Origin of the sequence: Mycobacterium sp. 1164966.3 (genome assembly GCF_001665395.1) — a bacterium.
Lineage (GTDB): Bacteria > Actinomycetota > Actinomycetes > Mycobacteriales > Mycobacteriaceae > Mycobacterium.
In genome coordinates this window covers 1-54,603 of the sequence record NZ_LZSG01000064.1, presented here as the reverse complement: position 1 = coordinate 54,603, position 54,603 = coordinate 1, and the positions used below count along the sequence as shown (strand labels likewise).

At 65.0% G+C, this 54,603-nt stretch carries 60 protein-coding genes and 1 pseudogene (1 of these 61 only partly in view); 35 read left to right on the top strand and 26 right to left on the bottom strand.

Annotated elements, in window-relative coordinates; all coding sequences use genetic code 11:
* On the top strand, positions 1-708 hold the 3' portion of the coding sequence (locus A9W99_RS23245) for an anti-sigma factor RsbA family regulatory protein (protein WP_067383922.1). The gene continues 243 nt to the left of window position 1, outside the view; the window shows 708 of its 951 coding nt (coding positions 244-951); its start codon lies off the left edge, out of view; the stop codon is at positions 706-708.
* A 112-nt stretch (positions 709-820) separates the two neighbouring features.
* Positions 821-991, top strand: coding sequence for a hypothetical protein (locus tag A9W99_RS26900; RefSeq protein ID WP_172828935.1), 171 nt, complete (start codon positions 821-823; stop codon positions 989-991).
* Here the strand turns inward: A9W99_RS26900 and A9W99_RS23240 are convergent.
* Positions 988-1,848: a PPOX class F420-dependent oxidoreductase gene (locus tag A9W99_RS23240; RefSeq protein WP_082930179.1), complete on the bottom strand. Its 861-nt coding sequence runs from the start codon at positions 1,846-1,848 to the stop codon at positions 988-990. The genes A9W99_RS26900 and A9W99_RS23240 overlap by 4 nt on opposite strands.
* Before the next feature lie 126 nt (positions 1,849-1,974).
* On the opposite strand from A9W99_RS23240, the gene A9W99_RS23235 reads away from it, so the two are divergent.
* Together A9W99_RS23235 and A9W99_RS23230 are read left to right on the top strand one after the other, a co-directional pair.
* A complete protein-coding gene (locus tag A9W99_RS23235) occupies positions 1,975-2,229 on the top strand; it encodes a hypothetical protein (RefSeq protein ID WP_067383915.1) in 255 nt (84 codons plus the stop codon).
* A gap of 117 nt (positions 2,230-2,346) precedes the next feature.
* Positions 2,347-2,925, top strand: a complete 579-nt coding sequence (locus A9W99_RS23230) for a cyclic nucleotide-binding domain-containing protein (RefSeq protein ID WP_067384254.1) — start codon at positions 2,347-2,349, stop codon at positions 2,923-2,925.
* Between the two features lie 17 nt (positions 2,926-2,942).
* Here A9W99_RS23230 and A9W99_RS23225 read toward each other — a convergent pair whose 3' ends face one another.
* Complete coding sequence (locus A9W99_RS23225) at positions 2,943-3,815, bottom strand: CoA ester lyase (RefSeq protein WP_067383912.1); 873 nt, start codon at positions 3,813-3,815, stop codon at positions 2,943-2,945.
* A gap of 144 nt (positions 3,816-3,959) precedes the next feature.
* Here A9W99_RS23225 and A9W99_RS23220 point away from each other — a divergent pair, with 144 nt between their 5' ends.
* Positions 3,960-4,301 (top strand): DUF3253 domain-containing protein, encoded by a 342-nt coding sequence (locus A9W99_RS23220; RefSeq protein WP_253870299.1) that lies wholly within the window; start codon positions 3,960-3,962, stop codon positions 4,299-4,301.
* 56 nt (positions 4,302-4,357) lie between these two features.
* Here A9W99_RS23220 and A9W99_RS23215 read toward each other — a convergent pair whose 3' ends face one another.
* Entirely contained in the window at positions 4,358-4,705 is a 348-nt protein-coding gene (locus A9W99_RS23215; protein WP_082930178.1) for a WhiB family transcriptional regulator, read from the bottom strand.
* 320 nt (positions 4,706-5,025) lie between these two features.
* Here A9W99_RS23215 and A9W99_RS23210 point away from each other — a divergent pair, with 320 nt between their 5' ends.
* Complete coding sequence (locus A9W99_RS23210; RefSeq protein ID WP_067383906.1) at positions 5,026-6,483, top strand: aldehyde dehydrogenase; 1,458 nt, start codon at positions 5,026-5,028, stop codon at positions 6,481-6,483.
* A 102-nt stretch (positions 6,484-6,585) separates the two neighbouring features.
* Complete coding sequence (locus A9W99_RS23205; RefSeq protein WP_172828934.1) at positions 6,586-7,239, top strand: cutinase family protein; 654 nt, start codon at positions 6,586-6,588, stop codon at positions 7,237-7,239.
* Positions 7,240-7,320: 81 nt separating this feature from the next.
* On the opposite strand, the gene A9W99_RS23200 is transcribed toward A9W99_RS23205, so the two are convergent.
* Entirely contained in the window at positions 7,321-8,250 is a 930-nt protein-coding gene (locus A9W99_RS23200) for a DMT family transporter (protein WP_067383903.1), read from the bottom strand.
* Between the two features lie 210 nt (positions 8,251-8,460).
* On the opposite strand from A9W99_RS23200, the gene A9W99_RS23195 reads away from it, so the two are divergent.
* The 3 genes from A9W99_RS23195 (at position 8,461) to A9W99_RS23185 (ending at position 10,428) form a co-directional block, all read left to right on the top strand.
* A complete protein-coding gene (locus tag A9W99_RS23195) occupies positions 8,461-8,673 on the top strand; it encodes a DUF3072 domain-containing protein (RefSeq protein WP_067383900.1) in 213 nt (70 codons plus the stop codon).
* A 128-nt stretch (positions 8,674-8,801) separates the two neighbouring features.
* Positions 8,802-9,794, top strand: coding sequence for a D-2-hydroxyacid dehydrogenase family protein (locus tag A9W99_RS23190; RefSeq protein ID WP_067383897.1), 993 nt, complete (start codon positions 8,802-8,804; stop codon positions 9,792-9,794).
* Between the two features lie 85 nt (positions 9,795-9,879).
* Complete coding sequence (locus A9W99_RS23185; RefSeq protein WP_067383894.1) at positions 9,880-10,428, top strand: thioredoxin family protein; 549 nt, start codon at positions 9,880-9,882, stop codon at positions 10,426-10,428.
* 22 nt (positions 10,429-10,450) lie between these two features.
* Here the strand turns inward: A9W99_RS23185 and A9W99_RS23180 are convergent, their stop codons facing one another.
* The 3 genes from A9W99_RS23180 to A9W99_RS23170 form a co-directional block, all read right to left on the bottom strand.
* A complete protein-coding gene (locus tag A9W99_RS23180) occupies positions 10,451-10,732 on the bottom strand; it encodes a hypothetical protein (RefSeq protein WP_067383891.1) in 282 nt (93 codons plus the stop codon).
* A 29-nt stretch (positions 10,733-10,761) separates the two neighbouring features.
* On the bottom strand, positions 10,762-11,283 hold the full coding sequence (locus A9W99_RS23175; protein WP_156623253.1) for a hypothetical protein: 522 nt from the start codon (positions 11,281-11,283) through the stop codon (positions 10,762-10,764).
* Between the two features lie 92 nt (positions 11,284-11,375).
* Positions 11,376-12,263, bottom strand: a complete 888-nt coding sequence (locus A9W99_RS23170) for a class I SAM-dependent methyltransferase (RefSeq protein ID WP_371514984.1) — start codon at positions 12,261-12,263, stop codon at positions 11,376-11,378.
* Between the two features lie 121 nt (positions 12,264-12,384).
* Between A9W99_RS23170 and A9W99_RS23165 the strand changes: the two genes are divergently transcribed.
* Positions 12,385-13,767: a PLP-dependent aminotransferase family protein gene (locus A9W99_RS23165; protein WP_082930176.1), complete on the top strand. Its 1,383-nt coding sequence runs from the start codon at positions 12,385-12,387 to the stop codon at positions 13,765-13,767.
* An 8-nt stretch (positions 13,768-13,775) separates the two neighbouring features.
* Here the strand turns inward: A9W99_RS23165 and A9W99_RS23160 are convergent, their stop codons facing one another.
* On the bottom strand, positions 13,776-15,164 hold the full coding sequence (locus tag A9W99_RS23160) for a PPE domain-containing protein (protein ID WP_067383883.1): 1,389 nt from the start codon (positions 15,162-15,164) through the stop codon (positions 13,776-13,778).
* A 271-nt stretch (positions 15,165-15,435) separates the two neighbouring features.
* Here A9W99_RS23160 and A9W99_RS23155 point away from each other — a divergent pair, with 271 nt between their 5' ends.
* Positions 15,436-16,143: a DUF899 family protein gene (locus A9W99_RS23155; protein WP_067383881.1), complete on the top strand. Its 708-nt coding sequence runs from the start codon at positions 15,436-15,438 to the stop codon at positions 16,141-16,143.
* Between the two features lie 65 nt (positions 16,144-16,208).
* Here the strand turns inward: A9W99_RS23155 and A9W99_RS23150 are convergent, their stop codons facing one another.
* A complete protein-coding gene (locus tag A9W99_RS23150) occupies positions 16,209-17,753 on the bottom strand; it encodes an FAD-dependent oxidoreductase (protein ID WP_067383879.1) in 1,545 nt (514 codons plus the stop codon).
* 59 nt (positions 17,754-17,812) lie between these two features.
* Positions 17,813-18,652: a hypothetical protein gene (locus tag A9W99_RS23145; RefSeq protein WP_067384243.1), complete on the bottom strand. Its 840-nt coding sequence runs from the start codon at positions 18,650-18,652 to the stop codon at positions 17,813-17,815.
* Between the two features lie 113 nt (positions 18,653-18,765).
* Here A9W99_RS23145 and A9W99_RS23140 point away from each other — a divergent pair, with 113 nt between their 5' ends.
* From A9W99_RS23140 to katG, 3 genes are all read left to right on the top strand, one after another.
* Positions 18,766-20,040, top strand: a complete 1,275-nt coding sequence (locus A9W99_RS23140; RefSeq protein ID WP_067383876.1) for an Ig-like domain-containing protein — start codon at positions 18,766-18,768, stop codon at positions 20,038-20,040.
* Between the two features lie 71 nt (positions 20,041-20,111).
* On the top strand, positions 20,112-20,561 hold the full coding sequence (locus A9W99_RS23135) for a Fur family transcriptional regulator (protein WP_067383874.1): 450 nt from the start codon (positions 20,112-20,114) through the stop codon (positions 20,559-20,561).
* A 37-nt stretch (positions 20,562-20,598) separates the two neighbouring features.
* Positions 20,599-22,851 (top strand): catalase/peroxidase HPI, encoded by a 2,253-nt coding sequence (gene katG, locus A9W99_RS23130; RefSeq protein ID WP_067383868.1) that lies wholly within the window; start codon positions 20,599-20,601, stop codon positions 22,849-22,851.
* Positions 22,852-22,909: 58 nt separating this feature from the next.
* On the opposite strand, the gene A9W99_RS23125 is transcribed toward katG, so the two are convergent.
* Both A9W99_RS23125 and A9W99_RS27455 read right to left on the bottom strand, forming a co-directional pair.
* Positions 22,910-23,680 carry a glycerophosphodiester phosphodiesterase family protein gene (locus A9W99_RS23125; protein WP_067383865.1) on the bottom strand — a complete coding sequence of 257 codons (771 nt, stop codon included), beginning with the start codon at positions 23,678-23,680 and terminating at the stop codon, positions 22,910-22,912.
* A gap of 311 nt (positions 23,681-23,991) precedes the next feature.
* A pseudogene (locus A9W99_RS27455) lies at positions 23,992-24,156 on the bottom strand (carboxymuconolactone decarboxylase family protein); the annotation flags it as partial.
* Positions 24,157-24,374: 218 nt separating this feature from the next.
* Between A9W99_RS27455 and A9W99_RS23115 the strand changes: the two are divergent.
* Positions 24,375-24,644, top strand: a complete 270-nt coding sequence (locus tag A9W99_RS23115; RefSeq protein ID WP_253870296.1) for a helix-turn-helix domain-containing protein — start codon at positions 24,375-24,377, stop codon at positions 24,642-24,644.
* 131 nt (positions 24,645-24,775) lie between these two features.
* Here A9W99_RS23115 and A9W99_RS23110 read toward each other — a convergent pair whose 3' ends face one another.
* Positions 24,776-25,567, bottom strand: coding sequence for a DUF1906 domain-containing protein (locus tag A9W99_RS23110; protein ID WP_067383860.1), 792 nt, complete (start codon positions 25,565-25,567; stop codon positions 24,776-24,778).
* A gap of 122 nt (positions 25,568-25,689) precedes the next feature.
* Between A9W99_RS23110 and A9W99_RS23105 the strand changes: the two genes are divergently transcribed.
* Positions 25,690-26,385, top strand: coding sequence for a cutinase family protein (locus A9W99_RS23105; RefSeq protein WP_067384240.1), 696 nt, complete (start codon positions 25,690-25,692; stop codon positions 26,383-26,385).
* A gap of 3 nt (positions 26,386-26,388) precedes the next feature.
* On the opposite strand, the gene A9W99_RS26280 is transcribed toward A9W99_RS23105, so the two are convergent.
* Entirely contained in the window at positions 26,389-26,643 is a 255-nt protein-coding gene (locus A9W99_RS26280) for a hypothetical protein (protein ID WP_082930158.1), read from the bottom strand.
* A gap of 551 nt (positions 26,644-27,194) precedes the next feature.
* A complete protein-coding gene (locus tag A9W99_RS26720) occupies positions 27,195-27,371 on the bottom strand; it encodes a hypothetical protein (protein WP_156623252.1) in 177 nt (58 codons plus the stop codon).
* Here A9W99_RS26720 and A9W99_RS23100 point away from each other — a divergent pair.
* From A9W99_RS23100 to A9W99_RS23085, 4 genes are all read left to right on the top strand, one after another.
* On the top strand, positions 27,370-28,383 hold the full coding sequence (locus A9W99_RS23100; RefSeq protein ID WP_067383859.1) for an NADP-dependent oxidoreductase: 1,014 nt from the start codon (positions 27,370-27,372) through the stop codon (positions 28,381-28,383). The two genes, A9W99_RS26720 and A9W99_RS23100, sit on opposite strands and share 2 nt — an antisense overlap.
* A 28-nt stretch (positions 28,384-28,411) precedes the next feature.
* On the top strand, positions 28,412-29,869 hold the full coding sequence (locus tag A9W99_RS23095; protein ID WP_067383857.1) for an amino acid permease: 1,458 nt from the start codon (positions 28,412-28,414) through the stop codon (positions 29,867-29,869).
* 76 nt (positions 29,870-29,945) lie between these two features.
* A complete protein-coding gene (locus A9W99_RS23090) occupies positions 29,946-30,968 on the top strand; it encodes a Gfo/Idh/MocA family protein (protein ID WP_216639750.1) in 1,023 nt (340 codons plus the stop codon).
* Entirely contained in the window at positions 30,965-31,981 is a 1,017-nt protein-coding gene (locus tag A9W99_RS23085) for a Gfo/Idh/MocA family protein (RefSeq protein ID WP_067383854.1), read from the top strand. The genes A9W99_RS23090 and A9W99_RS23085 overlap by 4 nt, the downstream gene beginning before the upstream one ends.
* Here A9W99_RS23085 and A9W99_RS23080 read toward each other — a convergent pair.
* Positions 31,927-33,285 (bottom strand): acyltransferase, encoded by a 1,359-nt coding sequence (locus tag A9W99_RS23080; RefSeq protein WP_067383852.1) that lies wholly within the window; start codon positions 33,283-33,285, stop codon positions 31,927-31,929. The genes A9W99_RS23085 and A9W99_RS23080 overlap by 55 nt on opposite strands.
* Positions 33,286-33,458: 173 nt before the next feature.
* Here A9W99_RS23080 and A9W99_RS23075 point away from each other — a divergent pair, with 173 nt between their 5' ends.
* Complete coding sequence (locus A9W99_RS23075) at positions 33,459-33,713, top strand: hypothetical protein (RefSeq protein WP_067383849.1); 255 nt, start codon at positions 33,459-33,461, stop codon at positions 33,711-33,713.
* A 68-nt stretch (positions 33,714-33,781) separates the two neighbouring features.
* Here A9W99_RS23075 and A9W99_RS23070 read toward each other — a convergent pair whose 3' ends face one another.
* Positions 33,782-34,822 (bottom strand): M48 family metallopeptidase, encoded by a 1,041-nt coding sequence (locus A9W99_RS23070; protein WP_067384238.1) that lies wholly within the window; start codon positions 34,820-34,822, stop codon positions 33,782-33,784.
* Between the two features lie 158 nt (positions 34,823-34,980).
* Here A9W99_RS23070 and A9W99_RS23065 point away from each other — a divergent pair, with 158 nt between their 5' ends.
* Together A9W99_RS23065 and A9W99_RS23060 are read left to right on the top strand one after the other, a co-directional pair.
* On the top strand, positions 34,981-36,435 hold the full coding sequence (locus A9W99_RS23065) for an aldehyde dehydrogenase (RefSeq protein ID WP_067383846.1): 1,455 nt from the start codon (positions 34,981-34,983) through the stop codon (positions 36,433-36,435).
* A gap of 48 nt (positions 36,436-36,483) precedes the next feature.
* Positions 36,484-37,317, top strand: coding sequence for a family 16 glycosylhydrolase (locus tag A9W99_RS23060; RefSeq protein ID WP_067383843.1), 834 nt, complete (start codon positions 36,484-36,486; stop codon positions 37,315-37,317).
* Between the two features lie 9 nt (positions 37,318-37,326).
* Here the strand turns inward: A9W99_RS23060 and A9W99_RS23055 are convergent, their stop codons facing one another.
* Positions 37,327-38,175, bottom strand: coding sequence for an SAM-dependent methyltransferase (locus A9W99_RS23055; RefSeq protein ID WP_067383840.1), 849 nt, complete (start codon positions 38,173-38,175; stop codon positions 37,327-37,329).
* A gap of 288 nt (positions 38,176-38,463) precedes the next feature.
* Here A9W99_RS23055 and A9W99_RS23050 point away from each other — a divergent pair, with 288 nt between their 5' ends.
* The 4 genes from A9W99_RS23050 (at position 38,464) to A9W99_RS23035 (ending at position 41,185) form a co-directional block, all read left to right on the top strand.
* Complete coding sequence (locus A9W99_RS23050) at positions 38,464-38,898, top strand: tautomerase family protein (protein ID WP_067383837.1); 435 nt, start codon at positions 38,464-38,466, stop codon at positions 38,896-38,898.
* Between the two features lie 90 nt (positions 38,899-38,988).
* Complete coding sequence (locus A9W99_RS23045) at positions 38,989-39,810, top strand: alpha/beta fold hydrolase (protein ID WP_067383833.1); 822 nt, start codon at positions 38,989-38,991, stop codon at positions 39,808-39,810.
* Between the two features lie 27 nt (positions 39,811-39,837).
* Entirely contained in the window at positions 39,838-40,248 is a 411-nt protein-coding gene (locus tag A9W99_RS23040) for an NYN domain-containing protein (RefSeq protein WP_067383830.1), read from the top strand.
* The gene (locus A9W99_RS23035; RefSeq protein WP_067383828.1) at positions 40,238-41,185 is read left to right on the top strand and encodes a nitronate monooxygenase family protein; all 948 of its coding nucleotides are present in this window, start codon (positions 40,238-40,240) and stop codon (positions 41,183-41,185) included. The genes A9W99_RS23040 and A9W99_RS23035 overlap by 11 nt, the downstream gene beginning before the upstream one ends.
* Positions 41,186-41,195: 10 nt before the next feature.
* Here the strand turns inward: A9W99_RS23035 and tpx are convergent, their stop codons facing one another.
* Positions 41,196-41,690: a thiol peroxidase gene (gene tpx, locus A9W99_RS23030; protein ID WP_067384235.1), complete on the bottom strand. Its 495-nt coding sequence runs from the start codon at positions 41,688-41,690 to the stop codon at positions 41,196-41,198.
* A gap of 130 nt (positions 41,691-41,820) precedes the next feature.
* Between tpx and A9W99_RS23025 the strand changes: the two genes are divergently transcribed.
* The 3 genes from A9W99_RS23025 (at position 41,821) to A9W99_RS23015 (ending at position 44,810) form a co-directional block, all read left to right on the top strand.
* A complete protein-coding gene (locus tag A9W99_RS23025) occupies positions 41,821-42,771 on the top strand; it encodes a GlxA family transcriptional regulator (RefSeq protein WP_067383826.1) in 951 nt (316 codons plus the stop codon).
* 33 nt (positions 42,772-42,804) lie between these two features.
* Positions 42,805-43,548 carry a DJ-1/PfpI family protein gene (locus A9W99_RS23020; protein WP_067384232.1) on the top strand — a complete coding sequence of 248 codons (744 nt, stop codon included), beginning with the start codon at positions 42,805-42,807 and terminating at the stop codon, positions 43,546-43,548.
* 197 nt (positions 43,549-43,745) lie between these two features.
* Complete coding sequence (locus A9W99_RS23015) at positions 43,746-44,810, top strand: alpha/beta hydrolase (protein WP_067384229.1); 1,065 nt, start codon at positions 43,746-43,748, stop codon at positions 44,808-44,810.
* Here the strand turns inward: A9W99_RS23015 and A9W99_RS23010 are convergent.
* Positions 44,807-45,283, bottom strand: coding sequence for a nuclear transport factor 2 family protein (locus tag A9W99_RS23010; protein ID WP_067383823.1), 477 nt, complete (start codon positions 45,281-45,283; stop codon positions 44,807-44,809). The genes A9W99_RS23015 and A9W99_RS23010 overlap by 4 nt on opposite strands.
* 78 nt (positions 45,284-45,361) lie before the next feature.
* On the opposite strand from A9W99_RS23010, the gene A9W99_RS23005 reads away from it, so the two are divergent.
* On the top strand, positions 45,362-46,066 hold the full coding sequence (locus A9W99_RS23005; RefSeq protein WP_067383821.1) for a DUF4190 domain-containing protein: 705 nt from the start codon (positions 45,362-45,364) through the stop codon (positions 46,064-46,066).
* Between the two features lie 19 nt (positions 46,067-46,085).
* Positions 46,086-46,859: an SDR family oxidoreductase gene (locus tag A9W99_RS23000; protein ID WP_067383818.1), complete on the top strand. Its 774-nt coding sequence runs from the start codon at positions 46,086-46,088 to the stop codon at positions 46,857-46,859.
* Positions 46,860-46,871: 12 nt separating this feature from the next.
* Here the strand turns inward: A9W99_RS23000 and A9W99_RS22995 are convergent, their stop codons facing one another.
* Entirely contained in the window at positions 46,872-47,624 is a 753-nt protein-coding gene (locus tag A9W99_RS22995; protein WP_082930175.1) for a YqjF family protein, read from the bottom strand.
* Positions 47,596-49,431 carry a fatty acyl-AMP ligase gene (locus A9W99_RS22990; RefSeq protein ID WP_067383815.1) on the bottom strand — a complete coding sequence of 612 codons (1,836 nt, stop codon included), beginning with the start codon at positions 49,429-49,431 and terminating at the stop codon, positions 47,596-47,598. The genes A9W99_RS22995 and A9W99_RS22990 overlap by 29 nt, the downstream gene beginning before the upstream one ends.
* Before the next feature lie 75 nt (positions 49,432-49,506).
* On the opposite strand from A9W99_RS22990, the gene A9W99_RS22985 reads away from it, so the two are divergent.
* Complete coding sequence (locus tag A9W99_RS22985) at positions 49,507-49,887, top strand: hypothetical protein (protein ID WP_067383812.1); 381 nt, start codon at positions 49,507-49,509, stop codon at positions 49,885-49,887.
* A gap of 47 nt (positions 49,888-49,934) precedes the next feature.
* Here the strand turns inward: A9W99_RS22985 and A9W99_RS22980 are convergent, their stop codons facing one another.
* Genes A9W99_RS22980 through A9W99_RS22970 form a run of 3 tightly spaced genes read right to left on the bottom strand, consistent with a single transcriptional unit; the run spans position 49,935 to position 52,595 of the window.
* Complete coding sequence (locus A9W99_RS22980) at positions 49,935-51,218, bottom strand: serine hydrolase domain-containing protein (protein ID WP_067383810.1); 1,284 nt, start codon at positions 51,216-51,218, stop codon at positions 49,935-49,937.
* A gap of 55 nt (positions 51,219-51,273) precedes the next feature.
* Positions 51,274-51,840: a maleylpyruvate isomerase family mycothiol-dependent enzyme gene (locus tag A9W99_RS22975; protein ID WP_067383808.1), complete on the bottom strand. Its 567-nt coding sequence runs from the start codon at positions 51,838-51,840 to the stop codon at positions 51,274-51,276.
* A gap of 2 nt (positions 51,841-51,842) precedes the next feature.
* Positions 51,843-52,595 (bottom strand): lysophospholipid acyltransferase family protein, encoded by a 753-nt coding sequence (locus tag A9W99_RS22970; protein WP_371514983.1) that lies wholly within the window; start codon positions 52,593-52,595, stop codon positions 51,843-51,845.
* Positions 52,596-52,794: 199 nt separating this feature from the next.
* Between A9W99_RS22970 and A9W99_RS22965 the strand changes: the two genes are divergently transcribed.
* Complete coding sequence (locus A9W99_RS22965; protein ID WP_067383803.1) at positions 52,795-53,253, top strand: SRPBCC family protein; 459 nt, start codon at positions 52,795-52,797, stop codon at positions 53,251-53,253.
* A gap of 158 nt (positions 53,254-53,411) precedes the next feature.
* Here A9W99_RS22965 and A9W99_RS22960 read toward each other — a convergent pair whose 3' ends face one another.
* Positions 53,412-54,575 (bottom strand): LLM class flavin-dependent oxidoreductase, encoded by a 1,164-nt coding sequence (locus tag A9W99_RS22960; RefSeq protein WP_067383799.1) that lies wholly within the window; start codon positions 54,573-54,575, stop codon positions 53,412-53,414.
* Between the last annotated feature and the right edge of the window lie 28 nt (positions 54,576-54,603).

Here is a 54,603-nt window from a genome sequence, read left to right as displayed (position 1 = left end):
CTCGGCGGTGTACTCAGCGCGTTCGTTGACAAACACGCTCCCCAGTCGGTCAGGATGATCGGCGAGCCGATCTGGCCGGGTCGGTCGGAGGTGGAATATCCAGCGTGCGTGCAGCACGAGGCGCTGATCAACAACGCTTTCGCCGGACGCGATCTAGCCGTGCTCTGTCCCTACGACGTCGCACGTCTAGAGCCCGCAGTAATCGCAGATGCTCGCATCACCCACCCAGTGCTCTGGCAGGCCGGGATGCCGGAGGAGGACAGCGTCGCGTTCGCGCCCACCGCGGTCTGGGAGCGCTACAACCGTCCGCTGGCCAGCGGTTCGACGGCAGTTACCTACACCGTGAACCAGCTCACGGATCTAGCGGGGGTGCGTCAGTTCAGTGCGGTGTACGGCCAGTGGTTCGACCTGCCGTCGGACATAACCAGCAATTTGCAGCTGATCGCCAACGAGCTGGCTACCAGCAGTCTCGAGCACAACGGGGCGCCATGCCAGTTGGCGTTGTGGCAGCACGATGGTCATCTGATTTGTGAGGCTCGCGACAACGCGCATCTCGACGACCCACTTGCCGGGCGGCGACCTTATAGCAGCGACACCGTGCGCGGACGCGGACTATTTGTCGTCAACGGACTGGCTGATCTGGTGCGTATCCACACGACCGCAGGGCAGACAACCATTCATGCCTACCTGAAGCTGGGCCCCGCCTGAGTGGTGCGCACGGCGGGCGGTGTCAGCACCCCCTGGGGCGGGTATGGGATTGCCACGGGCTCGCATCGATGAACATCGGTGCCCGAACATGTGAAGCCGATCGGAGCCGATTATGACCCAACCCGACAACGAGAACTTCACGCGTGGGCAGGAGCTGGAGAACATCGTGGATCAGCTCGACGAAAAGGTCGCCGGGGAACGCGAAGCCCAGGGGGTACCCGGCAAGCCGAGCGATCGCGAAAAGGCCGCGACCGAGGGCTCGGAGACAGAGCCGCCGGATTAAAGTCGAGCGCCGGTCCCCTTCTCCGGCGGCTGGCCGACGAAGGCCTCGTCATCGCGCGCGGTCGTCGGAATCAACTCTGCATGCACCGTGCGGCCGAACTTCGACCGCATCAGCCGGTGGGCCGCTGGGACCAGCACGCCGTGCAGCAACGGATACTTCTGCCGCAGCAATCGTGCCGCCTGCCGATACTCAACGCCCTCGAGTAGGCGCACCCGCCCAGGCTGTACGGCTCCCGTCGGCTTGCCAGATGCGGTGGCCGGCCCGAATTCGACATACGCATTCCGGCGGATGCGGCGCACCTTGATCGCCCGCTCGAAACTGCGGAAGTAGGCGCGATCGCCGTCCACCACGATGCTGACCGGACTGGAGCCGGCGGTGCCGTCCTTGCGGAAGGTGGTGAGGCTGATCGTTTTCTGCCGCACAAACGGCGTCAGGGCCGGGTCCGTTGCGGCGCCTACTTTGCCCAGCACAAAACCAAGCTGGCGCAATCGCAGCACAAACGCCACCACGAGCGCCACTGACACCACGCCCAGCAGCCAGGCTTGAGCCGCTGAACCACCCAGGTCGAGGTCCACCACGTGGTTCACGGTGTGCACCGTGTTGGCCACGATGAAGCCCGCCAGCGCGGTCGCCAATGCGTCGGCCCAGATGAGCGCGAGCAGCAGCGTGATACCCAGCCCCAGCTGGAAAGCGCCGACGTCGTGCAGGAAGTGCAGGTGAGTCCCGAAGCCGACGGCAGCTGCAAAGGAGCGCGGTCCGATCAGACACCAGATCCCGATCCCGGCGGTCGCCAGGCCCACCAGGCCTGTCACTACGTGGAGGTATGTCTGCGCCAGCGCGCCCGAGCGTTTCATGATCCGCCTTTCGAGGTGAGTGCTTCGTTCACAACCGTTAGACGGGTCAGCGAATCGATACGTGACAGACACCAGGAGCGGTGATGGGCGCTGGCAGAGTGGGAGTGCCTATCGACTACCGTCGACGGCATGTCTGAAGTCTCCGGTACTGAGCGAATCGACGACGTCGCTGCCGGCGACATCGTCGTCATCGTCCGCGGCTCCTCGGAACGGTCTTACAAAGTGGTGTTCAAGGACGTCACCGACGGCGGGTATGTGGTCACATTTCAGGACGACGGCGGTGAAACGTTTCAGCTCGATTTCGACGCCGGCGATATCGTCAGGACCTCATTGCAGTCGAAGTGGGAGTCCGCGCAGAGCCCCACACCGCACGCCGAAAGTTGAGCCGCTCCTCGGCTAACCGCGACCAGTCAATTCGTCGGCCGCAATTTTGCGCTCCTCGCTGCAATTTCCGCGTTAGGCTCCTCGATGTCATGGTTCATCCCGCATCAGGAGCTCTCCATGAAGGTAGACGAGCAGGGAATTGGGAAAGACGTCCGTCGGCTACGCGAATTCCACGCGTTCGACAAGTTCTCCGATGATGAGCTGGAGCGCCTGGTCGGAGCGGCCCATCACATTACGCGTTCGGCGCCGTGGCCGCTGATTCAGGAGCAGACGCCGTCGGACTCGTGCTACATCATGCTGCGCGGCGAAGTAGGGGTGTATGTCGGTGACGACCGCATTGCCGTATTAGGACCCGGTGAGGTGATCGGCGAATCCGCGCTGCGCCGTGGGAAATTGCGTTCTGCGACGGTAACGACCACCGGGCCGGCCGAGGTGCTGCGCATCGAGCGAGATGATCTTGCCCACTTGCTCGACGACATACCCGCACTGCGCGAAACCATGGACGCGACCGCGGCACAACACGTGCCCGTCAGCCCGCCTCCGAAGCCGAAACCGGCACGGTCCAAATTGAACGCCGCAGTCTCGACGGACTTGGTCGAGCGATTCGAGCAGGCCGCCGATGCAGCCGGTGTGAGCGTCGCAGCGGCGCTCGAGGATGCGCTCACCCAGTGGATCGAACGGAAGGGTAAGAAGTAGCCCATTTGGGGGCTGACTCATTCCAGCTCGTCGATGAGGTCGGCAAGCGTCAGAATCCGTTGGGCGTCTCGCACGTGCAGGCTCTCGATCATGCGACCGTCGACCGTTATCACACTCTGCCCCGCCGCGCTGGCCTGCTCGTAGGCAGCGACAATTCTGCGTGCATCGCCCACCTCTTGCTGCGTGGGACCAAATATTTCGTTGGCCGGGCCGATCTGCGATGGATGGATCAGGGTCTTGCCGTCAAACCCCATCTCGCGACCCTGCTGAGCTTCCGCTCGGAAGCGGGCGTCGTCGCTGATGTCGTTGAACACGCCATCCAAGACCACTTTTCCGGCCGCCCTGCCACCCAACACCGCAAGCGCCAATGCGGGCATGACGGGCGCGCGCCCGGGCACGTGCAGCGCGTGTAACTCGTTCACCAGATCGTTCGTACCGACCACCAGCCCCGCCAAACGCTCGCTGCCCGAGGCGATCTCCTCTGCTCTCAGGAAGGCGCCAGGCGTTTCGATCATGACCCACAACTGCATCGACTCCCTCGCGCCGAGTGTGTCGAGCGCGGCGGCCAATGCTCGAACCTGTTCGCCCCTCTCGACTTTGGGCACGAGCACTCCGTCGGCGGACGACCCGGCCACCGCTGTCAGATCGTCGTCGTGCCACTCGGTACCCAAACCATTGATGCGCACCACGACCTCACGAGGCCGGTAGCTCCCAGACGACGCCGCCTCGCATACCCTCTCTCTCGACTCAACTTTGGCGTCGGGCCCAACGGCGTCTTCGAGGTCGAAAATCAACATGTCCGCCGGCAGCGTCTTGCCCTTCTCCAAAGCCCGGGCCTTGTTGCCCGGCAAATAGAGTGCGGATCGGCGCGGGCGCAGTGTGGGTGCCATGGAGACGTTCACTTTCTTTGGCAAACTCGGCCGGAGATACCACCATGTGCTTTGGCAACAGAACCATTGCATATTCTCGTAACCGATTCCGGCCCACGACGGCGGGTGGCCCGACTGGTTTGACTTGGCGGCTTTACTGATCAAGTGGACCGACGATTGCGCGCAGAGCTGGCCCGAGTCCTCGAGAACGCCGGCCCGGGGGCTGACCACGCCGCAATCGCGCTGGGCGACGGGCCGATCAGGCAACGACTGAAATCATCGATGCTTGCGTTGGCCGAGTCCCGCGGGCCCGGCAGTAGTACGTGCCCATCCGATGCCGCTCGCGCCGTCGAAGGCGAGAACTGGCGCGATTTCATGCCCGAGGCCCTGGAGATCGCACGCGAACTGGCCGCGTCAGGCGACGTCGAGATCACGCAGCGCGGCAATGTCCTTGACGCCGACCGAGACTGGCGCGGCCCGATCCGCATACGAACCAGCCGCCGATGAACGTTGTCGCGACTTGATCATTACGGGGGCCTGCCGAGGCAGCCGTGCTCGTCGGCCTATCCGGCGGAGCGCGCACCGTGCGTGTTGAAGAAATCCGCCCACGAAACGACCTCGGGATGCTGCTTGAGCAGTGCCCTGCGCTGCCGCTCGGTCATACCGCCCCAGACGCCGTACTTGACGTGGTTGTCGAGTGCATGGGCGCCGCACTGCTGCACAACCGGGCAGTCACGGCAGATAACCGCAGCCTTGCGCTGCGCCGCCCCCTTCACAAATAGTTCATCGGGATCTGTTGTCGCGCAGCGCGCTTTCGCAACCCAAGTGCGGTCTTCGGTAGGCGTTGCATGCTGATTGCTGTTTGCCCGCACGAGGTTCAATCGCCGCGCGGCCGGCCTTGTTTCTGGCACCGAAGCCGTTCCCTTCCTCCCGGTCGCATGTGCGACCGCCACCTGCGGGCGGCACCCCGAATGAGAGCCGAACCACACTCAGCCCGTCAGTGTGATCTAGATCTCACCTGCGCTTCCAAGTTATAGCGGGTGCGCCTCGTTTGCGCAACGGTCTTCTGGCACAGGCGTACCTGACCATCGCGGAACTGGGGCCTGCCGGCCCGAACGAGTACCGCCGCGCGCGTCTAGCGGCTTCATCTCCATACGCGGTGGACACGACGTGGTTAAGCGCGTAACTTCGGCCTCGCGTCGAGTCGCGGTGAGGCAAGAAGGAGACGCCCATGACGGTTCAGGCTGTATTGGACGAGGTCCGTGAACGACCCGGTACCGGTGACGTGATTCCGGTGGTCGATCCCGCCACCGAGGACCAGATCACCGAGTTCACCGACTGCGGGCCCGAGGCCGTCCACGACGCCGTAGCCCGCGCGAAAGCCACCGCCGACTCCGGAGCGTGGTCAGGACTGCCCGACTACGAACGGGCCAAAGTGCTCTGGCGCGTAGCCGACCTGATCGACCAAAACGCAGAGCTGCTCGCCGAGCTCGAAATGCTCAACGGCGGCATGTACCCCGCCCAGGCGCAGATGCAGGTGAAGGTCGGCGGCGAGTGGTTCCGCTATTACGCGGGCTGGTGCACGAAGATCGACGGCATCGCCCGCGACGTGAATACCGGCGGTCTGACCGGCGTCGATTCGCACATGCACGCCTATACGTTGAAGGAACCGTATGGCGTGGTGGGCCTGATCTTCCCGTGGAACGGCCCAGTCTTCAACTTTTGCGCCAAGCTGGCTCCGTCGCTGGCGGCAGGCTGCAGCAGTGTGGTCAAACCCGCAGAGGAGACGCCACTTTCGGCGCTCGTGCTCAACAGAATCCTGGCCGAGGCTGGAGTGCCCGACGGGGTGGTGAACCTGGTGAACGGTTACGGTCACACCGTCGGCGCGGCCATCACCGCCCATCCCGACGTCGAGAAGGTCGCCTTCACCGGGTCGACGGAAGTCGGCAGGGAAATCGTGCACGCCGCCGGAAGCAGCAACCTCAAGAAAGTGACGCTGGAGCTCGGGGGCAAGTCCCCCGTGCTGATCTTCGACGACGCCAGCCTGAAGAGAGCCATGACCATGGCGGCGTTCGGCGCTTTCGTCCACTCCGGGCAGGCCTGCGTGTGCGGGTCGCGCATCTTTGCGCAACGCGGCGTCTATGAGCGGGTTGTGGAAGGCATTGCCGGGATTGCGAATACGTTGCGGCTCGGCGGCCCGAAAGAAGAAGGCACGATGATCGGACCCTTGATCAGCCAGAAGCAGCTCACCCGAGTGCTCGGCTATCTCGAACAGGGCAAGTCTGATGGCGCCGAGTTCGTCACCGGAGGGCACCGGCTGGACCGCAAGGGATACTTCGTCCACCCCACCGTGGTCACCAAGGTCGATCCCGACTCGAGCAGATTGTTCCAAGAGGAGATCTTCGGGCCTGTCGTCACCGTCCTGCCGTTCGACGACGAAGACGAGGCCGTCGCTCTGGCGAACAACAGCACCTATGGGCTGGCCGCCACGGTGTGGACCAAAGATCTCGGCCGCGCGCATCGGCTGGCCAAGCGACTCAAGGCCGGAACCGTGGGATTGAACTGCCAGATGCAGTACGACCACTCGATGCCGTTCGGCGGATACAAGCAATCGGGGTGGGGCCATGAATCGGGTAAGGCAGGCATAGAGACCTACCTGCAGGACAAGATCGTGTGGGCACAGATGTAGGCGCCTCGTCTACCTGCTGGATCAAGCCATCGGCGCCGGCAGCGCAAGCGGCTTCGCTGCCCGCTAGGACGGCGCCGTCGGCGGTATGTCAGCATTTCCCCCATGATTGAACGCCGGGTTGCCCGCATCGTTGGAGTCTTGGTCATGACGGCATGGGCGCTGCTGAGCGCGCCCCTATACGGTGCCGTGGCCACAGCTGATCCATGCTCCGACGTCTCGGTGGTTTTCGCTCGCGGCACCCATCAGGAGCCCGGGCTTGGCAATATCGGCCAGGCATTCGTCGACTCACTCACCGCGCAGGCTCAGGGACGGTCAGTCGGGGTCTACGCCGTCAACTACCCGGCAAACGACGACTACCACGCAAGCGCGACCGCCGGCGCGGACGACGCGAGTGGCTATATCCAGAACACCATCGCCAGCTGCCCGAACAGCAAGCTTGTCCTCGGCGGCTACTCGCAGGGCGCGACCGTGATCAACCTGGCGAGCACACAGGTGCCTGCCTCGGCGGCCGACCATGTCGCCGCGGTCGCCCTCTTCGGCGAGCCGACCAGTGGATTTTCCAGCATGCTGTGGGGCGGCGGCCCGTTGCCCACAATCGGCCCGCTGTACGGCGGAAAGACCATCAGCCTGTGCGCTCCCGATGACCCGATCTGCTCCGGCGGCGGGAACATCATCGCGCATGTTTCCTATATCGAGTCCGGGATGACAAACCAGGCTGCCACTTTCGCGGTCAACAGACTCGGTCCAGCGCGCTAGGTTGCATTGCTGAGCAGACGCAAAGGCACCCGAAAACCCCTGGTTTTGGGTGCTTTTGCGTCTGCTCGCGGGGGGAAACGGTCAGTCGACGCGTGCGGCAGTGCGTGCGCCCGACGCGGCAGGGTGAGGCTGCCGCGCCGATTGACTGACCGCGGGCGCTTGGTCGCGGCCCAGCGCGATGGTGGCCGCGAGCATCGCCAGCACGGCCACCACCAGAATCAGTGCAGCCGGGCCTCGTGCCGTCAGGTGTTCCCCGAGCACGACGACCCCGAGTAACACCGCGACAATCGGCTCGCCTACCAACATGATCGGCACGGACATCTGCAGCGCGCCCGCGTGAAAGGCCGACTGCTGCACCACGGTCACGGTCACCGCCAAGGCCACCAGCAGGTAGGGGGCGGGAACGGTCAACAGGTGATGCCATCCGCCGGTAGCGAAACGGTGCGTGCAGATTTTGGTCAACACCGCGATCATGCCGAGCTGAACCGCCACAGCAACCGCGAGCAGCATGGCCCGCACCCGCCCGCTGGTGCGGTGAGCCGCGGCGACGCAGGCGATCACCAGCGGCACCGTGACCGCCAGCGCAAGCGTCCAGGCTGGTATCGGAGGCCGGTTATGACCCTCGTGAGGCTGGCCGACGAGAACGAAAACAGCGAGCCCCCCTGTGAGCAGCACCGCCCAACCCCAGTCGGCCCAGCTGATGCGTTGCCTCGAAAGTCGAGCGCTCAGCGGCAAGGCGAACAGCAACGCCGACACCAGCAGTGGCTGGACCAGAAGCAGAGATCCGTGCGCCAGCGCCAGCGCCTGGAATATGTAACCGGCGACGGCGGCGACAGTTCCCGCCCACCACAACGGTTGGCGAACCAAGGTCGTCGCCATAGTCGCTGATAGCGCGTCGTCGCCGGGGACCGCTTGGGCGGCCCGCTGGCGAACCACAATGCCGACCGCAGCCCAGAACGCGGCCAGCAGGCCCGAGGAAATTGCAACCGCGTGCGCTGTTACCCACCCCATCCTCGTCAAAGTACCCGCGATTTATGCAGGAGTAACTCGGGCAATACGCACCCAACCGCGGCGGGTTCGAAGGCGGCCAGCACATCGTCTGCGAATAGCACTGCAACACAGAGTTGTTCGGGTACTCAGCGCGCTGACGTCGTAGGCCCGTATGTCGCCCCCAGCGCTTGCCCGGGTTACATCCGCCTGGCAACGGGCATAGCTACTTGCATGAACGACGATATCGGACAGGCGCCACACGAAAATCCGCAAAAGGACCAGTCGCAGTGGGTGACTGGCGACGAGCCGATGACCGGACCGCAGCGCAGCTATCTGAACACGTTGGCGCAGGACGCCGGCGAAGAGATTCCGGAGAACCTGAGCAAGGCGGAGGCGTCCAATCTCATCGACAGGCTGCAGCAGCGTACCGGCCGGGGGTCATGACGTCGTCACCGACTGACTGGTTGCTCAGGTAGCGACGGGCAGACGCAATTTCGTTGCGGCCCAGATGATCGTCGAGCGGGTAAAGTTCGCGTGTCCTGGAATGCTCGCGGACGGCGAACGGAGACGACATGCCCCGGGTGGCGATACTCGACGACTACGCCGGCGCGGCACTCGACCTGGCCGATTGGTCTTCAGTGCAGATGCGTTCGGAGATAACCGTTTTCGACCGTCACCTTGCCGAAGCGGAAGCCATAGAGACGTTGCAACCCTTCGACGTGGTCTGCACGTTGCGCGAGCGTATGGCGTTTCCGCGCACGCTGATCGAGAGACTGCCGAACCTGAAACTCATCACCATCGTCGGCAGAAGCTTGCCGAACTTGGACATGACCGCGGCCACCGAAAACGGCATCCTGGTAGCGCATTCGGACTTCGCAAGTCCGCGATTCAGCTCCGTGCGCGACGCCACCCCCGAACTCGCCTGGGGGTTGATCATCGCGACGGCACGCCAGCTGGCCGAAGAACATCGCCGCCTGCGTGAAGGTGGCTGGCAGGCGACGGTGGGGATGACGTTGTCGGGCAAAACACTAGGACTGGTCGGCCTCGGCAGGATCGGTCGACGCATGGCCGAATACGCGAAAGCGTTTGACATGGAAGTCATTGCGTGGAGCCAAAATCTGACCGAGGAGGCCGCCGCGGCGGTCGCTGTCCGCCGGGTCGAGAAGGCGGCACTATTCCGAGAGTCCGACGTCGTCTCCATCCACATGGTGCTCTCGGAGCGCACGAGAGGTCTGATCGCCGAGCCAGAGTTAGCCCTGATGAAGGCCCATGCCTACTTGATCAACACTTCCCGCGGCCCGATTGTCGACGAGGCGGCCCTGGTCGCCGCGCTCCAGAATGGGCGCATTGCCGGTGCCGGCCTGGATGTCTACGACGTCGAACCCCTTCCCCACGACCATCCGCTGAGACTTCTACCCAACGTGACGCTGTCTCCGCATCTCGGTTACGTCACCCGCGAAATGCTCGGCGCTTTTTACGCGGACACCGTGGAAGCCGTCGTGGCATGGCTGAACGGCACGCCGATTCGGATCGCCAATCCTCAAGCGTGGCCGGCAAAAGGTTGACAACCGGTGCGGCGGCAGTCATTTGCGTGGCTTGCGATGCGCACCAAGGTGTTGCGGCCCCGTTCTCGCGGCTACTCTGGCGCACATGGCAATCGAATCGACGATGCTCGCTCTGGGCACTCCCGCGCCGTCATTCACGCTGCCCGAGCCGGCCACCGGCGCCACGGTCAGCCTCGAAGAACTCACGGGCCCCGCGCTCGTCGTCACCTTCATCTGCAACCACTGCCCGTACGTCCAGCATGTTGCCGCGGGGCTCGCCGCGCTCGGTCGGGACCTGACCGGTCTGGGTGTCCCGATGGTCGGCATCTCGAGCAATGACGTCGTCACCTACCCGCAGGACGGACCCGATCAAATGGTCGCCGAGGCGCGTCGTCACGGCTGGACATTTCCGTATCTCTACGACGAGACCCAAGACGTGGCCCGGGCGTTTTCCGCAGCCTGCACGCCCGACACTTTCGTGTTCGACGGTCAGCGTCGGCTGGTGTACCGCGGCCAGCTCGACGACTCACGCCCGAAGAACGGCCTTCCGGTGACGGCCGCCGACGTCCGGGCAGCGGTCGACGCGGTGCTGGCTGGACGGCCGGTGAACGCCGATCAGCGGCCGTCGATCGGCTGCGGCATCAAATGGCGTTGAGCAGATTGGCGCTGAGCCCAGTTCACCCGTGCGGCGCCTCCGAGATCTTGCTGTCGGGCTTGCCGACCGTCTGGCAGTAGGTCGTCACCGACAGTCGCGTCGTCGAGATCTCCAGGTTGTTCGGGTCAGCGCCGCTCTTGTCCTTGAGCATCTTGCTGATTTCCTCGTTCTGCTTCTTCTCGTCCTGCGAGGTGAAGTCCTTGCATTTGGTGTCGCCACCGGTATTGATGACCTGTGAGGCCGAACATCCGCTGAAGAGCAGCATGGCCATCGCAATCGTGGCGGGTGCAATACGCCTCATCATTCTCCTTCGTGAGTACAGGTAGCTATTTCTTACACCGCAGCGTCGGATCCCAAACAATTTCCTCGGCGCGCCGGCAGGAGTGAGGCTGACGTAACGTATCCGAGCGCGCCGGCAAGCACTGCGAACTTGATGTACGCGGCAATTCGCGCGCGCCGCGCATTGGCGGCAACGCGTGTGCGACGGAGAACCTTCAAGAGCGCGACTCCCTCGACCGCGTCGCCGGCAACTGCGGGAATCGCCAGGGCAGGCAGAGCAGCCGGGTGGCCGCGACGAAGACGGGCGCGGTCCACCAGCAGCGCCGTCAGCGCGCCGTAGCTTGCCATATAGCCGAAGTCGAGCCACAGCGACATCCGCGCGGCCCGCTGACCCTCGCTCCCCCACCGGGCCATGATGTCCTCGGCCCGAGAAGCGTTGCCGGCCAGCTCAAATGGGATGATTCCGGGTCCGCCGGTCTGCCGCATACGGTGCTCCGGTACCAGCATCACCGCGGTGTAGACGCCGAAGGCGGCGGTCGCCAATACGAGTCGATTGTTCGCTAGGCGACCGCTCATCATGTCCCCATCTTTCAACCTGGCCGGAGTTTATGGTCGCGCAGCGGGATCCCGGAATCCACCGATTCGTCGCCGTGGGTCGAGCCGTACCGTCATACACGTCGCGCCGAGGCGACTGTCAGCCAGTCGTCGGCGGCCAATCCACTGTGGTTCCCGGGGTCATAACGCCTCAACAGCGCGGAGACGCTCAAGTGCTCGTCACGCTGAAAACCGTGGGCGGCGAGCATCTGATTCAGGCCGGCCGCCGTGAAGTCGCTGCGGTACGGTTCTCCGCGCCGGGCCACCACACGGGCAACGCGGCGCGCACTTCGCCACTCTGTGCGCGCGGCGACGACGCCGGCGCAGATGTAGTCGACGACCAGACGACTGCCCGGCGCACAGATCTTTGCGATGTCGTGCAGCGTCGCGTCGATGGCGACACCGGTGAGATACGGAGTGACCCCCAGCCAGATGATCAGGCTTCGCCGGGCAGCGTCGAATCCGCTCGCAAGCAATCGCTCTCGTAGTACATCTCGTTCGAAATCGCATGGCACCCAGACTGTTTCGGAATCGCGCGAGGTCGGCAATAGCCGCTCGACCACGGGGCGTTTGTGGGCCTGGGTGGTGGGCGCGTCGACCTCGAAGACCCGCACCGGCGCGCCGGCACGTCGCAGGCTGGTGGTGTCGAAGCCGGCGCCGAGCAGCACGAGTTGGTCGATGCCCGCGCGGATCGCGGCCTCGCATGCATCGTCGGCGTAACGCACCCGAAGCGCGATGTGGGCGTGCAGTCCGCCCCATACCCAGTCGATGAGGCGAAGTGCGGCATCGGCCGAACGTGGATGAGCCAGCATGGCCCGCAACGCCGGATGGTCGACGAAGTATCGCGAGTACGGATCGTCGAGGAGGCGACGGCCCGGCGGCCGCAACGTCTCTGCGGCGCGTTGGGCCGCATTGAATTGGGCGGTGAAACTTGCCGTGCGGTCAATTCGCCGGTCGGCCAGCTCAACCATTCACACAACTCCTTTGTCGCAGCAACCGTGACGGCTTCGACGCTACGAAAAGATCGGTTCATCGGTAATGTCCAATTCCATGCCGGATTTGTGGACCAGTGCGATCGGCGGAATCGACCTGCACCTCGACCTGCCGATTGGACGAGGCCGACGCTCGGCGCTCGAAGGTGCTTTGCGCCAAGCCATTCGCGACGGACGGCTCGCCCCCGGTGAAGTGTTGCCGTCCTCGCGGGCACTGGCCGAGCAGCTCGGGCTCGCGCGCGGAACGGTCGTCGAGGTGTATGCGCAACTGGCGGCCGAGGGCTATCTGCGAACCAGGCCCGGCGCGGCCACCGAAGTGGCTCATGGGCGGCACGCCCCTACCCGACTCACCGCCGAAGGCGCGAGTACGCGTGCCGTCGCCGATTTTCGCCTCGGTCGTCCCGACCTCAGCATGTTTCCCCGCACGGAATGGCTGCGCGCGATGCGACGAGCGCTGCAAGTCACGGCGCACGCCGAACTCGGCCCGGCAGATCCACGCGGGTCGCCACGCCTGCGCGCAGTACTGGCCGGCTACCTGGGTCGAGTACGTGGAGTGCTCACCACGAGCGAGCACATCGTGATCTGCAGTGGTTACACGCAGGGACTGCGGTTGGTGTGTGACGCGCTCGCCGCCGGCGGCGCCCGATCGATCGCGTGCGAGAACCCCTGTCTTCCCGATCACCGCGCAATCGCGGCCGCCAGCGGACTCGCCGTCGTCCCGATGGATGTCGACCGCAACGGTGCCCGGCCGGAAGAAATGCCCCAATCTGTCGCGGCGGCCGTCCTCACCCCAGCGCACCAAGCTCCGTTGGGCGCGACGCTTGACGCCGCGAGGCGCACCGAATTCGCCCAGATCGCCACCGCCCGCGGCGTCTATCTCGTCGAAGACGATTACGACGGGGAGTTCCGCTATGACCGGCATCCCGTCGGTGCATTGCAGGGACTCGCGCCCGAGCACGTCATCTATGCGGGCAGCGCCAGCAAGAGCCTGGCCCCCGGTCTGCGGCTGGGCTGGCTGGCGTTGCCCACCGAGCTCGTCGACGCGGTGATCGAAGCCAAACGCCGAGCCGATCGCGGCACCGACGTCCTGGCGCAGCTGGCGTTCGCCGAGTTGATCGAATCGGGTGCTCTCGACCGGCACATTCGGCGGATGCGGCGCCGCTACCGGGATCGCCGCGACGCGCTCGTCGATACCCTCGCTCGCTGTGCGCCCGCGGTGTCGATCCAGGGAATCGCCGCCGGCCTGCACGCCGTCATCTCGCTACCCCAAGACATTTCGGAGGCCGACGTGCTCGCCGTCGCGCATCGCCGCAGAGTCGCCGTCACCGGGTTAGCCCCCTTCTGGCATGCACCAGGTCACCGTAAAGGGGGAATCGTCGTCGGCTACGGGACGCCACTGGGACACGAATACCCCACGGCCCTCGAACACCTCGGTGATCTCATGCGTGCCGCGACAAGCACGGGACGCCCCTAGTGCGAGATTCAGTGCGGTAGCAGGCGCTTCTTCTGCTCGTTGAATTCCTCGTCGGTGAGGATGCCCGCGTCGCGCAACGAGGCCAATTCACGTAGTTCGGCGGCGATGCTGGTAATCGGGCCGCCCGGAGGGCTGTGTGGCGTCGCCTCCCGAGGTTCCTTGGGTTCACTTGACGTCGCCGGCTCGCGAGTGTCCGCCGGCTCCCCGGGCTTGGACACTGCTGCCCCGACCCGCTCCCGGCGACCGGGGACACCGGCGCCGCCGGTGCCGGCCATCGCCCGTCCTGCCATGCTCGCGACCGCCATCTGGCCGAACAGGCTGCCGACGCCGTCTCCCGAAAGTTCCGCGGCCGCACCGGCGCTCGCGGCCGGCAACGCCAGCGCGGCGGGGCGTATCTCGGGCGCCGCCGTAGCCCAGCCCTTCGGCACCGACAAGCCGCTGATCGACTTCGCCTCTCCCATGTTGGCCGCGAACATCGAGCCCGGGTTGGTAACCACCGGAAACGTCGTCGGCGGCGCCGCCGCGGTGCCTGGCCACGGCTCGAGCCCCGCCCAACCGCTGACGATGTCGTCGGTGTGGACACCGACGTAGTAACCGCCGACGTCAAAGGGAAGAGCTACCGTGCCGACGGCAAGTCCCGCCGCACCTATCTCCGGGTCGGCGAAAACTCCGCTCAGGTTCGCCAGCACCGCCAGTACGTCCAGCGGTCCCAGGGGCGCGGCGGGTGCAGCGGCCGGGGCGGCGAGGCTGTTCAAGGCGCTGGGCACCGCGGAAAACGACTGCTGCACCGACGAGACTGCGCTCTGCGCCTTACCCGCGGAGGTGCTCAGTGCCTGGGCGACCGCTCTGGATTGGCCCGTCTGACCGTCCAGTTTGGTGTTGGAAGGCGGTTCGCTGAACGGCGTCAGGGACGCCGCCGACGCCGACGAACCCGCATAGCCGTACATCGCCCCGGCATCCTGCGCCCACATCTCGGCGTACTGCGCCTCGGTAGCCGCGATCGCCGGAGTGTTCTGTCCCAAGATGTTCGTCGCCACCAGATTCATCAGCAGGGTGCGATTCGCCGCGATCACGGGCGGCGGCACTGTTTCCGCGAAGGCCGTCTCGTAGGCGACGGCAGCCGCCCCGGCCTGGGTGGCCGTCTGCTCGGCCTGCGCCGCAGCGGCCTGCGCCCAGGCGACGTAGGGGTACGCAGCCGCGGCCATAGCCGCTGACGAAGGACCCAGCCACGGCCCCGCGGTGAGCGTGGCGATCACGGACTGATACGCGCTTGCCGTCGAATGCAGCTCGGCGGCTAACGTTTCCCAGGCCGCCGCGGCAGCCAGCATCGGTCCCGAACCGGGACCCACATACATCCGGCCGGAGTTGATCTCGGGCGGCAGTAACGCGAAGTCCATCTCGCTTCCTCCGATCGACTCAGGGCCCCCAACGGCGCGGCTTCGACGACCGCTTACCCGCGGCGCTGTGACGAGCGGGCCAGCAAAACCGTCCTATTCCTTTGAATGCGGTATGTCATGGCGGTTAACGCTTGACAAACGCGGCGCCAGCCAACTGTACAAGCCTTTGCCGCGGAAACGTGAATCTGGTGCTGGGTCGGCCGGCGATGAGTTTCGGACTCGCCGGGAGTCACACCTTTCGAACGGGACAGTCGAAAGTAAAGGTGGATCCATGTCCGTGGAGCACGCAACAGCCTTGCCGCCAGTGGTCGATCACGCGACCTGGCGCGCCGCGCTCGACGAGCTGCGGAAACGAGAAAAAGCGGTCACCCGCGAATTGGATGCGATCGCGGCGCAGCGGCGTCGGCTGCCCATGGTCGAGCTGCCCGACTACACCCTGATCGGTCCCGACGGACCCATCCGTCTGGTCGACGTCTTCGACGGCCACTCGCAACTGATCGTCTACCACCACATGTGGACCGACGGCGCGGAGTGGCAGTGCGGCGGCTGCACGGGCTTCACCTCGCAGTTCACCCGCTTGGAGTTCCTCGACAACTACGACGCCCGCTTCGTCGTCGTCACCAACGGGCCTATTGAAGAAGCCCTTGCCTACCGGCGCAAGGTCGGCAACCGGATGCAGTGGTACTCGTCGTCGCAAAGCCCGTTCTCCGCCGACATGGACGCGCCGCCCGGCGGCGGGTTTGCCGTCAACGTGTTCCTGCGCGACGGCGACACGGTGTACCGCACATGGCACACGACGGGGCGCGGCACCGAGCAGCTCAGTCACTCATTTGGGCTCATCGACATACTGCCATGGGGTCGCCAGGAGGAATGGCAGGATTCGCCTGAAGGGTGGCCATCGCGGCCGACATACTCGGGATGGCTCGATTCGCCCGACATTGCCGCTGCATACGGCCCCACGGACAAGGACAACACATGACCGCGAGCAGCGAACGTTACGTCGCAACCCGCACCTGACCACGGCGGCGATCGACGAGCAATCGCCTATCGCATCGCGCCGGCTGGTCTGTCGGAAGGCTGGCTCGCGGTGAGATCCCGCGTCGCCGGCCCTTCCAACAGCGTGCCGTCCGGCGCGAACCGCGACCCGTGCAATGGGCATTCCCAGGCCTTGTCGGCGTCGTTCCAGTTCACGATCCCGCCCAGATGCGGGCACACCGGCGAAACACGGTGCTCGGTGCCGTCGACCCGGCACCTGGCTTCCAGGTGCCACGGCGGTCCGCTCACCACCCCGCCCTCGTCCCGCTGCGGGCTGCGCCGGCCGGTGCGAATTGCCGGGGTGATCCAGCCTTTGGTCAGGTTGAATCCGACCTCGAGGTTGGCCTGCACGGCCGTTGTGAGACCCGACAACTCGTGCGGGCTCCAACTGGCGAACGCGCGGGACCAGTCCATCCGTCCGCCTAATATGCGGCTGGACAGCGCCAGCGCCGCGGCGGCGCCGTTCGTCATGCCCCATTTATTGAATCCTGTTGCTACAAAGATACTTTCGTTGCCCGGCAAGATCGGTCCGACATAGGGCAGCTGGTCGATCGGGGTGTAGTCCTGGGCCGACCAAAAGTGGGTCTGCATTGCCCCGGGGTAATGCTTGCGCGCCCACGACGCCAGCTCGTCCAGCGCCTTGGACGGGCTCTTCTCGCGGCCCACGGTGTGGCCGGCGCCGCCGACGAGCAGCCGCTCGCCATCGCCGAACGGCGCGTAGCGCACCGAGCGGGTCGGCGAGTCGGTGGAGATCATCATCGGTCTGGTGATGCTGCCTTCGGGCACCTTGAAGGCGAAGCAATACGAGCGGCTGGGCTTCACGCGGGCGAAATAACCGCCCCGGTCGAGGATCGGGATACCAGTGGCCAAGACGATCTGCGACGCCTCGATCTCGATCTCTTGCCGGGCAGGTGTATTGACCTGGGCGCGAAGCGTTTTCCCCTTGCTCGACACCCGGCGCACCCGGGCGTGCTCGACCAGCCGTCCGCCCCGCTTGATCAACTCGACGGCCAACGAGTCCAGGAAGGGCATGGGGTCGAACTGCGCTTGGTCGGGCAGCCGCACCCCGCCGTGGTACGGGAAGGGCACGTCGGCATCGTCTTCCCAGGTGACCGGCAGGCCGACGGCCTGGCACGCCGCCAGTTCGGCGCGCGCCGACAACACGCCCTTGCTCGACTGTGCGTAGGTGTAGGCATCCTCGCGCTGCACCGCCACGCCGTGGGTCTCGCAGTGGTCGAGCACCCATTGTTGACCCTCGCGATTGCCTTCCACGTAAGCGCGGGCCGTGCCGATGCCGTGTCTGGGCAGGATCTTCGACATATGGCTGCCCTGCAACAAGCTGATCTTCGCGGTGGTGTTTCCGGTGGCGCAGGAGCCGACGGTGCGCGCCTCCAGCACCAGAACGTCCTTGCCTGCCCGCGCCAGCAACACCGCGGTAATTAGCCCGGTGATTCCGGCGCCGACGACAACGACCTGGGCGGATCGGGGTCCTTCGTCGATCTGGTTTGCGGTCCAAGGTGGTTCGGGTCGATCGGCAAGCCATAGAGAAGTCACTGCTGGCTAGTACCCCAGCGGGTCACCGGGAAACGTGACCGACAACCAGATACGTCCGCTCACCCCCGCCTCAGCTGCGCTTTCGCCTCTTTCAACGACTCCGCGGCGGCCCGACTGTTTTGTCGTGCCTTGTCGTAGCGCTGTTCGGCGCTTTTCAATTCGCGCTCCGCCTTCCGCAGGCTCGCCAGTGCGTCGTCCCGGCGCCGCTGAGCGGCAGTGCATTCGGCTTCCCGCTCGGACAGTTCGTCGTCCGCCTGCGCCTTGGCGCGCTCGGCCGCGGCTACGGCGGCTGTCAGCTTCTGCAGCTGCCTTTGCGCTGCCTCTGCTTTACGGTCGTGCAGCGGCTCGCCCTGCTTCGGCCGGGGCGGCCTGTCCGGGGCTGTCGCCTTCGGTGCCTTCGTACGTTCGCGAGTGGATTTCGCCACCGGCGCCGCATCGCCGAACGTGCCGAAACCCGACCACCGCTCGGGCTTGCTCAATCGGCCAAGGCGGTCCCTGACCTCGGGGTCGGCGATTGCGGCCTGCAGTGTGCCGGTCAGGTCGTCGCGCACGGCTGCCGAGGGGCTTTTCATGCCGGCCTCCTCGAATGCGGCCCGAGTGAGTTTGTTGATCAGCCGGTGCTGCTCGGCGGACAGGTCCCGGATGGCATCGCCGTCCATCGACGCGTGCGCCGCGCGCAATCGTTCGCCGAGGTCGGCCAGCTGCTCTTTGGTGTCCTTGCGTTGCAGCGCCAGCCGGTTGACCAGCCAGGCCGCCGTGGTGGGCTTGCGCGCCCCAGAGATTCGTCTGGCAGCCTCGGTGTCACCGCGACCCTTCGCCGCGGCGGCCAACTCCGTGCGCCGCGCCGTGAAAGCATCCGGCGGTTCCGAATAAAGACTGTCGAGTTCGTTGTCGGCCATGACGCCATGATCGCGCGCTCGCCGCTGCCTTGGTGTGAGGAACGGCTCGGTTTCAGCGCGAACGTCCCTGGCTATCTGATGCACAACAACGAGCCCGAGGATGTTGCGTTTCAATGTCGCTCAACAAAAGTGTTCAGGTGATCCGGCGCCGATTTGGTACCGTCTGGCCGCGCCGGTTGCTGCTCTGCGCCCTCGTCGTCATCGGTGTACTGGGCGCTGTCCAGATCGCCTCCTTGCCGCGTTGCGCGGACGGCCACTGCGTCGGCAATTCTTCGCAACCCGAAGCGGCGCGAGTGGCGATCACGCCCGGCCCCAATGCGCGCAACGTCGACCCGGTGGCGCAGGTCGCGGTGAAGGCGGACGCCGGAACACTGGTCGGTGTCCGCATGGTCAATGACGTCGGCAAGACGATCGAGGGCGTCATGACCCCGGACAACACCTTCTGGAAACCCACCGTCCCCTTGGGCTATGGGCGCACCTACACGCTGACCGTCACCAGCCGTGGCTCCAATGGTATTGCGTCAACCCAAGTCTCGTCGTTCTCGACGTTGCAGCCGTCCAATCAGACAAAGGTCTCGTTCACCACCACGTCGGAGGCGGCGCTGCGCGAGGGCGAGACTTACGGCGTCGGAACAGTGGTCGTCGCGCACTTCGACGAGCAGATCGCCGACCGCCCTGCCGCCGAGCGACAGCTGGTGGTGACCACCAACCCGGCGGTGCAAGGGTCGTGGTTCTGGGTCGACGACCAGAACGCCCACTGGCGCCCAGAGCACTATTACGCACCGGGCACGGCGGTCACCGCGGAAGCCAAAATCTACGGAATCTCGTTGGGGAATGGGCTATTCGGGCAAGAGGACAGCCGCGTGTCGTTCCGGATCGGCGACGCGCACATATCGATCGCCGACGACGCCACCAAGATGGTGAGCGTCTTCAACAACGGCGCACTGGTCCGCACCATGCCCACGTCGATGGGCATGGGCGGCACCGAAACGATCGGTGGGCGGACGTTGTCGTTCTGGACGCCGCCGGGCATCTATACGGTCCTGGACAAGGGCAACCCGGTGATCATGGATTCGTCGACATTCGGGCTGCCCAAGAACTCCCGCCTCGGGTATCGCGAGACCATCAACTACGCCACCCGGATCAGCATCGACGGCATTTATCTGCACCAACTCGACGCGACGGTGTGGGCGCAGGGCCACACCGACACCTCGCACGGATGCCTGAACCTCAACGGCGACAACGCGAAATGGTTCTACGACTTTTCGGTTCCGGGTGACGTGGTCGAGGTCCGCAATAGCGGTGGACCACCGTTGCAGCTTGCGCAGAACGGCGACTGGACACTCACCTGGGATCAATGGCGCCAAGGTAGCGCGTTGCAGCGCTGACGGCGCGCGGACTCTGCGCAGGCGCTCCACAAAGTCTTGACTCATTCCAGAAAAGCGCGCATATTGGTGGGGTGTCCTCAACGGATTACGCAGAGCATCTGCGATCGGCTGATCTGCGTGTGACCCGGCCCAGGCTCGCCGTGCTAGAAGCTGTGAACGCCCATCCACATGCCGACACCGAGACCATCTTCTCGGCGGTGCGGATCGGCCTGCCCGATGTCTCCCGCCAGGCCGTCTACGACGTGCTCAATGCGCTGACGGCGGTGGGCCTGGTCCGGCGGATTCAGCCATCGGGCCTGGTTGCCCGGTACGAATCCCGGGTCGGCGACAACCATCACCACTTGGTATGCCGGTCCTGCGGAGTCATCGCCGACATCGACTGCGCTGTCGGCGAAGCGCCGTGCTTGACCCCGGCGGACACCGACGACGTCCTGGATGGTTTCGTTCTCGACGAAGCCGAAGTCATCTACTGGGGCATGTGCCCCGACTGTTCGAATGCCGTTTCCCGATCACAGCCGTGATCAAAGTCTGAATCACCCAACCCTCGGAAGGAATGCTGTGTCATCTGATACGTCCGACAGCCGCCCGCCATATCCAGACACCGGGACGGCGACCAGGAGCGAGAGCGAAAACCCGGTAATCGAATCGCCCAAACCGAAAGCCCATGCGCCGCTGACGAACCGGGACTGGTGGCCCGACCAGGTCGACGTTTCGACGCTGCACCCGCACCCGCCGCAGGGCAATCCGCTCGGCGAGGACTTCGACTATGCCGCGGAGTTCGCGAAGCTGGACCTCGACGCTCTCAAGGCGGACATGATCTCGCTGATGACCACCTCGCAGGACTGGTGGCCGGCCGACTACGGCCACTACGGCGGTCTGTTCATCCGGATGAGCTGGCACGCCGCCGGCACCTACCGCATCCACGACGGCCGCGGCGGCGGCGGGCAGGGCCTGCAGCGGTTCGCCCCGCTCAACAGCTGGCCGGACAATGCCAGTCTGGATAAGGCGCGCCGGCTGCTGTGGCCGATCAAGAAGAAGTACGGCAACAAGATCTCGTGGGCGGACCTGATCGTCTACGCCGGCAACGTCGCGCTGGAGTCGATGGGATTCAGGACGTTTGGCTTCGCCTTCGGCCGCGAGGACGTCTGGGAGCCCGAGGAGATTATCTGGGGAGAAGAGGAGGAGTGGCTGGGCACCGACAAGCGCTACTCCGGCAAGCGGGACCTCGCGGCGCCTTACGGTGCGACCACCATGGGTCTGATTTACGTCAACCCGGAGGGACCCGAAGGCCAGCCGGATCCTGTTGCAGCCGCGGTGGACATCCGTGAAACGTTCGGCCGGATGGCGATGAACGACGAGGAGACCGCCGCGCTCATCGTCGGTGGGCACAGCTTCGGCAAGACCCACGGTGCCGGCGACGGCGACTTGGTGGGTCCCGAGCCGGAGGGCGCTCCGATCGAGCAACAGGGACTCGGCTGGAAGAGCTCCTTCGGTAGCGGCGCCGGGAAGGACGCCATTACCAGCGGCCTGGAGGTGGTCTGGACGCCCACCCCCACCAAGTGGGACAACAGCTTCCTGGAGACGCTGTACGGCTACGAGTGGGAGCTGACCAAGAGCCCCGCCGGAGCCTGGCAGTTCACCGCGAAGGACGGCGCCGGAGCGGGCACGATTCCCGATCCGTTCGGCGGGCCGGGCCGCGCTCCCACGATGCTGGTCACCGACATCTCATTGCGTGAGGACCCGGTCTACGGCCCGATCACACGGCGTTGGCTGGACCACCCGGAGGAGCTTGCCGAGGCATTCGCGAAAGCCTGGTACAAGCTGCTGCACCGCGACATGGGACCGGTCTCCCGCTACCTGGGGCCATGGGTTCCCGAGCCGCAGCTGTGGCAGGACCCCGTTCCCGCCGTGGACCACGAGTTGGTCGACGAGCAGGATGTTGCCAGCCTGAAGAGCAAGGTGCTCGAATCGGGCTTGTCCGTTCCCCAGCTGGTCAAGACGGCATGGGCCGCAGCGGGCAGCTTCCGCAGAACCGACAAGCGCGGTGGCGCCAATGGGGCGCGCGTGCGCCTTGAGCCCCAACGGAATTGGGAGGTCAACGAGCCGTCCGAGCTGGACAAGGTACTGCCCGTGCTGGAGCGGATCCAGCAGGAGTTCAACAACTCGGCTTCTTCTGGTGACAAGGGCGGCAAGAAGATCTCGCTGGCCGACCTGATCGTGCTGGCCGGTTCCGCGGCGGTGGAGAAGGCCGCCAAGGATGCGGGCTATGAGATCACGGTGCACTTCGCGCCCGGGCGTACCGACGCCTCGCAGGAGAGCACCGATGTCGAGTCGTTCGCGGTTCTCGAACCGCGCGCTGACGGGTTCCGCAATTACGCGCGGGCCGGCGAGAAGGCGCCGCTGGAGCAGTTGCTGGTGGAGCGGGCCTACCTCCTCGGTGTGACGGCTCCGGAGCTCACCGTGCTGGTCGGCGGTCTGCGTGCGCTCGGCGCCAATCACGGTGGCAGCAAGCACGGGGTGTTCACCGACCGGATCGGGGCGTTGACCAACGAGTTCTTCGTCAATCTGCTCGACATGAACACCGAGTGGAAGGCGTCGGAGACCGCGGAGAACGTCTACGAGGGTCACGATCGTGCCTCGGGCGCGCGCAAGTGGACCGCGACCGCGAACGACCTTGTGTTCGGCTCGAATTCGGTGCTGCGCGCACTTGCCGAGGTCTACGCGCAGGACGACAACAAGGGGAAGTTCGTCGAGGACTTCGTCGCGGCCTGGGTCAAGGTCATGAACAACGACCGGTTCGACCTGAAGTAGAACCCGATCGTGCGACACCCCGCGGACGCCGGCCCGCGGGGTGTCGTGCATTAGGGCGTTACGGCTGCCACCACTGCCCGCGCGCGATGAGGACATCGCGCAGCAGGTCCGCGCGATCGGTGATGATGCCGTCCACGCCGATGTCGAGGAGGGCATGCATGACAACTGGGTCGTCGACCGTCCACGCATGCACCTGGCGACCCGAATCATGAAGTGCCCGAACCAATCCCGGCGTGATGATGGGTATGCGACCAAGCCTTGGCGGCAGCTGAACGCAGTCGCTGTCGCGTAACACGCGCCACGCATACGCACGGCTGGCAGGTGTTCTCGCCGCCGGCAACGCCAGCAGCGCTCCCCTGCCTGCCGAACTGGCGACCCGTTTGGACAGCAGCCGCAGCGCATGCCTGCGACGCCGATCGGAAAAGGAGGTGACCAGCACTCGGTCGTGCGCGTTCAGGTGTTCGATCGCGGCGACGGTCGGCTCGACGGCGGACGCCGCCTTGATGTCGATATTGATCCGCATGTGCGGCATGGTGGCAAGGAGTTCTTCCAAGGTGGGAATGCGTTCCGCTGCACCTAAATTGGCTTTGCGGACGTCGCGCCAGTCCAATTGGTCGACGGCGCCTGGCACTCCGGTCCCCCGCCCGAGCATGCGGTCGTGCAGGATCACCGCAACGCCGTCGCGGGTTGCACGAACGTCCGTCTCGATGTAGCGGTATCCGAGTTTCGCCGCCTCGCGGAACGCCCCCAAACTGTTCTTCGGGAATTTGAACGAGGTAAATCCTTGGTGCGCCATGGCAATTCGTCCGGTTCCTCTAAGAAACTCCACGACGTCGTCGTCATAGCCGCCCACCGGATAAGTATCACGCGGCAGGAAAAGTGCGGGCCCCGTTTTCCCAGCGGCAGGCGTAGCGAATTCACCAGATAGCTGACCATTCGATAGGTACCGGCGAGCATGAGTAGCTCCAAGATCGCCTCGTCGCTGTGGTAGGCGCTCAACTGCGCCCAGAGGTCGTCGTCGATGGTGCAGGTGCGGTGCAGACTGTCGCAGAGCCGGATCAGCACGCGATCCGCGTCGTCCCAGCAGGCATCCTCTGGAGCCCCGGTCGTCAACGAGGTGATCTGGTCCTCGGTGAGGCCTGCCTTGGCTGCGAAGGCGCTGACGTGCACTCCCCACTCGTACTCCGCGCCACACGTCGCGGTAACGCGGTCGATGACGATTTCGCGCTGACGAATTGTCAGATGTCCCCGGTCGAGCAGGCCCGAATTGAAGAACTTGAAGAACAACCGGCGATCGCGGGCCATGGTGGTAAATAACGCCAGCGGAGGGTTGCCCCGCATGATGATGTCGATGGCCTGCTGGACGTCGTTGGGCAGAGGCTGCGGCGCGGGTGCGACCCGAGCGCTATGGTTTTTATAGCGTGGCATGCTGGCACTCTACGCTCGGATGCTACAAAATGTGAAGCATGCCAACGCCGCGAATCGGGTCGCCAGTAAGGGGATCAACCTCTGGGCGCCCGATCATGGTCGCTCTCGATGCACTGAGCCGGCGTGGCGCACTGAGGGTGCTGTGGGAATTGCGCGAGGATCCGTTGACCTTTCGCGCCCTTCAGGCGGCCTCAGAGATGAATCCTGGGTCGTTGAACACCCGTCTGAGGGAACTGCGCGAACTGCACATCGTGGCCCACTCGAACGGCGGGTATCGGCTGACCAGTCATGGGCGCTCGCTGATGGCGGCGCTGACACCGCTGCAAGCGTGGGCGGACGGCTGGGCGCAAGAAGCGGAAGGCTAAGTGCCTAGATGGCTGCATTCCGCGTGAAACCGATGACGGCCGCGCATGGCGAAGCCGTGTTGGTCATTTAGGACGGCATCGACAGCGAAGACGCCATCTTGAAGCCCCAGCGGCTCTTGCAGCTGTTTGCGCTACCGGTTCAGCCCCCACTGCCCGAAATCGGGCGCCAGCACGTCATCGACGTCCACGGTTATCCCACCCAGGACCGGACCGTTGATGATCCCCTGGTAGAGCACCGCGGTGGGCTCGCGTTCCCCGTTCGACCAGCTTCTCGTCTGCCATGCCCATCGGTGCCCAGCGGTGGTCGAGTGTCCGATCACGCCGTCTCGAACCGCCCATCCGCAGGCATGGGCATGACCATAGATGCCGGTGCGCTCCACGCCCATTGCCGAGTTGATGCCCCGAAACCAGTTGACGGCAACGTTGTTCCAGGTGTCGAGGTCGATATTGTCGTCGACGCTGAAGAAGATCGGCGCCGAACTAGGACCTCCGGCTGCGGTGTGCAGGGTCGTCGCGGTGTGAGCGTCCGCTACACCGCCGTCGTAGCCGCGGGTGAAATCCGAGGGTGCCGACCAGCCGGGTTTTCCGTACTGGAAATTGCTGACGATATGAAGGCCAGCCGCGCGCAGTGCGTTGGCGTATTCGCTGGTGAGGGGCTTTGCCTCGAAATTCGCACCGGGCCGCGATTCGGATACGTAATTCACGACCCCGTCATAGCCTGCCGACTTGATCTCGTCGGGCGGGATCCTTCGCTCCGCGAAATCGATCAATCTCATATTGGCGGCCGAAGCCTTCGGCTCTTGCAATGTCGCGGCCAGCGGTCCCAGGCTCATCAGAGTCGGAACGGAAAGCGAATATTTGAGTACGTCGCGTCTGGAAACGGATCGCGTTCCCCCGTTTCCACGGGCAGCACAATGGTGCATCGCGAGATGGTAACAAAGTCGGCCAGCAGCCACGAGGCGCTTTCTCCGGCTCCGGTCGCCGCCCGGTGCCAAATCCTTTGGGTCGCTCAGCGACCGCGGCGCAACCGCTCTACCATCTTGCTGTGCGCATTCTGCTTGCCCGTAAATCAGTCGTCGTTGGCCTGGTGCCGGCTGTCATCGCCATCGCGTTGGCGTTCACCGCCGCAGTGTTGCCGCCCGGCGTGCCCGGTGCGGCGCCCGCCGCCGCGGCCGCGAATTGTCCACAGGTGCAGGTGGTTTTCGCCCGCGGCCGAAAGGAATCCGCGGGTCCCGGCGTATTGGGCAACGCATTTATCAACGCGCTCAGCTCGAAGGTCGGGGGCAGGAGCTTCGGCTCGTACGCCGTGCGATACCCCGCCGATACCGAGGTCGACATCGGAGCCAACGACATGAGCCAGCACGTCCAGTACATGATCAATAACTGCCCGGACACTCGGTTGGTGTTGGGTGGCTACTCGTTGGGTGCGGCCGTCACCGACGTGGTACTCGCGGTGCCGATCTCCGCGCTGGGTTTCGACAATCCGCTGCCGGCGGGCGCCGATCAGCACATTGCTGCGGTCGCGTTGTTCGGCAATGGCAGTCAATGGGTGGGTCCGATCACCAACTTCAACCCGATCTACAACGACCGGACCATTGAGCTGTGCCACGGCGCGGATCCCGTCTGCAACCCGGCCGACCCGAACACCTGGAAGGACAACTGGCCGCAACATCTCGCCAGCGCCTACATCCAGTCCGGGATGGCCAATCAGGCAGCTGATTTCGTCGCAGGCAAGCTCTGAGCGCTAGATCCGGTAGAAGCGGCGCCGCGGCGGAGCGCTGCGCAGGAGTAGCAGCGGCTCGAGCCTGCCGTGGGCCAAAAAGCTCCGCTGCAGCCGTCGGGCGGTCACCAGCACCAGCAGGCTGATCGCGCGCCTTCCCAGTGCCATCCGGCTCGTTCGTTGTTTCCAGGTTGGAGGTGTCGAGCCGACGCGACGGCCCAACTGGTAGCCGATGCACAGTGCGGTGACCAATGCGGAAGCAACCGCAAGCGCTGTCATGAAATTGAGCGTCCTTGGTCGCTGTCGCGGGAAGGTCACGAGCCAGCCACACCTTCGCTAATAAGAGCCCACGGCCGAGTCGCGAAGTTGTCCCCCGACATCGGCGACAAGTCGGGTCGCTCGCTTGGGCGCCGCGGCCCGATTAAATGTGTCGGTCCGGTAATCGGTTACGACGGAATCAAATTGGGCAGCTGCAATCAGCGATTTGTGCTGACGCTGTCCACCGCGACCAAATGGCGACGGCCAGGCCGGCGTTTTGCAGATGTAGCGCATCCCGATGCCACGGATAGCCGTTGCGAATCGCCGCCGTGTGCCGCGGCAGCCCGCTGCTTGGCCAGAAATGATGGATGGCGGCGCATGGCTTCCATCCGCGCGGCTTCACGCCGGTGAGCTGCAGCCCAAGCCGGATGGGACTTGAGGAAAACTACCGTTGCACCTGATTCGTTTGCCACGATCGCCAACTCCCTCGAAATGCATTCCGCCGCGGTGTTACGCGGCATCAATCCCAGACAATCCCACGACAATGTGTGTTCTGAGTGGTTTGATCCTGATCAATGATGCCCAGGTGAACCTGTGACCAAACCTTTGCGATCCTGAGATTTGGCCGTGAATTCGGGGTAAATACGGTCGGCGAGCAGACGCAAAAGCCCCGAAAACCGCCGGTTTTCAGGGTGGTTTTGCGTCTGCTCGCCCACTTGGGCCAGCCGGGTCCGGTAACGTTCGCTCATGCCCGATCGAAACCGTCGCTTCTTGCTCCGCGAGCGCCCCTCGGGACGCATCGGTCCCAACACCTTCGAACTCAGCGAGGAGGCGGTTCCCGAGATCAGCGACGGCGAGGCGCTGGTTCGCGTCGATTGGATTTCGCTTGATCCGACCAACCGCATGTGGATCAACGACACACCGACATACCTGCCTCCGGTTGGTATCGGCGAGGTGATGCGCGCCGGTGGGATCGGTGAGGTCGTCGTGTCGAAGAACCCCAATTACCCAGTGGGCCAGATCGTGCAAGGCCTGGTCGGCTGGCAGGAGTACGTAGTCGCTTCTGACACAGTGCCTTTGCTTCCGGTCGATGTTGCCGAAGGCGTCTCACCGAGCGCCTACATGGGTGCGCTCGGGATGACCGGGCTCACCGCATGGATCGGGATCCGCGACATCGGCAAGCCGAAGCCGGGCGAGACGGTGGTGGTGTCGGCCGCGGCGGGCGCCGTCGGCTCGGTCGCGGGCCAGCTCGCCAAGGCCGACGGCGCGCGCGTGGTCGGGATTGCCGGGGGCCCGGAGAAGTGTGCGCTGCTGACCGAACAGCTCGGCTTCGACGCGGCCGTCGACCATCGCGCCGACGACTGGGCCGCCCAACTGGCCGCCGCTACCCCCGACGGCATCGACGTCGACTTCGAGAATGTCGGCGGGGCCATCATGGACGCGATCTTCGCGCGCCTCAACATCGGTGCGCGCGTCGCGCTCTGCGGGCTGATCTCCGGCTACAACGCGGAAGATCCGCCGCCGGGGCCACGCGCGTTCGGGAACCTGCTCATTCAGCGTGCGACGGTGCAAGGCTTCATCGTCCTCGACCACTTCGGTCGCGCACCGGAGGCGATCGGCGAGATCGCGGGCCTGATCACCCAAGGCAAGCTCACTCCGCTCGAGACCGTCATCGAGGGCTTCGAGCAGCTACCGACGGCGATCAACATGCTGTTCGACGGCAAAAACGTCGGCAAGCTCATGGTGAAGACGTCCGGGTAGGCCGGTACGGTCTAGACGGATTGTCGCCATGGCGGCCGCTCGATCGCTGATAACCGACGATGCTGTCCCGCACCTGCATCGCGACCTTTCCAACCGCCAGATCCAGCTGATCGCGATCGGCGGAACGATCGGCACCGGTCTGTTCCTGGGGTCCGGACGGACAATCTCCCACTCCGGCCCGGCCGTGCTGCTGGTGTACGGGATCATCGGGTTCTTCGTGTTCTTCGTGCTGCGCGCGATGGGCGAGCTGTTGTTGTCCAACTTGAACTACAAGTCCTTCGTCGACTTCGCGGCCGACCTGCTGGGACCGATGGCCGGTTTCTTCACGGGCTGGTCGTACTGGTTCGCGTGGATCGTCACCGGTATCGCGGAAATCGTTGCGATCACCGGCTATTCGAAATTCTGGTGGCCCGGCCTGCCGCCCTGGTTACCTGCCCTGGTGACGGTCGGGCTGGTGCTGCTGTTCAATTTGTTCAGCGTGCGCAACTTCGGGGAGATCGAGTTCTGGTTCGCCTTGATCAAGCTCGCGGCCATCTTGGGCCTCATCGCCGTCGGAGCGATCCTGCTTGCCACCAATTTCGTTTCGCCACAAGGTCATCGCGCGACGATCGAGAACCTCTGGAACGACGGCGGGTTCTTCCCCACCGGGTTCATGGGCGTGGTCAGTGGCTTCCAGATCGCGTTCTTCGCATTCGTCGGTGTCGAGCTTGTCGGCACCGCCGCGGCCGAGACGGCCAGCCCCCGCCGCACACTGCCGCGGGCGATCAATGCCGTGCCGCTGCGGGTGGCGATCTTTTACATCGGTGCGCTACTTGCGATCCTTGCCGTCGTCCCCTGGCGGCAGTTCGCGAGTGGGGAGTCGCCGTTCGTGACGATGTTCTCACTGGCCGGGCTCGGCGCCGCGGCGTCGGTGGTCAACTTCGTGGTGATCACCTCGGCCGCCTCGTCGGCGAACTCCGGCGTATTCTCCACCGGCCGAATGCTTTTCGGCCTGGCGGACGAAGGCAGCGCTCCGGCGCATTTCCGCCGGCTCAACCGCGGCGGCGTGCCGGCACTCGCCCTGCTCGTCACGGCTGCCCTGCTGCTGACCTCGATACCGCTGCTCTACCTGCAGGGTTCGGTAATGAGCGCGTTCACCCTGCTGACCACCGTTTCGTCGCTGTTGTTCATGTTCGTCTGGGCGATGATCGTGGTCAGCTACCTGGTCTATCGCCGGCGCCACCGGCAACGTCACGCCGCGTCGATCTACCGGATGCCTGCGGGCGTGCCGATGTGTTGGGCGGTCCTGGTTTTCTTCGCGTTCGTCATCTGGACGTTGTGCACCGAAAGGGATACCGCGATCGCGCTGGCATGGTTTCCGTTGTGGTTCGTCGTTCTGGCGGCCGGCTGGCTGATCGTGCGGCGGCGGCCCGGCCGCGCGGAGCAATATCGCCTGTTCCAGGCCGAGATGAACGGTGATCACCACTCGCAACGTCCGGCAGAATGATGACCCGTGACTGACACCGGCGGACCACGAAGCGGCGTCATCGGCGTGGGCATGGTCGGCTCGGTCCACGCCCGCGGTGCACTGGGCCGGCGACGAACTGGCCGCCGTCGCCGCAAGCAATCCGGAACGCAGCCGAGATGCCTGCGAACGGCTCAACGCGGGACGGGCCGCGACTGCCGAAGAGATCGTCCACGCCGACGACATCGACGTCGTACACGTGTGCACACCCAACCATCTACACCGTGACGTGGTGCTGGCGGCATTGGCAGCGGGGAAGCATGTGGTTTGCGAAAAGCCTTTGACCACAAGTCTTGCCGATACTCGGGAGCTCGCCGAGGCGGCCGCTCGAACCGCTCGGGTCACCGCGGTGCCGTTCGTGTATCGCTCGTATGCATCCGTGCGTGAGGCGCGGGAGCGGATCGGCCAGATATCTCCGTGGCTGATGCACGGCGGCTATCTGCAGGATTTCAAGGCGCTGGCCCAGGCCGGCGGATGGCGTTCCGACCCTGCCCGAGCGGGGGTATCGCTGACGTTCGGTGACATCGGCTCGCACTGGTGCGACTTGATGGAATTCGTTACCGGACAACGCATCACATCTGTGAATGCGGCGCAAGCCTCGACCGGTCCGGAGAACCGGCAGGACGGCGTGATCGTCTTGTTCCACACCGATCACAACGCTGTAGGCAGTCTCATCGTCAGCCAGTCCTCGCCGGGCCGTAAGAACAAGCTGTACTTCTCATTTGACGGCAGGGCGAACTCGGTGATGTTCGACCAGGAGCATCCCGACGAGCTGGTGATTGGTGGGCTGCGCGCGAACACTGTCGTCATTCGGGACGCTGGCGCGCTCTCGCCTGCTGCCGCGCGCTACTCCGTACTGCCGGGCGGGCACCCCCAGGGGTATCAGGACTGTTTCAACCTGTTCATGGCGGACGTCTATCAAGCGGTCCGCACCGGACAAGTGCCCGATGGATTACCTACTTTCGTTGACGGGCTGCGCGCGGCGCAGATCGACGCGGCGGTGTCGGCGTCGATAGCCAGTGGCGATTGGGTACAGGTGCCGGAGATGACGCCGGCAGGCAGTTCCAAGGCGGCGCGATGACCACCTACCCCGCGATTCGCCTGGCTGTGATCGGGCTCGGCGGTATGGGGCGATTCCACCTCGATACGTTTCTGACCTTGGCACCGTGGGTGCAGGTGTGTGCGATCGCCGACCCATACCGTCCGTTCGTCGACCAATGCCGGGCCGTGGCGCCCGGCGCGGCGACGTTCGACGACCCGATCAAATGCCTGGACTCCGGTGGCGTCGACGCCGCCCTGGTGGCGACGGCGGATGCGACGCACCATGACATCGTCCGCGCCTGCATCGACCGCAGAATCCCGGTGCTGTGCGAAAAGCCTTTGACCACTTCGCCGGAACACTCGCTGGACCTCGTGCGCGCCGAGCAGGAGTATGGCAGCAGGCTGGTCCAGGTCGGTTTCATGCGACGGTGTGACGCGGGCTATCGGCAGCTGAAGCGCACTCTGGCGACCGGTCAGGCCGGCACGCCCATGCTGGTGCAGCATCGGAATCACAACCCTTCGGGCGCAATTGATTTCGACGTCACACAGCTGATCGCCAGCTCGGCGTCCCATGACATCGATGTCTTTCGCTGGCTCTCCGAAGAAGAAGTTGCCGAGGCATCCTGTGCCGTCAAGCACAGCCCTGACGGTGCGGCCGTCACCATCCTGCTGAACCTGCGTTCGGTCTCCGGCATTTTGGGGCTCTCCGAGATAGGACGCGGTCCCGGGTTGCGGTACGAGATCGGCTGCGACGTCGTCGCGAGCGCCGGGTCGATCAGTTTGGGGGTGCCGACCCAACTTACCCGGGCCGTCGAAGGAGCCGGCGCAGCCACCTTCCTCCCAGACGACTGGATCGCCCGCTTCGGTGCCGCCTATCGTGCTCAAGACGTCGACTGGGCGGCGTCCTTGGCGCGTAACACGTTCACCGGACCCTCGGCCTACGACGGGTACGCCAACAATGCGGTGGTGCATGCCGCACTGCAGTCGCTCGGAACGGGTCAAAGCGTCGTTGTCGAACAGGCCCCGCCAAGTTCACCGCGCACCGGCCGCTGAGAGCGCTCTCTCGCGGCCAGTGCCCGCGCGGTCACCAGCGCGGTCGTCATCACGGCGACGCAGACGAGTCCGTCGTCCTTGAGGCCCCACTTCACCGCCGCCAGCGTCGCCGCCCCGGCTATGCACAGCAGCGCGCCGACCGCGGCGCCCCGCCAAGCCGAGGTGACGGTGCCAACGCCGTCCCATCCCGGCAGCGGGTTGTTTTCCAGGGGCCGCAGCGCCGCGAACAGCAACGCCACGATGCCGGCCATGATGAAAAGCTGCTCGATGCTGATACCCACGAAGTCCTGCCGGCCGGGATAGCGGGGACGTCCGAAGCCGTCGAAAAGCAGGTGTACGCCCAGCAGTGCCGGCATATGCCAGAGGTACAGCGTCATCGCGCCGGAGTTGCCGATCGCGGTCCACCACCACACGCGCGGACGCTGCGCCCATCGGCCGATCGCCGGGGCCGCCGCGATGGCCAGCGCGCTCGAGATGACCGCGTGCCCGGCCAGCAGCAGCGACGGTGGGCTCATGTTGGGAAGACGTTGGCCCTCGATGCCCACCAAACTCAGTTCGTAAGGGCCCCAATGCAGCAGCGCGACGTTGACAGCGAACAGTGCCGCAGCCGTGCCGAGCGCGGCGCGCCCGGTGAGTAACCGGCGCCGGTAGGCGACACCGAACATGGCGGGGATCAGCCAAACCGCGAGGTTGAGATAACCCAGCGGTGCCGCCGCGGCCCAGTGCAACCGCACGGCATCGATGACTGCGATGCCCCCGTAAACCGCCGCTACCCCCACCGCGAAGCGCGTGGCGGTGCTGATTCGCCACATCACCGGCATCGCGGCCAGCACCAGCACATAGGCGCCGAGAAACCACAGCAGCTGAATGCTGATGCCGGCGATGGGCTCGTAAACATGTTGGGGCAGAACGGGATACAGCAAGGTCAGGGCGATCGCCCAAAACCCCAAATAGTAGAACGCCGGGCGAAAGAGCCTGGTGCAGCGCTTAATCAACCAACCGCCCCAGTTGGTGCCGGGTCGCCAGGACGACACACAGACGGCAGCGCCGGCGAAGAAGAACAGCGGCATGATCTGGAAAACCCAAGTCAGCGCCTGAAACAGGGTCGACGTGGTGAGCAGGTTGTCCCAGATGAACACGTCGTTGCGGATGATGCTGATCGCCATCACAGTGTGGCCGAACACCACACCGAGCAGGCCGGTGATGCGGATGACGTCGATGGCTCGGTCGCGGTCGGCCGGGGTGCGGGCGTTCAGGTCGGCGGGGCTGGGAAAGCCCGTGTGAGGTGTCTGTTGTGTGGTCACCCGGACAGCATCACCGCTCGGACGGCACCAAAGCCTGCGTAGTTCTACCTGTTCAGCTGCGTAGCGCTACTCGATCTACTCCGCTTTTTGGGATCGGTAGCTGACAGCGGGCTCTGTACTGGCAACAACGACGACGCCAACGAGGCGACGCCAACCAAAGGGAGAAAGCCAACATGAAAATATTGCCCGCCAGCATCGAAGACCAGATCAACCGCGTCGACCGCCAGCGCAGCCTGTACATCGGAATCAGTTCCGCCGTCCTCGCGGCATGGAGCATCTTCCGGCTGCTCTGGCTGGTCTACATAGCGATGACCTTCGGCACGTTCTTCGGAGCACTGGTTTTCCAGTTCGCACTGTGGAGCGTCATCGGTGCCGCCGCGGTGGTCTCGGCCGTCGGCTTCCTGACCCGGTACAACCGGGGAACTTAACTGGTGTCGAGCAGACGCAAAATCGCCCAAAACCCCCCGTTTTGAGGCGTTTTTGCGTCTGCTCGCGCCTACGTGTTACGCCACTCGGTGATCTTGCGGCCCAACGAATCTGCGGCGTGCGTTGCGGCCCGTCCCACGCCGTCGACGAAGCCGCCGAGGCCGTCGCGGATGCCTTTGATCAGCGGATCCTCGGACTGGTCGAAGCCATCCTTGTAGTGGCGGGCGGCCTCGCCGAGGTCGTCGGAGAATTTAGCTTTGTCGTCGTCTTCACGACGCGGGTAGTCGCCCGACATCACCTTTCCGTAGCCGCCGGTGTCCACCCACTTGGTCAAGGCGGCGGCCCGCAGCACCGAAAATGGGTGAGACTGCAACTCCAGGTTGAGTAGCTTGAGCACCCCGTCGCGCATGTCGCCGGCCCGGTCGTATTCGGCGGCCTGGGCCAAGAATGCCTCCGAGTCGAGCTTGTCCAGCCGGCTTCCGCCGGCCAGCTTCATCTCCACCCGGATCGCGGTGTCCAGATCCTGGCCACACAGCAGGCCGGCGCGGTCTCCTGACAGCTCGGATTTTCGTTGCCACTCCAGCAGAGCGGCGACGATCGCGCGGAGGGCCCAGCCGCCGATGGGCATGAAGCCGAACGACCGCGCCAGCCGCATCAGATGCATCATCATCGTGCGGTACACGGCATGACCGGACAGCGCATGTCCGAGCTCGTGGCCGACCACAAACCGCATCTCGTCGTGGGTCATCAGGTCGTACAGCCCCGAGGTGATCACGATGAACGGTTTGTCCATGCCGAGGGTGTAGGCGTTGGCGTCCGGTGACTGGATGACGTAGAGCTCGGGCTTGGCCGGCGCGTCCAGCACGTCTACGCACTCGTCGAGCAGCGCGTCGACGTCGGCGAACTGGCGCGGCCCGACGCGTGCCGCACTGGCCAGGTACAGCAGCCGATGCTGGCGTTCCCGCATCATCCCGGACATCAGCTTGAGTATCTGGTCGAAGCCTTTGAGCCGGCGCAGCGCGGACAGCGCGGTCCGGTCGGCGGGATGTTCCCACGCGCGTGAACTGATCCCCGGGAACAGCGTGCGGGTGGTGGCTGGTGGCGCAGACATGGCTCGGTCCATTCAGTCGTCAGGTCTTCAGCATAGGTCGGCCCGTCGGGTGGATACCGCACCAAAAACCGGCTGCAGACGAGCCTTGACCGCGCGACCCGCACAATGCTAAGCAAGTGCTCAGCATTCCCAATAGAGCAGTCAGGAAGGGATCGACGGTGACGTTGCAGACGGTTTTGGACGAGATTCGCAAGCGCCCAGGCGCCGGAGACGTCATCCCGGTCATCGATCCCGCCACGGAAGAGCCGATCACCGAATTCACCGACTGTGGCGCCGAAGCCGTCGACGACGCGGTCGCGCGGGCCAGGGCCTCGTTCGAGTCGGGCGTGTGGGCCGGGCTGCCGGGACGCGAGCGGGCCAAGGTCATGTGGCGCATCGCGGACCTGATCGATCAGCACGCCGACGAGCTCGCTCAGCTTGATTCACTCAACACCGGCATGCCGTTGATGCAGGCGCAACTCAACGTGCCCACCTGCTCGGAGTTCTTCCGTTACTACGCCGGCTGGTGCAGCAAGATCCGCGGCGACGCATACGACGTCAAGACCAGCGGCATCGCGTCGGACACGTATGTGGACATGCACGCCTACACCTTGAAGGAACCGTACGGTGTGGTGGGGCTGATCTTCCCGTGGAACGGTCCGATCTTCAACGCGAGCGCAAAGCTCGCGCCGGCGCTCGCGGCGGGGTGCAGTAGCGTCGTCAAACCCGCCGAGGAAACGCCGCTTTCGGCTGTGCTGCTGGAAAAGATCATCGCCGAAGCCGGCGTCCCGGAAGGCGTCGTCAACCTCCTGACCGGTTACGGCCACACCGCCGGTGCGGCGATCACCGCCCATCCCGGCGTCGAGAAGGTCGCCTTCACCGGGTCGACCGACGTAGGCAAGGAAATCGTGCGGGCGTCGGCGGGCAACCTGAAGAAGGTCATGCTCGAACTCGGCGGCAAATCGCCGGTGCTGATCTACGACGACGCCGATCTGCGCAAGGCCATACCCATGGCCGCGATGGGTATCTTTGTCCACTCCGGTCAGGGCTGCGTGTGTGGTTCGCGTGTCTTCGTGCAGCGCGGTGTGTACGACCAGGTGGTGGAAGGCATTGCGCTGATGGCCAATTCGATCAAGCTGGGTGGTCCGCAGGAAGAGGGCTGCGTCAGCGGCCCGCTGATCAGCGCCAAGCAGCTCACCCGAGTCATGGGTTTCATCGACGAAGGCAAGAACGAAGGCGCCGAGGTGGTCACCGGCGGACACCGGCTCGACCGCAAGGGCTACTTCGTACACCCGACGGTGCTCACCAATGTCGACCGCGGCATGCGGCTATATCAGCAGGAGATCTTCGGGCCCGTCGTCACCGTATTGCCGTTCGACGACGACGACGAAGCCGTGGCCATGGCCAACGACACCACCTACGGGCTGGCCGCCACCGCCTGGACGAACAACCTGAGCCGCGCGCACCGGCTGGCGAAGCGGCTGGACGCCGGAACCGTCACGCTGAACTGTCAGTTGGTGTTCGACCACGCGGTGCCTTTCGGGGGCTACAAACAGTCCGGCTGGGGTCATGAGTTCGGCTGGGAGGGCGTGGACGCCTACCTGAAAACCAAGTCGGTGTGGGCCCAGCTCTGAGTTCGCGTTTTCACGCCGTACGGTCCCGGCTGCTATGGTGCTTTGCTTATGCCTGAGATGGATCGTCGCAACATGATGTTGATGACGGGCTTCGCGGCGCTGACGGCCGCGATCCCGCTCCCCCAGGCAGCTGCTGACCGGGGGCGCCAGCCGCCGGCACCCGCCGCGCCACCCAGCGGGCAATCGGGGCCCTACATCTTCCAGGACGAGTTCGACGGGCCGGCCGGCTCGGCTCCTGATTCGTCGAAGTGGATCGTGGCCCGAGCCCGCGAGACGATGAAGGATCCGACGTACTGGGAGCTCCCCGAGCACGTCGGGCAGTACCGCGACGATCGCCAGAACGTCTTCCTCGACGGCAAGTCCAACCTGGTCCTGCGTGCGGCGAAAGATGGCCCCACCTACTACGGCGGCAAGATTCAAAGCCCGTGGCGGGGCGGCGTCGGCCACACCTGGGAAGCCCGCATCAAATTCGACTGCCTGACCGCCGGTTGCTGGCCGGCCTGGTGGTTGGGCAACGATGACCGCGGCGAAATCGACATCATCGAGTGGTACGGCAACGGCAGCTGGCCCTCGGCAACCACGGTCCATGCGAAATCCAACGGTGGCGAATGGAAGACCCACAACGTCGCGCTGGACAGTGCTTGGCACACCTGGCGCTGCCAGTGGGACCAGGCAGGTATCCGCTTTTGGAAGGACTACTCCGACGGCGCGGCGCCCTACTTCGACGTGCCGGCAAGTGCGCTGCCGGATTGGCCGTTCAACGACCCGGGCTACACCGCATTTCCGGTGCTGAATCTTGCGGTTGCCGGTTCGGGCGGCGGTGACCCCGGGCCGGGCAGCTATCCCGCGCAGATGTTGGTCGACTATGTCCGCGTTTGGTAATCCTTCTCCTCAGTGAGTCAACCGCGCGACGGCGGTGTAGGGCTGGTGTGCCCCAGGCCTGCGCGGATCTGCTTGGGGCAGCCGGGCAACAAGGCGCATCGACAACGGTAAGCGGCGGAATCGTCGAGCCGCCATCAGTGACGATTCCACCTCGACCGTGCGCCAGCCCAGCTCTTCGAAGTAGGCCAGGCCGTTTTCCGGTGCGAATTTGAACGGCGCCCTCTCCGATATGCCTGCCATCTTCTTATTCATCAGCTTCTTCAGACCGGGACCGCCGAAATCCAGCATCCACCAAGCGACCTCGGGTCGCTTGATCGCCTGTGACAGTGCGTCGACATCGTGATTGTCGAGGTAGTACAGCAGGCCCTCAGTGAGCACCAGCGCCTTGCCGGCGCCGTCCAGCGCCTCGTCGAAGAAGGCTTCCCGGGCGCGCGGGTCGGCCAGGTCGACGGCGGTCCGGGTCAATCGGCATCGCGGACTGTCCTCGGAAAGCAGCCGCGCCTTCTCGGTGAGCAATCCAGGTAGGTCGGCCTCCACCCAGTCGAAATCCGCCGGCAGGTCCAGCCGATACGGTCGGGTGTCCAGTCCCGCGGCCAAGTTGAGGACGCGGTCGCAGCCGTCGGCGATCGCTTCGAGGATCGTGTCGTCGATGATCTTGGTACGTGCCACCAGCCACCATCCGTTGCGCGTCGTGCGCGGCGATCCGGCGACGATGGCGCGGCCGTGCTCACCGGCTAGACGTTCGGCGAACGGGTCGTCGAACAATGCGTCGCGTCGTGCCGATTCGGTCGCCCGATGCAGCGCCGTCCAGCGTGCGGTGTCAGAAACGTGCGTGATGAGCGGCTCGGTATCGGACATACGTTGCGTTATAGCACCCGCCGCCTGGGCGAATGTAGAGTCGTGCACGTTTGTCCACCGCAGGCGTGACACAAACCCACAGCCGGCAGGCAGCAGGGGGCGCTGCGGCGTCGACGAACAACCGAGGCAGGTGAGCACCTCCATTCGGTTGAGCTATCTGATATAACGACCCGGTCGTCGACGATCGTCGCCGAGATCGACGTTAACGCGAAGTCAACTCGCACTTTCCCCGCGCTGGCGTCAATCTCGTCGTCCACACGAGTGATACGCGTGAAACTGGGAGCCACAATGCCGATGATCGATTTCACTTTCGTGCGTGGTTCGCTGGACGACGATGCCTTGCGCAGCCTGGCCGACGAGTTGGTCACCGTGCTGCTGCGCGCCGAGCGCGCCCCCGACACCGCATTCATGCGCGAAAACACGGTGGTGTATCTGCATGCGTTGGAGTCCGGAGCGCAATTGGTGGGGGGCCGTGACGCCGGCCAGCCCCGCTTCCGGGTCGACCTGACGGTATTCATAGGAGCACTGTCTAAAGACCGCAAGGAACAACTCGCCGCCGACGTACACGCGGCTGTTTGCGCGGCCGCCGACATCGATGCCGCGGGCCCGCGGGCGTATCACGTGTGGACGCTGATACACGAGATACCGGAGGGCAATTGGGCCGGGGCGGGCAAAATCGTTTACTACCAACAGATTAAGGGTCTAGTCGCAGACGACCCCTAGGGTCGCCGAGCAGACGCAAAAGCACCCGATTTCGGTAGGAAATGCGGGCTTTTGCGTCTGCTCGCGAGACCGGCGTAGTGTTCCCAAGTCATGAGCGACGCGATCCAATTCGTCGATGCCAACGGACTGAAATTCGCGTATTTGGAGGAGGGCTCCGGCCCGCTCGTGCTCATGCTGCACGGTTTCCCGGACACCGCGCATTCGTGGGACGATCTTCGCCCGCGGATCGCCGCCAAAGGGTACCGCGCCGTCAGTCCATTCATGCGCGGATACCACCCCACCGCGATCCCGGATCGAGACCCCGATCAAGAGACCCTGGCGCGCGATCCACTCGCGCTGATCGACGCGCTCGGTGCTCCTGACGCCGTGGTGATTGGGCACGACTGGGGTGCCTCGGCGGCATATGGTGCCGCTGCTCTAGGTCCGGACCGCGTGAAAAAGCTCTTCGTGGTTGGCATTCCGCATCCGGCAGCGCTCAAGCCGTCGCCCAAGAAGCTGTGGGGGGCCCGCCACTTCGTCGCCTACAAGCTACCGGGGGCACCAAATAGATTTGCGCGCAACGACTTTGCCGCTCTCCCCGCCATCTACCGGCGCTGGTCCCCGACCTGGAATCCCGATCCTTCGGAGTTCGACGCCGTACGCGCGAGCTTCGCGAACCCGGCCAGCCTGAACGCGGCATTCGGTTACTACCGCAAGCTCTCCCCTATCCCGAGCGCATCGCTGAAGGCGCGAATCGCGGTGCCCACGGTGGTATTCGCGGGCCTCGATGATCCGATAGTCACACCGGCGGACTATCGCGGCGCTGCCCGGATGTTCGAGAACGGGTACATCGTCGAGGAGGTTCCCGGCGGTCACTTCATGCACCGCGAGCACCCCGACGCGTTCGCCGAGCGACTGCTGCCGCATCTGTGACTCGGCGCGGCTGCTAACGGGTCGCGTATGCGGTGGATCGTCGACGGCATGAACGTGATCGGGACTCGTCCGGACGGTTGGTGGAGGGATCGTCACGGCGCGATGGTCGCGCTGGTGGAGCGGCTCGACAAGTGGGCGTCAGCGGCAGGCGACGATGTGACGGTCGTGTTCGAACGGCCACCGTCTAGCTCCATCCCCGCGTCGTCGATCGAGGTGACGCATGCACCCAGGGCGGGCGCCAACTCGGCGGACGACGAGATCGTCCGGTTGGTAGCTGCCGACGCGCGACCGGCTGAAATTCGCGTCGTGACGTCAGACCGGCTGCTCGTCAATCGCGTCCGGGCCATGGGCGCATCGGTCTGCCCGGCGGAAACCTTTCGTGACATGATCGACCCGCGTCCTGGCGGCGCGAAACCTTGGGAGCATCATGCCGATTGACCGTTCGGCCCCCACCCCCAACCGGGTCTGCGACCTCGCGCGCATCGACATTCCGATCATTCAGGCCCCGATGACCTACATCGCCGGCGCCCAACTGGCCGCGGCGGTCTCCAATGCCGGCGCCCTGGGCATTATCGAAACGACCTCGGAGCAGGGCCGGGCCGACCTGCGGCGGGTGCGCGACCTCACCGACGGCTCGGTCGGAGCGAACATAGCGCTGCTGTTCAACCGCGACCCTGCCGTAGTGGATCTGTTGGCGGACAACGGTATTCGCTTCGTCACCACCTCGGCAGGCGACCCCGCGCTGCTGATCGACCGGCTACACGACGCGGGCATCACCGTGTTCCATGTGGTGGGCACGCTGGCCGCGGCGAGGAAGGCGGTGGAAGCGGGCGTCGACGGCCTGGTCGTCGAAGGTGTCGAGGGCGGCGGATTCAAGAACCGATTCGGCGCGTCGACCATGGTGCTGCTGCCGTTGGTGGCAGCCCACGTAAACGTACCGATCGTCGCGGCCGGCGGGATCTGCGACGCCCGGTCCATGGCGGCCGCATTCGTGCTGGGGGCCGAAGCTGTGCAGATGGGTACGCGGTTGCTCGCCTCGGCGGATTCGCCGGTGCACGGCAACCTCAAGCAAGCGGTCGTCCATGCCGACGAAACATCGACGGTGCTGCTGCCCCTTGACGGCAAGCGGATGATGCGGGTGATCCGCACGCCGGCCGCCGACAAGATCGACGCCTCGATGTCCGCCCAGGATGGCGGTGCGGCGTTACAACGGGTCCAGCGGCTCTACTTCGACGGGGACCTGGATGCCAGCGTCGCCAATACCGGTCAGGTGGCCGGCCGCATCGACGAGATCTTGCCGGCCGCCGAGATCATCAAGCAGATGTGGTCCGGCTGCCGCGAGGTACTGGCCGCCACCGCGGGACGCCTCGGTTAGCCGGCTCGGCCTAGGAAAGTGCGGCGAGTGCTGCGTCGTAGTCGGGCTCTTGGGCGATTTCTGGGACCAGTTGTGCGTAGGCGACGTTGCCGTCGGCGTCGATCACCACGACCGCACGGGCGAGCAGGCCGGCCATCGGGCCGTCGGTGATGGTGACGCCGTAGTCCTCGCCGAAGCTGTCGCGAAAGGCCGACGCAGTCACGACGTTCTGGGCGCCTTCTGCGCCGCAGAATCGCTGCTGCGCGAACGGCAGGTCTTTGGACACACAAACGACCGTCGCACCCGTCGCTCCGGCACGCTCGTTGAAGGTCCGCACGCTGGTCGCGCACACCGGGGTGTCGATCGAGGGAAAGATGTTCAGCAACACGGACTTACCGCGGAACTGATCGCTGCTGACCGTTCCCAGGTCGCCTCCGGTCAGTCCGAAGCTGGGGGCCGGTGATCCGACCGCGGGCAGCTCGCCGACGGTATTGATCGCATTTCCGCGCAAGGTTATCTGTGCCATGGGGCACAGTCTGCCAAGGCCGGCCAGGCGGCCGACGGTCAGGTCCGGCAATCCGCGGCCGGCGCGCATGTCCTAAATGGTGGGGTGCACGGCGTAGACGCCATGCCCGTGGCTGGCCAACACTAGGTCCATGGTTCGAAAAGTGCTCATGGTCGGCTTCCCCGGCGTGCAGGCGCTCGACTTGGTAGGGCCGCATGAGGTGTTCACCGGGGCATCGATGCTCACCGGCGGTGGATATGAGGTCGCTATCGTGTCGCCCGGCGGGCAACCGGTCACCACCGTCACCGGGCTGGCCTTCATGGCAGAAGCGCTACCGGACCCGGGCGACCCGGTCGATACCGTCATGCTCCCCGGGGGCGCCGGCGTCGATGCCGCACGATCCGACCCCGAGTTCGTGAACTGGATCAAAGAGGTCTCGCGCACTGCCCGGCGACTCGTCACCGTCTGCACGGGGGCGTTCCTCGCGGCCGAGGCCGGGTTGCTGGACGGCTGCCGCGCGACCACCCACTGGGCGTTCGCCGGCCGCTTGGCCCGTGACTTTCCCCGTGTCAACGTCGATCCCGACCCGATTTTCATCCGCAGTTCCGAGACGGTGTGGACGGCCGCGGGCGTCACCTCGGGTATCGACCTCGCGCTCTCGCTGGTCGAGAATGACCAGGGCACCGAGGTGGCGCAAACGGTCGCCCGCTGGCTGGTGCTGTATCTGCGCCGCCCGGGCGGGCAGACACAGTTCGCCGCGCCGGTGTGGATGCCGCGGGCCAAGCGGGCCCCCATCCGCGAGGTGCAGGAGTCCATCGAGGCCGAACCGGGTGGCTCGCACAACATCGACGACCTGGCGCGCCGTGCGGCGATGAGCCCACGTCATTTCACCCGGGTGTTCACCGACGAAGTCGGCGAGGCGCCCGGCCAGTACGTGGAACGCATCCGCACCGATGCCGCTCGCCGGCAGTTGGAAGAGTCCGACGACACCGTCGTGGCGATCGCCGCCCGCTGTGGCTTTGGCACCGCAGAAACCATGCGGCGCAACTTTATTCGGCGCATCGGCGTCTCGCCGGACCAGTACCGAAAAGCCTTTGCCTGAAACCTGCAGAGCCCCAACCAGAAAGGAATGACGATGACCCAGATCGCCTTCGTCGCATACCCGGGATTCACCGCGCTGGACATGATCGGCCCCTACGAGGTGTTGCGCCAGTTGCCGCACGCCGAGGTGCGTTTCGTCTGGCATGAAGCCGGACCGATCACTGCTGACTCCGGCGTTCTGGTGCTCGGCGCGACGCATTCGCTGGCCGAAACACCTTCGCCCGACGTGATTCTGGTACCCGGTGGCCCGTCGACTCCGGTGCACGCGCGCGACGAGAAGCTGCTCGATTGGTTGCGCCAGGCCCACCAGACCGCCAGTTGGACGACGTCGGTGTGCTCGGGCTCGGTGATTCTGGCAGCCGCCGGTCTGCTCAAAGACAAGCGGGCCACCTCGCATTGGATCGCGCTCCCGGCGCTGAAGGCATTCGGCGTCATTCCCGTAGGCGATGAGCGAATTGTGCACCAGGACAATGTCATTACGAGTGCGGGTGTCTCCGCGGGACTAGACCTGGCGCTGTGGCTGGCCGGACAGCTGGGCGGTGAAGGCCGCGCGAAGGCGATCCAGCTCGCGATCGAATACGATCCGCACCCGCCGTTCGATTCCGGTCACATGTCGAAGGCATCGGCGACCACGAAGGCCGCGGCCACGGCGCTGCTCTCCAAGGACAGTGCCAAGCCGGCCAACCTGAAGGCCACCACATTGCTGGCCTGGGACCAAGCGCTGGCCGCAGTCCGGTCGCGGCGGCGCAAGCGGCTGCCCGTGGGCTCGTCGGCCTGAGGGCGAGCAGACGCAAAATCACCCGTTTTCGTACGAAATCGGGTGATTTTGCGTCTGTTCGGCGCACTTCCGCTGCTGCCCTCCAAGGATCCTTTTAGATCCCTTTTAGAACTCGTCTAGACCGCTCATAAAGCATCGTGCTCAACATTCAGAGACCTTCCGCCACCGATGTCGCGGAACAAATCGAAGGAAGCGCGATGACCACGCTAGCGAGTCGGGTCCATCCCCACCACAGCGACGTTCGCTCGCGCCGACGCCGTCGCTTTCGCGACGACGGCGGCGCGCCCGTTGAGATCGTCGAAGGTGCCCCGAGCGTGGCCGGTCGGCTCCTCTCACTCGGCGCGCGGCTCGCCCTGCGGCCGGCGCTGTCAATCGGGAGCCAGCTACCGATTCCGTGGCCCTATGGTGCGTTGGACTTCGTCGCTCGTGCGTTACCGCCCATCGCCGGCACCGAGCTCTCCACGGTGGAGTTGGCGAATTGCACCGCCCAGGTCATTCGAGCCAAGGGTGTGCGCCCCGTCGACGGCACCGGGCGCGTCCTCCTTTTCCTGCACGGCGGCGCGTTCTTGGCCGGCGGAAATCACACGCACGCACGGATGGCCTCCATACTCTCGCGCGACATCGATGCGCCGGTGCTCTTGGTGGACTACCGCTTATTGCCCAAGCACTCGATCGGTCAGGCGCTCGATGATTGCGAGGACGGCTACTACTGGCTGCGCGAGATGGGTTATGAGGCAGATCAGATCGTCGTCGCGGGCGATTCGGCTGGCGGCTACCTCTCGCTGGCACTGGCCGAGCGGCTGCTGGCCGATGGCGAGCACCTGGCGGCTCTGGTCGCGATGTCGCCGCTGCTGCAATTGCGCGCCGATGCGAAGCAAGCGCACCCCAACATCCACTCGGATGCGCTGTTCGGGGCCGGTGTTTTCGACTTCCTCAACGACCTCATCGAAAAGGCCGCTGCTCGCCGCGTCGTCGATGGTGCGCCCGAAGACGTGATTGAGCCGCTGGACCGAGTGCAACGAGGACTGCCGAAGACGCTTATCCACGTGTCGGGCTCGGAGGTCATGCTCCACGATGCGCGTTTGGGAGCGCGCCGGCTGGCCGACGCCGGAGTGCCGGTGGAAGTGCGGATCTGGCCTGGTCAGCTGCACGGCTTCCAGATTGCCGCCGGGCTGGTCCCGGAAGCCGACCGATCGTTGCGCCAGATCGCCGACTACATCCGGGACGCCACACCGGAGTACCTTCGCGAGGTCGCGAGCTAGCCCTTTGGCTGCGGGATCTCGTCCGTGGCCAGCTTGCCACCGGCCTGCAGCCAGGCGCTGACCACTCGGGGCGCATCGCGGTTCGGGTTGTAGATGTCTTCTTCGCTGGAAAACAGGCCGTCACCGGCGTAGACCAGCCGCGTCCAGTTCGGGAACCAAAACGGTTCGCCGTTCGGGTCCGTCGGGTGGTCGAGCAGATTCCTGATCATCATGACGACTGCGTCATTGTCTTCGTCGAATGCGATCCAGTCGCTGGGGAAGCGCATGTGCGGAAAAGGCGCCATGACGCCGACGATCCACTCCCGCACCGCTTCACGACCGTGAAAGACGCCGTAGTGATGCTCGGTGTAGACGACGTCCTCGGTGAACAGATCCGCGAAGGGCCGCCAGTCGCCGGAAGCGGAGCACCCTTCGGCCACAGTGGAGTAGTTCCGGACGGCTTGCTCGATTTCGGCTCTGGTGAACTTGCCCACACGGACACCCTAAGACGCCGACTCACAAGTCCGGCAATTTTGCTGATCGCCGCCCGGTCGCAGCTCTACCCTTACGCAATGACGCAACCACCCGCTGGCCCGCCATACCCTTACGAGCCGCCCACAGCGCCGCCGCCACCGCCGTTCCAGACGCCCGCGGGCCAGCCGCCGCCGCCGTATCCGCCGCCGGCTCCTGGCTATTACCAGCAAGGGGCCCCCCAAGTCCAGACCACGAGTGGGTTTGCCGTCGCCGCACTGGTTTTCGGCATCATCGGCGCAATATTGCTGAGCATTCCGTTCGGAATCGTTGCGCTGGGCAGAACCAAACCCGGCGGCCAAAAAGGCCGAGGGATGGCCATCGCCGGGCTGGTTTTGTCTGCCCTATGGGCGGTGGTTGTGGTCGTGGCCATTGTTGCCGGCGCTCTGTCGCCCACCCATAGCACCAGTGCGCGAAGCGCGAAAGTCGGTGACTGCTGGGCCGACCTACCCACCGGGAACCGCGTCTCGCGGGTGAACACCACCGGTTGCGACCATCCACATCGCGGCGAGGTGGTCGGCGTATTGACGATGCCCGACGGCTCCTATCCGGCTCAGTCGGTATTCCAGAGCTACAAGCAGAAGTGCCGCGACGCCTTGGCATCCTATTCGTCCACTGCCATGGACGATTCCAGTGTCGACTTGGCCGTCATGCCTCCGTCCGAGGATTCCTGGAAACAGGGCGATCGCGACATGGTTTGCATCGCAACGTTTTCCAGCGAGCGAACCGGGTCTATCAAGGGTTGAGGATAGGCATCGATAACCCATGAGCGTGTTGGACCTGTTTGACCTGCACGGCAAGAGGGCGCTGGTAACAGGTGGTTCCAGCGGCATTGGCAAGCGAGTGGCGCAGGCGTACGTCGAAGCCGGAGCTGAAGTAGCTATTGCCGCACTGCATTCCGATGTTGTCGATTTGGAGCGGGTGGCCGGTGAGCTAGTGGCAGCCGGCGGCAGGGTCGTGCCCATCTGCTGTGACGTGACTCAAGAAGAGCAGGTGACGAGCATGCTCGACCAGGTGACCGCAGAGTTGGGCGGAATCGACATCGCGGTCTGTAATGCCGGCATCGTGAGCGTCGTCCCGATGCTGGAGATGTCGCTCGAAGAGTTCCAACGCATCCAGGACACCAACGTGGCCGGTGTTTTCCTCACCGCGCAGGCGGCGGCGCGGGCAATGGTCCGGCAGGGATCCGGTGGGGTCATCATCAACACCGCATCGATGTCCGGTCGCATCATCAATGTCCCTCAGGAGACCGGCCACTACTGCGCCTCCAAGGCGGCGGTCGCCCACCTGACCAAAGCCATGGCGGTGGAGTTCGCGCCTTACAACATCCGGGTGAACAGTGTCAGTCCGGGCTACATCCTCACCGAACTCGTGCAGCCCCTGGTGGAATATCACCCACTGTGGGAGCCGAAAATCCCGCTCGGCCGCATCGGCCGACCGGAGGAACTGACCGGACTGTACGTCTACCTGGCCAGCGCGGCGTCGAGCTACATGACCGGATCGGACATCGTGATCGACGGCGGATACACCTGCCCCTGAGAAACGGCCACGTCACTGAACGAGGCAGCGGCGGCCGAATCGCGATCGCACACCGGGTGAGAACAGCGGGCGCAACGGCTCGCCGGCGGGCTGGACTCCGCTCGCGCTCAGCAACTCATCGTGCAGTTCGATGATCTCGGCCGCCCGAAACGACCATGGCGCATGCTCATTCGGCACCCACCACGTGCGGCCGGCCTTGCTGGTGTGCGCACCCCAGCGGGCGGTCAGCCAGACCTCGAGCGGCGTCGGCTCGACCACATCGCCGATGGCGACCGTCACGTGACTGCGCAGCCCGCGCCGAGGCCAGCGCCGCACGCTGTGATAGCTGACCTGGCCTGGCGTCCGCGTCACTCGCATCTTCGCCCAGGTGTAGGGGATGCCGAGGCCGATCCGCGTGACGGGTACCACCGCCAGCCGCGCCGTCTCCAGCGACCGGAACAGCACACCGTGGCGGCCGGCGTCGTCGACGGAGTAGAGGCGGATGTTGGTCTCGGCGAAGCCGCCGAAGTACGGAAGTGGAAGTGTGGCACCGAGTTTGGTGCTCGTCAGGACGAAAGGGATCAGCCCGACGTAGGTTCTGCCGTCGGCATAGACATCGGGCCGGGTGCCTGGCGGGTACATGTCGGCGACGCTCTCCGGGCGCGCCGGCCAATGCAGGAAGGTCAGGTCGTTCCAGCGTTGGTCAAAGGTCACGCGGCCGGCCAATGGCGGCGGAGTGGCCGATGGGCCGCAGACGTTAATGCGCACCCAATTCGCCGCTGAGATATTGCTCGCGGCAGGCCCGGCGGGCGAGCTTTCCGCTCGTAGTGCGTGGGATGGCGCCGGCGGGCAGGAAGACGACGTCCGCGACGGAGAGCCCGTGGCGATTCGACACCGCCGTTCGGATCGCCTCGATCGCGGGCTGCGGGTCGGCGCGACTGGTGCCGGGCGCACGTTCGGCGACGATCACCAGCTGCTCGCCGGCATCAGCTGGCGAGGCGAACGCGGTCACATATCCCCGTCGTACCAGGGGCGACGCCTCGCTGGTAGTGGCTTCGATGTCCTGCGGATAGTGGTTGCCGCCGTCGATGGTAACCAGGTCCGCGATACGGCCTGTGACGTATAACTCGCCATCGAGGTAGACGCCCAAATCGCCAGTGCGCAGCCAGTTTCCGTCGATTGGTGTGCCATCGGCGTGGCTGTCTTCGGCGAGCCGTGATTGCAGCTTGGCGCCGAAGGCCAGCCGGGTGTCTTCGGGACGCCGCCAATAACCCCGGCCGACGTTGTCGCCGTGCAACCAAACTTCGCCGATCTCACCGTCGGGCAATTCGGTTCCGGTGTCAGGGTTGACGATCACGCCCCACAGGCTGCGGGCAACCTGACCGCAGGACACTTGCGCGACGGCGTTGGGCGCATCGGCTGCCACGGGTACGGCCCGGCCGGCGCCGAGTTGCTCGCGCTCGAGGTAGATCACCTTCGTCTCCGCGGTGTGGCCAATGGTTGCGATCATCAGCGTCGCCTCGGCGATGCCGTAGGAGGGCTTGAACGCCGTGCGCGGTAATCCGTACGGGCCGAACGCTTTGTTGAACGTCGTCACCGCATCAATGCTCACCGGTTCGGAGCCGATGATCAGCACGACGTTGCTCAGGTCGATGTCCTCATCGGGCGCGGGCAGTCCGCGTTGCGCGGTCCATTCGTATGCGAAGTTGGGGGCGGCGGTGACCACGCGTCCGGTACGAGATCCGGCGGAGAGCGCCTGAATCCAGCGCTGTGGCCGGCGTACGAACGCGGTTGGCGACATCAGGGTGGTGTGTCCGCCGTATACCGTCGGAAACCCGATCATGGACAAGCCCATGTCGTGGTAGAGCGGTAACCAGCTGACTCCGTGGGTATTTCGGTTCAGCAAGTCGATCGACAGGATCATCTGCACCAGATTTGTTTGGACCGCGCGGTGGGTGATCTCGACGCCGACCGGCGGCCGGGTGGCGCCAGAGGTGTACTGCAGGTAGGAAACCGCGTCCAAATCCAGCTCGACCGGGCTGAACTGCTCGCTCGCCGAGTCGGGTATCTCGTCGATGACGATCACTTGCGGCTGGCGCAGCTGCGGGCGGCCGGCCAGAAAACTCTCGATCGCTTCTTTCCCGGCGGTCGTGGTGAGCACCACTGTGGGCTGGGAATCGTGTAGCGCAATATCCAGGCGTTCCGCATGGCCCGGCAGTTCGGGGGCGAAGAGCGGCACCGCTATGCTGCCCGCCTTGATCGCCGCATAAAAACCGGCTACCCAGTCGATGCTCTGCGGCGCGAGGACGGCCACCCGGTCACCGGGGCCGGCGAACTGTTGCACTCGCGCACTGATGGCTCGTAACCGAACATCGAATTCGGACCAGGTGACCTCCCGCGGCTGACCCTCTGACCGGGCGTAGTCAAGGTAGCGATAAGCCACCATGTCGCCGATATTGGCGACGTTGCGTTCGATGAGAGAGATCAGCGTGGTGCCCGGCGGCAACGCGATGTTTCCGTCGGCGTCCAGGCAATCATCGATCTCTAGCAGGCCTTTTGGAGCCGAGGAGTCCTGCTGGGAACCGAAATCCATACCCGAAGTCTATGCACGGGTGGTCGGCTAAAGTCCGTGCCGTACTTGCCTCGACAGCTTTCAGCAGGAGCATCCGTGGACTCACGCGACGTCAACACTGCGACGACAGGCCGCGACGCCGCGCTCGCCCGGGTGTTCGCCTACCGTGAGCGCTGGCGGGCCAGGCCGATGCCGGTCCGCGCTACCCTTGCCGTCCTGGGTGCCGTGCTGCTGGTTGCGTGTGTCCCGCTCATCGTGCTGCTGCCCGAGGTCGGGATTCCAGCATTGCTGGTCGCCTTTCGGCTGCTCGCGGTGGAGGCCGCCTGGGCCGCACGCGCTTTTGCGTGGACGGACTGGCGCTTCACGCAACTGCGCGACTGGTTTCATCGCCAGTCGGGCTTGAGCCGTGCGGTCATCCTGGCCGGCTTACTCCTGTTGGCGGCCGCTCTCGTGTGGCTTATCTATGTATCTGTTTAATGGGCATCACGGCTGTATCGCTCTGTGCTGCAGCATTTTTCAGGACGTCACGAGACGCTTCCGGAGGCCGCACCTTCCTGATCGGTTTGGTGGCAGGGCGCACCAAGTTGCGGCACCTCGAGTGGACCGTCTTTTCGCGCGGACCCGATAGCACTGCTCAGCAGCGGGGCCAATCCTGCGAACGACCCCACGTCGAACAACATCAGTGTCAGCAGCCGGTTGTGCACGTAGGCCAGCGAGCTGCCCGTGTCGGGGTCGGCCCACCCGACTGTTCCGCCTAGCCCGATGTGTCCGTAGCCGGGCAACAGCCCTGGGATCGGCGAAGATTGGTAACCGTGGTGGTAGGTGAACGGGATGCCGAGGTTGAGGTCCGGCGTCAGGTCGGGCTTTGCCTTCAGCCCTTCCACCAACTCTGCCGACAGCAGCCGTGATCCGCCAATTTCACCGCGGTTCGCGATGGCGCCGTACACCTTGGCCAGGGCACGCGCGGTAACGACGCCGTTGACCGCGGGGATCTCGCCGTCGAGAAACGGCATCTCGCCCTGCAGCATGGACAGGATTCCGGGGAAATAGATCGAGCCAAGCACGCCAGAGAACGACAGATTCGCGACTTTCGGCGCGACAAAGTCGAGCACCGGTGTGGGGAAATTGGCCTGCGGCAACAGTGTCTGGGCCGCGGTGGTCGGCGCGCCGGCCGGCGGACGGCCGAGGTGCAGGCCGTCGGTGTCGAGGGGTTGGGCGAGTTCTTCGCGGAACAGCTCACGCATGCCCTTGCCGGTTACCGCGCGGGCCAGCCCGGACAGTAGCCACCCGTAGGTGATCGCGTGATAGGCCAGCTTTCCGTGCAGGGAGTCCAGTGGCGCCTCGGCCAGCCGCGCTTCCATCGCGAGGTGATCGAGTATCTCGTCTTTGCCGACACCTTTGAGGTGCGCCAGCCCGGATCGGTGCCGTAGCACATCGCTGACCGTGATCTCGGATTTGCCGTTAGCGCCGAACTCCGGCCAGTAGTCGGCGACGGGCGCGTCGTAAGACAGTAGCCCGCGGTCGACCAGCCGGTGAATGACCGTTGCGGACAGTCCCTTCGTCGCGGAGAACACCATGGCGCCGGTGTCCGCTGTCCATGGCACCTCGCCCTTTCGATCGGCAAACCCCGTCCAGACGTCGACGACCGGTACGCCGTCGATGTAGACAGCCAGTGCTCCCCCGCCGAACTTGCGTGCAGGGAACAACGCCGAGAACGCCTTGATGGCTGTCCCGAAACGCGAATCGCAGGCGCCTTCCACTCCGGAAGGTAGGCCATTGTCATCGGTGAGGACGGATGGCTTCGCCATAGGTGAATGATTCCGTCCGGAGAGCCCGGGTGCATGCGAAATGACGATGCGGGTTTCAATCGGGCCGCCATGCCGGGTCCCGGCCCAGACGGGCCAGCAACTTCGACTGACTGTCGGCGTCCGCAGCGACGGCAAACGGGGCCGCGAACATCCCAGAGGCGCTTAAGGCGTGCGGATCAGCCGGCAGTTGCGCCAAGAATGCCTGGCACCACTCGAGATCCAGCGAATCGTCAGCTCCGACGGCCCGTGCCAGGTCCCAGGTATGCACCAGGACGTCCTGCGTCAGGCGCGGGACCAGCTTGCCGGCATCCACGTGCGCGGCCGGATGGTTCCCGATCGCCGGCACCTCGATCACCCGCTCGAAGATTTTTCTATCGCCGAGCGCCTGCTGCAGTCTCTCGTAGGTCAGATCCCAGCGCCGCTGCGGGTTGGTCTGCGGGCGTGGCGGTTTCAAGCCAAGCGGCCGCAAGAGCAGCACATCGTGAAAGCCGATGACATGTTCCAACACGTCTCTGGCGCGCCAACCCACGCACGGGGAGCTTCGATCCCATTTGCCGTCGGCGGATTGGACGGCGGACCCGAACCGCCGGCATACCGCCAGGTGCAGCCCGCCGGTGTCCATGCTCAACCTTCCGACCGCAGAAGCCTTCTCGCCAGGGAGCGATTGGGGTCGGCGTCGCGCTCGGCGAGCATCAACTCGATGCCCTGTTCGACCGCGGCGGCAGTGCGCTCGCGCACCTTGCGTGCCACGGCATCGTCGGCTTCTTGCCCCTGGAACGGCTGGGTGACGATGGGCTCGCCGAACCAGTAGTACTGACGTTCCGGACGCGGCAATGGTGTCAGGCCGACACCACGGACCAGCGGAGGGGCATCCGGCGTGCCGAGCAGCTTCTCGGCGAGCAGTCCCACCGGCGCCAGCAGACGGGAATCGCGGTCGAGCAGGATGTCGATGCCGTGTTCGGCTCCCACCGAGGCGAACGGCACAATCGGATAGCCGTGCTGAATAGCCAAGCGCGCGAAGCCCAGTCGGTTCTTCCAGACCAGCTTGTACCGCTCGTTTCTGCGTTTCATGACCTCTCGGCCGCCACCGGGAAACACCATGACGAGTTCGCCGCGTCGCATCAATTCCGACGTGATCTCTCGGGTGCCCTCGACCACGCCCATCCGGGTCAGCGCGTCGCGCCATCCCGGAATCTTGAAGTGGGCATGATCGCCGAGGGAGCGCACGATTCTGCCGCGCTCCCACAGCTCGGCGGCCAGCAACGGCGCGTCCACCATGCCGAGGGTGTTGTGGTTGCCGACCAGCAACGCCCTCTTCTTGGGCACGTTTTCGATGCCGTAGACCTTGGGCTTGATCACCTTTCGCAGCGGCTCCATGAGTCGCAGGGCCGCGGCGACGTCGGCTTTGGTGGGTGCCCGCGGAACTGTAACGGTGTCAGCGTGACTCACAGGCTGAGTATGCGCGTGGCGCGATGGCTATGCGGCTGATTTCGCGTGGCCACCTGGAGGCTTCAAGACGACGAGGCGCAGGTAGGGTCAGTCGGGTCTTTCAGTATGTCTACCAGGGAGTGAGCGCATGCCGGGTCGGAAATACACGTTCGAGGTCAACAAGACCAGCAGCGCCCCAGCGGCGACGTTGTTCCGGCTCGAGGTCGACGGTGGAAACTGGTCGAAGTGGGCCAAGCCGATCGTCCTTACCTCGAGTTGGGCGCGCCAGGGTGATCCGGTGCCGGGCGGCGTCGGTGCCATTCGCAAGGTAGGCGCGTGGCCCGTTTTCGTCGCGGAGGAAACGGTCGAGTACGAACAGGACCGCCGTCATGTCTACAAACTGGTGGGAACCGCACCGGTCGAGGACTACCTGGCTGAGGTGGTCTTCACACCGAATGCGGCCGGAGGCACGGACATCCGTTGGACCGGTTCGTTTGTCGAAAAGGTTCGCGGGACGGGTCCGCTGGTGCGGGCCGCGATGGGCGGCGCGGTTCGGTACTTCGCGGGTCGGCTGGTGAAGGCTGCCGAGCGCGAGTCGGGTCAGTAGTGTTTCAGCCTTGCGGCGTAAGGGTTTTGGCTGTCCACGACGCCACTATCGGCGCGTCGAACGTGTGGGCTGTGCACGCTTTCTGATCGTTTTTCGTCCATATCAGCCACGCTCGGCAAGTGAGGCCGGCACTGCGCCAGATTTGGCGACTCGGTGCGCTATTTCGAATCGACCTCGTCCTGATACTTCTTGGCCATGTGCTCGACGGCCTGTAATTGCGACTGGGCGAGCCCTTCTCGCACCTGACCTGCACGCGCGGCGGCATCCAGGGTCGGTTGCGCCTGCCCCTGGAAGTGCGGGATCACTTCGGCGGCGAACAGCTGCGCGGACCGTTTGGTCGCGGCCGGATTGGCCCACTCGTGGCCCATCTGCAACATGCAACCGAACCCGCCGGACTTGTCCCAGAGCCGCTGCACCTGCTCGCGCGCCCGCTCCGGCGTACCGATGACGCCCGCGCCGTTGTCGTTGATGATGTCGATCATCTCGTCGAGCTGCTCCCCCGGCATGGTCATCTGCGGGAACGCGGCCACTTTCTGGAAGTAGTTGAACCACGACTCGATACCGAACTTCACGTCCTCGCGTGCCTGCGCGTCGGTCTCGGCGATATGGAACGGTCCGACCAGAGCCCAGTTCTTGCGGTCCACCTGAGTGCCGAACGCCGCAGCACGCTCTTCGACGATGCCCCAGTGGTAGGAGAGTGCGTTGAAACCGTCCACCGTGAGCGTTGCGCCGATGGAGAGCAGGCCGATGCCATGCTTGCCGGCCAGCCGTGCCCCCGTCGGCGACGCGACCGCGGCCACCGCCAGCGGAATGCCGCCGTCGGAATACGGCGCCAGCTGCAACTGGGCGTCGAACAGTTGATGGGTCGCCGTCTTGGCGCTGACGGTCTCCCCCGCCAGCAGCCGCACGACGATGTCGAGGTTGGTTTCGAGGAGCTCACGGGTGTCGGTCGGATTCAACCCGATCATCGCGGAATCGGTGGGCAGCGAACCCGGTCCCATCCCGCCGATCACGCGGCCATGGGTGAGGTGGTCCAGCAGCATCAACCGGTCTGCTACCCAGAGCGGGTTGTGATACGCCAGCGAAATGACCCCGGTGCCAAAGCGAATGCGCTTGGCGCGCTCCGCGGCCGCGGCGATGAAGATCTCCGGTGAGCTGATGATTTCGCTGCCGGCGGAGTGGTGTTCGCCCAGCCAGACTTCGTCGAAGCCCAGCGCGTCGATGTGCTCGATGAACTCCAGGTCGCGCTGCAAGGCGAGCGTCGGGTTGGTGCCGGCCCGGTGAAAGGGCGCGATGAAATATCCGAATCTGAGCTTGGCCATGGCGGGTCTCCTTGCAGTCGAGTCCGGG

Bases quoted from the DNA above. Each gene is read 5' to 3' on its own strand.
- A9W99_RS26900 (WP_172828935.1), top strand. From the start codon at position 821: ATGACCCAACCCGACAACGAGAACTTCACGCGTGGGCAGGAGCTGGAG.
- tpx (WP_067384235.1), bottom strand. From the start codon at position 41,690: ATGGCACAGATAACCTTGCGCGGAAATGCGATCAATACCGTCGGCGAG.
- A9W99_RS23015 (WP_067384229.1), top strand. From the start codon at position 43,746: ATGACCACGCTAGCGAGTCGGGTCCATCCCCACCACAGCGACGTTCGC.
- A9W99_RS26280 (WP_082930158.1), bottom strand. From the start codon at position 26,643: ATGACAGCGCTTGCGGTTGCTTCCGCATTGGTCACCGCACTGTGCATC.
- A9W99_RS23180 (WP_067383891.1), bottom strand. From the start codon at position 10,732: ATGATGAGGCGTATTGCACCCGCCACGATTGCGATGGCCATGCTGCTC.
- A9W99_RS22965 (WP_067383803.1), top strand. From the start codon at position 52,795: ATGCCGGGTCGGAAATACACGTTCGAGGTCAACAAGACCAGCAGCGCC.
- A9W99_RS23045 (WP_067383833.1), top strand. From the start codon at position 38,989: ATGAGCGACGCGATCCAATTCGTCGATGCCAACGGACTGAAATTCGCG.
- A9W99_RS23000 (WP_067383818.1), top strand. From the start codon at position 46,086: ATGAGCGTGTTGGACCTGTTTGACCTGCACGGCAAGAGGGCGCTGGTA.
- A9W99_RS23005 (WP_067383821.1), top strand. From the start codon at position 45,362: ATGACGCAACCACCCGCTGGCCCGCCATACCCTTACGAGCCGCCCACA.
- A9W99_RS22960 (WP_067383799.1), bottom strand. From the start codon at position 54,575: ATGGCCAAGCTCAGATTCGGATATTTCATCGCGCCCTTTCACCGGGCC.
- A9W99_RS23075 (WP_067383849.1), top strand. From the start codon at position 33,459: ATGAAAATATTGCCCGCCAGCATCGAAGACCAGATCAACCGCGTCGAC.
- A9W99_RS23225 (WP_067383912.1), bottom strand. From the start codon at position 3,815: ATGGCACCCACACTGCGCCCGCGCCGATCCGCACTCTATTTGCCGGGC.
- A9W99_RS23195 (WP_067383900.1), top strand. From the start codon at position 8,461: ATGAACGACGATATCGGACAGGCGCCACACGAAAATCCGCAAAAGGAC.
- A9W99_RS23200 (WP_067383903.1), bottom strand. From the start codon at position 8,250: ATGGGGTGGGTAACAGCGCACGCGGTTGCAATTTCCTCGGGCCTGCTG.
- A9W99_RS23235 (WP_067383915.1), top strand. From the start codon at position 1,975: ATGTCTGAAGTCTCCGGTACTGAGCGAATCGACGACGTCGCTGCCGGC.
- A9W99_RS23185 (WP_067383894.1), top strand. From the start codon at position 9,880: ATGGCAATCGAATCGACGATGCTCGCTCTGGGCACTCCCGCGCCGTCA.
- A9W99_RS23230 (WP_067384254.1), top strand. From the start codon at position 2,347: ATGAAGGTAGACGAGCAGGGAATTGGGAAAGACGTCCGTCGGCTACGC.
- A9W99_RS23025 (WP_067383826.1), top strand. From the start codon at position 41,821: ATGGTTCGAAAAGTGCTCATGGTCGGCTTCCCCGGCGTGCAGGCGCTC.
- A9W99_RS22975 (WP_067383808.1), bottom strand. From the start codon at position 51,840: ATGGACACCGGCGGGCTGCACCTGGCGGTATGCCGGCGGTTCGGGTCC.
- A9W99_RS23020 (WP_067384232.1), top strand. From the start codon at position 42,805: ATGACCCAGATCGCCTTCGTCGCATACCCGGGATTCACCGCGCTGGAC.
- A9W99_RS23145 (WP_067384243.1), bottom strand. From the start codon at position 18,652: ATGGCCGACAACGAACTCGACAGTCTTTATTCGGAACCGCCGGATGCT.
- A9W99_RS23050 (WP_067383837.1), top strand. From the start codon at position 38,464: ATGCCGATGATCGATTTCACTTTCGTGCGTGGTTCGCTGGACGACGAT.
- A9W99_RS23160 (WP_067383883.1), bottom strand. From the start codon at position 15,164: ATGGACTTCGCGTTACTGCCGCCCGAGATCAACTCCGGCCGGATGTAT.
- A9W99_RS23190 (WP_067383897.1), top strand. From the start codon at position 8,802: ATGCCCCGGGTGGCGATACTCGACGACTACGCCGGCGCGGCACTCGAC.
- A9W99_RS23055 (WP_067383840.1), bottom strand. From the start codon at position 38,175: ATGTCCGATACCGAGCCGCTCATCACGCACGTTTCTGACACCGCACGC.
- A9W99_RS23035 (WP_067383828.1), top strand. From the start codon at position 40,238: ATGCCGATTGACCGTTCGGCCCCCACCCCCAACCGGGTCTGCGACCTC.
- A9W99_RS23210 (WP_067383906.1), top strand. From the start codon at position 5,026: ATGACGGTTCAGGCTGTATTGGACGAGGTCCGTGAACGACCCGGTACC.
- A9W99_RS23100 (WP_067383859.1), top strand. From the start codon at position 27,370: ATGCCCGATCGAAACCGTCGCTTCTTGCTCCGCGAGCGCCCCTCGGGA.
- A9W99_RS23095 (WP_067383857.1), top strand. From the start codon at position 28,412: ATGGCGGCCGCTCGATCGCTGATAACCGACGATGCTGTCCCGCACCTG.
- A9W99_RS23140 (WP_067383876.1), top strand. From the start codon at position 18,766: ATGTCGCTCAACAAAAGTGTTCAGGTGATCCGGCGCCGATTTGGTACC.
- A9W99_RS23115 (WP_253870296.1), top strand. From the start codon at position 24,375: ATGGTCGCTCTCGATGCACTGAGCCGGCGTGGCGCACTGAGGGTGCTG.
- A9W99_RS23110 (WP_067383860.1), bottom strand. From the start codon at position 25,567: ATGCACCATTGTGCTGCCCGTGGAAACGGGGGAACGCGATCCGTTTCC.
- A9W99_RS23060 (WP_067383843.1), top strand. From the start codon at position 36,484: ATGCCTGAGATGGATCGTCGCAACATGATGTTGATGACGGGCTTCGCG.
- A9W99_RS22990 (WP_067383815.1), bottom strand. From the start codon at position 49,431: ATGGATTTCGGTTCCCAGCAGGACTCCTCGGCTCCAAAAGGCCTGCTA.
- A9W99_RS23205 (WP_172828934.1), top strand. From the start codon at position 6,586: ATGATTGAACGCCGGGTTGCCCGCATCGTTGGAGTCTTGGTCATGACG.
- A9W99_RS23070 (WP_067384238.1), bottom strand. From the start codon at position 34,822: ATGTCTGCGCCACCAGCCACCACCCGCACGCTGTTCCCGGGGATCAGT.
- A9W99_RS23040 (WP_067383830.1), top strand. From the start codon at position 39,838: ATGCGGTGGATCGTCGACGGCATGAACGTGATCGGGACTCGTCCGGAC.
- A9W99_RS23155 (WP_067383881.1), top strand. From the start codon at position 15,436: ATGTCCGTGGAGCACGCAACAGCCTTGCCGCCAGTGGTCGATCACGCG.
- A9W99_RS26720 (WP_156623252.1), bottom strand. From the start codon at position 27,371: ATGAGCGAACGTTACCGGACCCGGCTGGCCCAAGTGGGCGAGCAGACG.
- A9W99_RS22970 (WP_371514983.1), bottom strand. From the start codon at position 52,595: ATGGAGCCGCTGCGAAAGGTGATCAAGCCCAAGGTCTACGGCATCGAA.
- A9W99_RS23085 (WP_067383854.1), top strand. From the start codon at position 30,965: ATGACCACCTACCCCGCGATTCGCCTGGCTGTGATCGGGCTCGGCGGT.
- A9W99_RS23175 (WP_156623253.1), bottom strand. From the start codon at position 11,283: ATGAGCGGTCGCCTAGCGAACAATCGACTCGTATTGGCGACCGCCGCC.
- A9W99_RS22980 (WP_067383810.1), bottom strand. From the start codon at position 51,218: ATGGCGAAGCCATCCGTCCTCACCGATGACAATGGCCTACCTTCCGGA.